Genomic DNA, 57671 nt, shown 5'->3' with positions numbered 1-57671 from the left:
CGTTCGTTTGCTCTGCCCGTGGCTGTTGCAGCCGATGCGGCGGGGCTGCAGCTCGCGCTGCACGCGATCGGCGACGAGGCGAGCACGATCGCGCTCGACATGGTTGAAGAGTGCATGCGCGTGAACGGCGTGGGGGGCGCGTTTGCGGCGCGCCGGCCGCGCGTCGAGCACCTCGAGTACGTCGCCGACGACACGATCGCGCGCATGGCCGCGCTGGGCGTTACGGCGTCGATGCAGCCGGTGCACTGCGACCCCGCCGTGCTCGATAACTGGAAGGCGGTGCTTGGTGCACCGCGGGCGTCTGAGGGCTTCCCTTGGCACAAGATGCGCGCGGCGGGCATTCCGATCGCGCTCGGCACCGACGCGCCGACCGCCCCGCACTTCGCCCCCGACAACCTGTTCATCGCGCTGACCGGGCGCTCTGCACTGGACACGTCGCGGGCGGCGTACGCGCCCTCACGAGTCTTCACGCCGGCCGAAGCGCTTGCGGCGTTCACGTCTGGGGCGGCCTACGCCTCGCGCGTCGAAACCTCGGTGGGCCGCCTGGCCCCGGGCTACCGCGCAAACCTCGTGGTGTGGGGCGCGCACGCGCTTTCTGCACCCCCCGCCGCGTTGCTGGGTTCACGATCGGTGCTGACGCTGGTGGACGGGAGCGTGGCGTTCGAGGGGTAGTGGTTGGTGGTAGTGCGTTGCTTGCCGGGTGCGCACAACGCTCAGGCTGCTGGGTGGCCCTGCCACCCAGCAGATACGCCGCTCACCACAGCACCCGGTCAGTGGGTTTAGCGAAGTCACTCGTAGTAGTGAACCGAAGCCCTGAGGTGCTCTGCGAAGTTGTAGATGTCTTCGGGGCGGTCGATTGGGTGGCGCGTCTCCACTTTGTCTTCATCGAATAGCCCGATGTATTTCTGCCCGGCGTTAAACCAGAGACGTGCAAGAGGTTTTCTGTTGTTATCGTCAAGCAGAATGCCGAAATAGCTCTTGGTATCTCGCTGAGCGATCCGTGCTGGAGACACCTCACTACACACGATCGCCCGAACAATTTGGAACCCTTCGAGCTCTTCGAGCGTCGTCTCGATCCCGTCCTTAACATCTGCGGTCACGGCAGACGCTTCTGCTACGTGCTCGCTGGCTTCGGGCGAAGTCACGGAGCCGTTATCTGGGACCGATGTTTGCCCGCCCAAAGCTGCTTTCAAACGGTCGTTGACCCGATCATTCAAGAACTGACGTGTGGCCTTGGTTACAAGACCGGAGAACTGGTCTCGTACCTTTTGCGTGAATGATCCCTCATACACTCGGGTCGTCAAGAACTTAACCCACTCGGCATCCGGTTCTGCGAACTGGGCAGCCAACACCCGCTTCAGGCCACCAACATACTTCAGCTCTTCCGCTGCACTGATCACTGAGTCAAGGTCGAACTCGTCCTTGCTGAGCTTGCGCAATTCAGGAACTGACACTGGATCTAGGTCAGATACCTGCACCATGAGAAATGGCTTCTCATCCATCTTGTTTGGCGCATCGAGGTCTGTATAGAAGTGATAGTCATCACCGTTCGTCAAAATGGCAATACGTGCGTTCGTGGCCGAAAAATAGCGAAACAGCTGCGACGCATGTTTGATGTTGAGCGGTGCACCCACATGCTTGCACTCGATTAGGATCTGCACATCGCTGTCCTTGACGATCGCGTAGTCGACTTTCTCGCCCTTTTTGGTGCCCACGTCTGCAGTGAACTCCGGTACGACCTCGTTTGGGTTGAACACGTCGTACCCCAAGATCAAGGAAATGAAAGGCATCACGAACGCGTTCTTCGTAGCTTCTTCCGTCTCAATCGACGCGCGCTGCTGCTCAATCTTTGCGCCGAGGCTCGACAAACGTTCTGCAATCTCAACCGACACACAAACTCCTATGTTTGAACTGGCTAAAGCCATTCGAGTCTATATGTGTTGTGGCGGCGAGGAGCGTCTGCGCGCGTGCGCGGGGTCAGTTGGCCTAGATTATTGCCGGCTCGCTGCCCGTGATCAAGTAGTCGTAGAGGCTCTCGTTAATCGGCGCTTCAAGGTGCAAGTTCATTGTCACTACATCAAGTTGCGTGCCGTCCTTGCCTGGCATCGTCTCTTGCACAGGGTCCCGTGACTCAGCCTGCCCGAGGTAGTAGAAATCGAGCCCCTCGGCGTCGTCCTTTTTCACGAAGAGGTGCAGCGGCACCTCACGGTTCACGATGGCTTTTACCTCAGCGCTCTGTAGTGTGCGTCGCGATCGCGTAAACCACCGCAGTGTTGAGTGGTCGAGTAGCTCATCCTCATACTGCGTACTCTCTGAGACATCGTCGTCCTTGTGGTAGGTCACGAATACGGGACAGGAGCTCGACTCTCGGTCTACTTTGTAGCCATAGATCGTGCTGTACTCGTTCGCCCGCCAGTTCAGCATGCGGCACACGTCTTTACGTGAGTACATGCGCCCAACTTGCAGCACAGCGGTCCAGTTGTGTCGGTGCCGCGCGAGATACAAGCCAGTTTCAATCGCATCGTCGACCTGCGCCCGCAAGAACGCAGACCCCGCAAGAAGCTCCGCAATCCGAGGTGCCAAGGCATAACTCTCGAGCGCGACCGTGACGATCGCCGAACCGCCGTAGCTCGCCCGCTCAGCCTCGGTGAAGAACTCGAGCGAAACTATGCGGTCGACAGACGCGATGGTGTCTTCTGCGACTGTGCACCCTGCGGCGGCGAGCCTGGCGGCGTACTCGGTGCGTGGCAAACGTCCATCGGCGATCAGCCATTTGAGCAACAGCAGTTCGTGTGGGCGTTTGCCGTTCAGCAACTCACCAGTCACAAAGTTGAGCAGCGCGGCCTGATCCGGAGCAGGAGGTTCAGACACCGCCCGCATCTTGACCAGAAAGTTCCAGTAGTTCTTGTTCTTTTTCGCAAGCGTTACCGGGTCGACCGTGTCGAAGCGGGCAAAGTCATATAGCGCAGGCGGGTGCCCGAGGCGCTGTTGCAAGTCGAGGAACGCTCCCTTGAGGTTCTTCATGCTGTCGAGCTTGATCGCTTCGAGCGAGCGCAAGACCCTGTCGCGCGAGATGCGGTCGAAGTTGATGCTCGAGATACCCGAGATCACCCCGGCCGTATCGGCATCAACAAGTTTGCGTCGCACGACGTCTTTGTTGAGCGAGCTATCACCCGTGAGCGCAATGGGAATCAAATAGTTGTTGGTGTAGTTGCCGATGAAGTCGATCACCCGCACGTGATCTTTACCGGATGCCTTGCGCAGCCCGCGCCCGAGCTGCTGCGTAAATATGATGCTCGACTGTGTCTGCCGCAGCATCACAATCTGGTTGAGGGTCGGAATATCGATGCCCTCGTTGAATACGTCGACCGTGAGAATGTAGTCGAGTTCGCCTCGCTCAAGCCGGCGGGTCGCGGCCTCTCTAAACTCGACGGAATCCTGCCCCGTGAGTGCGATCGTGCGCAGTCGGGCACCATGCACCGACCGCTCGTTCAGCAACCGCGACAGTTCATGCGCTTCTTCGCGCCGACTACAAAACACCAGCCCGCGCACCCCTGCGGCGTGGCCGTAGCGTTCGAGCGCCCGCAAAATATGTGCCACCCGCTCGTGTGTGACGAGCGCGCTCAGCGTCGTCACGTCGCCAACCGTTTGCCCGGCGTTGTCGATGTAGTCAGTCACACCGTAGTAATGAAAGGGCGCGAGCATGTCTGCTTCGAGCGCCTTCTGCAGCCGAATCTCGTACGGCACGTTGTAGTCAAAAAGTTCAAAGATGTTGAACCCGTCAGTGCGCTCGGGAGTCGCCGTGACTCCGAGCAAGAACTTGGGCCGCAGCCGGTCAAACACACGCCGGTAGCTGTCGGAGCCCGCGCGGTGAACCTCATCAACGAGCACGTAATCGAACGCTTCGGCGTCAATCTGCTCGAGTACGTCGGGCCGCGACAGCGTCTGCACCGTCGCAAACACGTACTTTCGGTCGAGTTCACGCGCACCGCCCACGAGCTTGCCAAACTCGCTCGCGGGCGCACCGAGCACCCGCTGATACGCCGCAATCGCGGCGTCAAGAATCTGCTCCCGGTGCACGACAAACAGCATCTTATGTGGGTTCGCAGCACGCACGTCGAGCGCCGACAGAATCGTCTTACCCGTGCCCGTGGCCGATACGACAACCGCGCGCTGCTCGCCCGCCTCGCGCACGGCCGCAATCGCTTCAAGCGCTTCGAGCTGCATCGAGTTCGGCGCAATCACGCTGGGCAGGGTCTGTGATTCGCGATCCGGATCAACGCCAGCACCGTACGTGACCACGCGCGCGGGCTGCGCGACATAGTTCTTGCGATAGGTCTCGACCCAGTGTGTGGTGAGCGGCACGGAGGCAGCGATCTGCCGCTGCGTGGCGACCCGGAGCTGCGTGACGAGGTCACCCGCGGGCATCGCAGAGAACTGGAGGTTCCACTCCTGGTTTTTGACGAGCGCATTGGCTGTCAGGTTTGAGCTGCCAATGATCGCGGTCGTGTGCGCGCCTTGCTCGAACACATAGCCCTTGGCGTGGAAGCCCGCGTCGCCCTCGTATACATGCGTGGTGACGCCCTCGAGCGCGAGCAGTTCTGCGAAGACGTCTGGCGAGTTGAAGCCCAGGTAAGTCGACGTGATGATCGTGCCCGTGCCATCGAACTCAACGAGAGCCTGCTTGAGCATCGCCAGCGCGTTAGCCGTGATGAACGCTACCGAGAATGTGAAGCTTCGCGAGCGGCGTAGCTCGCGCTTGATTGCGCGCAGCATGGTCTGCTCAGCCTCGTTCGCGACGAGCTGCGGGTTAAACAGTTGCGGTGCGGCGATTGATGCGTCGAGAAACCCGAAGCCCGTGTCGGCTTCGAGATGGCCGCGCATCAACTGCGTCATGACGCGAGCAGCTCCACGAGCCGCTCTACTGCGGGAATATCTGCGGGAGCCCATTCGAGCGTGGGCAGCTCAGCGACGGGCACCCACCGGATTTCGGCGTGCTCGGTAGCGATCGGCGCGCTGCCCTCGACGGTGCAGATAAACGTTGCGAGGCTCACGACCCCGAAGTCGTACTCGTAGTCAGTTGTATTGACGTACTCGCCAATCTCGGCCTGGCAGTGCAGCTCTTCTTCGAGTTCACGGCGCAGAGCGTCACGCGGCGCTTCTCCCGGTTCGATCTTGCCGCCGGGAAACTCCCATAGGCCGGCGAGCGACATGCCCTCGCCGCGCTTTGCCGCGAGGATCTCGGTGCCATTGTAGATCGCGGCTGCCACAACTTCGATGCGCTTCTTGGGCTTCGTCTGCGCTGCGTGAGTAGTCATCTGCTCCAGCCTAGCCGGCCTCGAGCTTTGTTTCAGTTGAGCACTGCCCTTCTACTGTTCATATACTGGCTGGCATTCGCCTCGCCACCCAACACCCACTCTCACTTGCGACAGACATAACTGCACCCTGTACAGTTACAACCATGCCAATGCTGCCGCGCGTTCTCTTGTCTGCTTCTGCATGCGCGGCGGTGCTCGCCTCAGCGCTCGTGGCTACACCAGCAATCGCTGCCCCGCACGCGGTCACGACGCTCGGTGAGCTACAAACGGCCGTCTCGCTCTGCGAGACAAACCCTGTCGAGGTCACGCTCGCGGCAGACATCTACGAACCGACCACCACGCTGGTGACGCACTGCAACGCGCACATCGACCTCGCCGAGCGGCGTCTCGACGTCGCAAACATTGTCATTGGAACGAGCACCGAGCTCACGCTGTCTGGCACCGACTCGGGAACGAGCACAGGCACCGTTGAAACACACGTCACTCAGGGCTATGCCCCCGGAATCAGCACGGCCGGGGCGACGCTCACCGTATTGAGCGGCACGGTGATTGCCCGTGGTGCCCCCAACGCCGCGGGCATCGGTGGCGGGCTCATGGTCGGACCCAGTGCGGTCGACGCCGGCACCCTCAACGTGTACGGCGGCAGGGTCGAAGCATATGCGGCAGCAAACAGCGGTTACACCGCCGCGATCGGCGGCGGCTACGTCGAAGGCAGCGGCGGTGTGCTCAACATCTTCGGCGGCGACGTCTACGCCCAGAACGACTCTGCCTACGGCGTCGCGGTGGGTGGCGGCGGTGCAGGCGCAAGCGGCAACGGCGGCAGCGGCGCGGCCATCACCGTTCACTCGGGCGGCACTCTCACTGCAGTGGCAAACGGATTCCTCTCAACCGCGATCGGCGGCGGCATGGGCGGCTTCGACGCGACAAACGCGGGCGGCAGCGGCGGTTCGCTCACCATCAACGAAGGCGGGCTCGTCGTGGCGAGCTCCCCCGGTACTCCGTTCGGCGGCGGCCAACCAGGGGGCTTGCCCGCTTCCAACTTCACCGGCGCATTCGGCTCACTGACCGTCGACGGCACGCTGTCGCTACCTCAAGGCACACTTCAGGTCATCGATGACCCCAGCACGACCACCGCAGAGGTCACAGTGGGCGCCGCTGGCATCATTCGCGGCACCGACACCGCACCAACCGAGGGCGCGGCGATCAAAGCCCCCGGCGCGGGCGTGCTGCCCTCGGCCCCCGGCACGATCGCCAACAATGGCACCATCATGCTGCAGCCAGACGCTTCGCTCGTAACCGGCAACAACCGTCTACTCACGTTCAACGCGCCCGAAGCCAGCATCCCGGCGCAGCATGTCTTCGCGCCCAGCCTCACCGCCGCGGGCCTCACCCTGCCCGCGGCTCCCGCGGGCACGCTGTGGAACACCCAAGATGACGGGCTCGGCTCGTGGTTCGACGCCACGAGCTCGACTGCCGGATCGGGCACCACCGCCCTTTACGCGGTCGCGCCCGCCACCCTCACTGTGTCTGCAGCCCCAAACGACTTGGTCGCCACCGCGGGCGTTCCGTTCACCTACCCGGTGACGGTGCTCAGCCCGGGCGGCGGCGCACTCGACCCGCAGCCCGCTCTCACCGCCACCGCCGTCGACTGCGGCGACCCCAGCATCGTCGACACGAGCACTGTGCCGGGGCAGAGCGTGTTTGAGACGGCGGGCACCTGCTCGCTCACCGTGGGCGCTGTCGTGCAGGGCGCGCAGCTCACCAGCACGTTTGAGGTTCGTGTGGTGGCCGCGGCCGCCCAGACCCTCACACTCACGCCGTCGGCTGCCACCGTGCAGCAGGGCGGCACCGTCAAGTTCACCGTTGACGGGGTCGACGCGTACGGCAACACCGCCGACACAAGCGCTGCGGTTCTCACCTCGTCAGTCGCGAGCGATGTTGTCTCGGGGTTCACCGTCACCTTCCCTTCTGCCAGCCCACACACGATCACCGCGACCCTCGGGGCGGCGTCAGCCCAGGCCGTCATCGAGGTCACCCCTGCCCAGGTGCCAGGCCCTACCCCTGATCCGGATCAGAAACCTGCGCAGAAACCCGCCCAAACACCGCAGCCCACCGCGCGCACAGCGGAGCAGGAGTTGGCGAGCACCGGCGCCCGCAACATGGGTGTCGCAGCCGCGGGCAGCCTGCTATTGGCAGCTGCCGGGGCGGTGGGGGCGGTCACGCTCACGCGTAGGCGCGCACGTCACTAGCTCGCGTGGGCGGCACCGCATCAGCAAAAGCTCTGGCGCCGCCCACCCGAACAGGCCAGAATGGGCCCATGACCCCCGCGAACGACGAGACCCCACAGGCGAAGCAGCCAGCTCCCCGGCACGCCTACACCGAGTTCAGCTTCACCGACGCTCACGGCGTCGAGATCTTCGCGTACGAGTGGCAGCCAGCAGATGGCGACGAGCCTATCGCGGCGGTGCAGATCTCGCACGGCATCGGCGAGCACGCGAAGCGGTACGACGCGTTCGCGCAGTACCTCACAAAGGCGGGGTTTGTCGTGTACGCCGACGACCACCGCGGGCACGGCCAGACCGGGTTCACGCAGCACGACGGTGACATGTCGAAGCTCGGCAAGCTCGGCCCCGGCGGACTCGCCGCAACCGAAAACGAGGTGCTGCAGCTCACTGCGATCATTCGCGAGCGCCACCCCGACCTGCCCGTGGTGATGTTTGCGCACTCGTGGGGGTCGCTCATGGCGCAGCGCATTCTCAACGCGCATCCCTTAGCCTGGGACGCCCTGGTGCTCTCGGGCTCAGCCCTGCGCACGTTTCGGCACATGGAGAGCGGCGACCTCAATGCGCGCTGGGCGGGTGAGGGCGCGACGGGCTTCGAGTGGCTCAGCCGCGACGAAGCCGAGGTCGGCAAGTTCGTGGCCGACCCGTTCTGCTTTGGCGCCGACATTCTCAAGCTCTTCGGCGTCGCCGATGGCCTGCGCTTGTTTGGCCGCCCGGTCGCCGGCCTCAGCGCGGGCGTGCCGATTCTCATCGTCTCGGGCGCCGAAGACCCGCTCTCGCGCGGCGACGGCCTCACCCAGCTGGCCGAGGCGTACCGACGCCGCGGCGTGCAAGACGTGACCCTCAAGCTGTACCCCGGCGCGCGCCACGAAACCCTCAACGAAACGAACCGCGACGAGGTGTTCGTCGACCTCTCAACCTGGATCCTCGAGCGCACCTCGACGGCGTAGCGCGCCCGCCTCTTTAGCCCGTAAGCTGCTTGCGTCGCAGATTCTCGATCCGGATCATGCCCGTGCCGCCAGCCACGTTCGTTTGGCACTCTCATAGTGCCGCGTCCAGAATGGCCTTATGACTACGACGACACCTGAGGGCTGGTACGACGACGGTTCTGGCACGCAGCGCTGGTGGGACGGGCAGAAATGGACCGACAAGGTGCAGACGCCACCACCTTTTCAGCCAAGCATCAGTGGCGTGGTTTCACACATTGAGGCCGCGGCAGCCTCGGGTGGACAGCCGCGGCCCGCGCAAACCGGCATGAGCTACGTCGTATTGCAGGTGGTTCTCAAAGAGAAGATGTGGGGCTCGGGGTCTGGCAACCTCACCGAACTCGAAGGCGCGATCAACGCACAGGCCGCCCTGGGATACAGGCTACACACGATCACGACCGCTTCTTCGGGCACCAAGGGCCTCGGCGGAGGCGACCGAATCCAAGCAACTCTGGTGTTCGAGAAACTGGTGTAGTAACGCACGCCGCTTTGGTCGGCGGGCTGCTTGCGGCGCAGTTGCTCGATCCGGATCATGCTTACTCGACCCGAGCACCTCGCGTGCTCGCTTGGACCAGGCGAACGTCGCGAATGACAGCCGACGAAGGGTGTCGTGGGCGAGCGCGAACTTGCTTTGGCCCGCTGTTCTATAAATCTCTCATTGCAACCATGTTCGAAAAATGTAACTTGGTGACGAAGTAAGAATTATCGAACATCGCTCCCTCGGATCCGGTGCGGTGATGCAATCACCACTCGCCCCCGTCGCCCGAGCCCGCCACCTACAAGTCGTTACCATTTCGTGACATTTACATTGCGCCGCGAGAATCTGACCAGGGGTTTTACTTACACCAATGTCGGTGGTTGCGGTGACCATAGAGACATGGAACTTTTCACCTCACTCGCACAGCAGCAGGCGGAGCTACGCCGGCTGCTCGGTGAGGTGCCCGCGACTGCAGCGCTGCCCGACACCATCGCTGGCCTCTCTGACGCAGATGTGATGGCGGTGCTCGACGCGGCGGCAAAACTCGCTCAGACGGCCGACCGGGTGCGCGTCGCCGCGTCGGGTGTCGTCGCGCAGCGCTCCACGCGCGAGGCTGGCCACTCGGGGCTCGCGCAGTCACGCGGTCACCGCAGCCCCGTGTCTCTGGTGCAACAGATCACCGGGGCCTCGCGTGCTCAGGCCGCACGCGAGGTGCGCGTGGGTGAATCATTGTTTGAAGATGGGCCAACGGATGCTGGCCTCGATACTTCCGAGCCGGGCGTTGCCCCGGGTTCTGACGGTGAGGGTGGTTCGGGCACTGGCGCTGGTGCGGGCACTGACACTGGTTCGGGCACTGACGCTTCAGAATGCACCAGCCAACCAACTCTCCCCTGGCACGCACCCCTACGCGCCGCTCTTCTGGAGGGTGCGCTCACGACTGAGCAGCATGATGCGATCCGTAGGGGGCTCGGCGAGCCACCGGTCAGCGCAGGCGAGCAGGAAGGCTCGCCCAGCACCGGCGCTGAAGGTGCCGACGTTGACGACGCCAACGTAGACGGTGGTGAGGACGGAGCCGCGGCTGCGGCTGCGGCTGCGGCTGCGGCTGCGGCTGCGGCTGCGGCTGCCGCACAAGCCGCGAACCTTGCCGCGGTCGAAGCATGGCGGCTTGCGGCCGAGCAGCTCAGCCTTGAAGCCACCCGCCGCACCGTTGAAGAGCTTGCCGGGGCCGCCCGCACCGTGCGCGACATGCTCGACCCCGACGGGGCCCAGCAGCGATTCATGACCCGCTACGAAGGCCGCTCATTTCGCATGTGGGTCGACGCGCACGGGGTGCACCACGGATCGTTCACCTTCGATGACGAATCAGCCGCGTGGGTACGCTCCATAATTAACGCCGCAATGCGACCCCGGCGAGGCGGGCCCCGCTTTGTCAGCGATGAAGACAAAGAAACCGCACGAGAACTGCGTGACGACCCCCGCAGCAACAACCAGCTCACCCACGATCTCCTACTGGACGTCATGCACGCGGGCACCCTCGCCACCGTCGAGCAGGTCTTCGGGGTGAGACAAGCGGGCGTGCGGGTCGTGCACGTCGTCGACGCGCCAGACCCCGAGACCGGGGCGGCCGGGTCTGGCCGGGCGTTCTTTGAAGACGAGAACGCCGCCGTGCCCGTCGATGTCGCGAACCGCATGGTGTGCAACACTGGTGTCGTGCCGGTGACTGTCGACCGCGCGGGCAACCCCCTAAACCTGGGCCGCACCAAACGGTCATACTCTTCAGAGCAGCGCACCGCCCTGTCGCTACGTGACGGCGGCTGCATCTGGACCGACTGCGACCGGCCCGCCTCATACTGCGAGGCACACCACATCGACGAATGGGACCGTGATGGCGGCCGCACCGATATTGACCGTGGCGCCTTGCTCTGCCGCTTTCACCACATGCAACTCCACGCCGGCGGGTGGCGCATCACTCGCGACGGCAAGGGCCCGTTCAAGCTCCACTCACGAGACGGCGACGTTACCGACCTAGCACCCAGAACTGCCCGGCAACTTGCTTGGGCACAGCTCACAGCCGTGCCCACAACGACAAACACGGCCACAGACACCGGCGCAGACACAGACGCAGGCGCAGGCGCAGGCACGCCCTCGACCGCCCCATCAACCACACCCTCAGTGGCGTTTCTGCCGGGCAAGAGCAGACCACCGGCACCCGTGCCACCAGACCAGTGGCAACCCCTGCCGCGCGCGGCGCGCACCCCTGCATCACCGAACCTGACCCGTTTCAGACGGCGAAACTGAGTTCGAGGGGACAGCTGTGCCCATGCCGGGCCTCTTGCCTGCGCCTGCCTAACCTCACCCGACTAACATCAGGCGGATCCTCGCCCGCAGAAAACCCCCGCCGGCACATGAACCACACTTACCAACATGCCCGCTCATGCGTAGCGCCAAATGGGCCCGGGGCGTAACCTATGGCTATGAGTACACACGGGGAGTTCAAGGTACCCGGCGGCAAGCTCGTTGTCGTCGACTTCGAGGTGGCGCACGGCCGCATCAAAGACTTTCGCCTCTCTGGCGACTTCTTCCTCGAACCCGACGATGCACTCGAGTGCATCAACGGGGCCGTCGAAGGCATGGATCCGGGCGGCACCATCGAGGACTTCGCCGTCGCGATTCAAAAAGCGCTTCCCAAAGAAGTGCACCTGCTCGGCTTCACCCCCGGGTCGGTGGGCGTCGCGATTCGTCGCGCCATGACGGGCGCCGCCCACTGGCGCGACTACGACTGGCAGATTCTGCACGAGCCAGCCGTCACCCCCGTCATGAACGCCGCCCTCGACGAGGTGCTCACGATCGCCGTCGGCGAAGGGCTACGCGGCCCCACCCTGCGCATCTGGGAGTGGAACGAACCCGCCGTCTTCATCGGCAGCTTCCAGTCCATCAAGAACGAGGTCGACGAAGACGAGGCCGCCGCCCGCGGCGCCAAGATCGTGCGGCGCATCTCAGGCGGCGGCGCGATGTATATGGAGCCCGAAGCCTGCATCACCTACGCCCTGTACGTGCCGGGCGAGTTGGTGCGCGGCATGAGCTTCGCCGACTCATACGCCTACCTCGACGAGTGGGTGCTCGAAGCGTTGCAGGCCCTCGGCATCAACGCCAGCTACAAGCCGCTCAACGACATTTCGAGCCCTCAGGGCAAGATCGGCGGAGCTGCCCAGAAGCGGCTCGGCTCGGGCGCCGTGCTACACCACGTCACCATGGCCTACGACATGGACGCCGAAGCAATGACGCAGGTGCTGCGCATCGGCCGCGAGAAGCTGTCAGACAAGGGCACCGCGAGCGCGCAAAAGCGCGTCGACCCGCTGCGCAGCCAGACCGGGCTCAGCCGCGAAGCGATCATCGACAAGCTCGTCGAGGTCTTCACACAGCGCCACGGCGCGACTGTCGGCGAGGTCACCGAGGGTGAGTGGGACGCCGCCGAACGACTCGTCGAGCAGAAGTTCTCGACGCTCGAGTGGATCAAGCGGGTCCCGTAGCCCAAGCGTGTAGGCCCACCCGCCTGCGCTCATTGGAGGATGTCCGAGGCCACCAGTAGGCTCAAACCATGCACGCCGATGAGTCTCAATTTCACGCCGAACTGCGCGCGGCGATGCGCCAGCCGTCACCCGTCGAGTTGCTCAGGGTGGCGAGTGCGCTCATCGCGCTACCCGGCATCGATCCGGCCGAACAAGAGGCTGCTTGGCGCGCGATGCTCGAGGCCCAAGCTGAGAGCGACGCGAGCGGCGTCGGCAGCGCCGGCGAGCAGCTCCGGATCGACGCCTCACGCCCCATCACGCCCACCGATGTTGCCGTCCACCTGCTCGTACCCGCGTTGATCGCGCAGGACGTGCCCGAGCTGAATGCGGTGCTGCGCGTCTGGGGCGAGATGCTCGGTGACGAAGGCGCACGCCTGCGCATCGCGCACGCGGTGAGCCGACGCGACCAGCCCGCATGGCTCGACGCCCTTTCGCTTGCTCGCGTCGACCGGGCCGTGTCGGTGACCGATGTGTTTGGCGAACGCGAAACCCTGCTCGTCGGCGTTGTTATCGCAGAAGAACGCCTTACAGTCGCGTGTGATCTGCACACCCGGGGTACTACCGTCATCGAAGACGCCGACATGGCTCCTCTGCCCCTCGAGTCTTTGGTCACCGACGCACACCCCGGTGCGCCCGGCGCCAAGGGGCGTCGTGAACTCAGCCTCGCTACCGCCGGGGCCCGGCTCGCGAAAGCGCTTGCGGCCACGATCAACGTTTCTGCGGCGAGCGAAACCGACTCGTGGCCGGCCGTGCGCCCCGCCCTCGAGTGGATTGCGCGCCTCATGCCCGGCGAGGGGACGGCGGTCGACAGCGCCAACAACAACAACAACACCAACACCGCGCACGATGACCGCAGCGACGAACTGCGCCAGCTCGCCGACGAGTTTCGTGCCTCCCCTGAGGCGAGCGCCCTGCCGAAAGGGGCAGCCGACCAGGTTGAGACGCTCTTGCGGCTTCGCGCCGACTACGGCTCGGGCGACGCACTCCGGTGGGGCCCGCGCTTCGTGCACGACCTCATGACCGACCTGTACGTGCGCAGCTATCACGCCCCCGACAAGGTGCTCTTGCAGCTTCCCGCACTCCTGTCTGCGCTCGTGCAGTGGGCCAACACCCGGTCAGGTATTTCTGCGAGCGCGACCGCCCTCACCCTGCACGAGATCGCCGAGCTCACCCCTAAGTTTCAGGGCATCGTGGCGGAGAACGCGAGCAACGCTGCCGACCTTGAACGTCTCGCCCAAGGCAGGCCGCCCAAACCTAAGCGCATTCAGCGCTCCAAAGCCCCAGCTCACGCGTACGGCCAGCACCCGATGGACGACTTTCTACTCGAGCATTTTCCGCAGGGCGCCCCGACAGGCAGCGAAGCAGAAGAGAACGCCGGCATGCGCCAGTTCACCCTCTACATGCTCGAACTCGAAGTCGGCAGCCGCGGCGAACTCGCCACGCTCACCGACAAACCGCTGCCGCCCATCAGTTTTAGCGACGCCCTCGCGGGCTACGACGTCCCCACCGTCGTAGCCGAGCGGCTGCGCACCGTCGCCCCACTCATCGCCGAACGGTTGCCCGCCGTCATCTCCAACCCCGTGCTTGTGACCGAGATCGTGACGATTGCCTACCGCGTGCTCGCACGGTCGGCCGCGGGTGATCCGGGGCTGTATCGCCGGCGCGCTCACGCCAAAGCGATCGCGGCCGCGGCGTGCTGGGTCGCGGCCGCCGGCAACGGCATGTTCACTGAGCACGAGGTGCCGGGCTTCGACGAAGCGTCGCTCGCGGCGGCGTTCGACCTCGAGCAGCTGGACACAGTAGACGCGATCGAGCCGACGCTGCGCGAGCGCGGCGAGGCGATGGTGCGGGCGATGCGCATCACGATCTACAAGCAGTCGGGCGAGTTCTTCTTTGGTGACCCGGGCTTCTACACGCAGCCGATGCGCGCTGACATCATTTGGATGCGCGATCATCGGGCCTAGCCGCTACGCCGTCAAAATCACCTTGCCCGTCGTGCCGCGGCCCTCGAGCGCGGTGTGTGCGGCGGCCGCGTCGGCGAGCGCAAACCGCTCACCGATGCGCACGTCGAGCACGCCGCCCTGCACGCCAGTGAACAGGTCACCGTAGCGCTTCGCGCGCTCGGCGGGGGTGCGCAAGAAGTGCGCCAGCGTGGGGCGGGTCACCCGCAAAGACCCGCCAGCATTGAGTCGCTGCAGGTCGAACGGCGGCACCGGCCCGCTCGCCGCCCCAAACAGCACCAGGTCGCCGCGCACCCTAAGCGACCTGAGCGAGCCGTCGAACGTCGCCTGCCCCACCCCGTCGAACACGGCCTTCACGCCCTCGCCGCCGGTCATGTCGCGCACCCGGTCGGCGAAGTCTTCGTAGCCGATCGCCAGCAGTGCACCGGCGCGCACGCTCAGCTCTTGTTTCTCGGGCGTCGACGCGGTCGTAATGACACGCACCGCCCGCGCCGCGAGCAGCTGCGTGAGCAACAGCCCCACGCCGCCCGCGCCCGCGTGCACGAGTGCCGTGTCACCGGGGCCGAGCCGCACGATCGAGTTCGCGAGGTAGTGCGCGGTGAGCCCCTGCAGCGGCAGTGCGGCAGCAACCTCGGCGCTCACCCCCTCGGGCACGCGCACGGCCTTCTCGGCCGCGACCACAAACTGCTCGGCATAGGTTCCGCGCCCCTCGGCCGTGGTCACCAGGTCACCCACGCGAATCGGCTCGCCTGGCGCTGCGGCATTTTGATCCGGATCATTGGCCGCGCCCATTTCGCCGCCCGCAGCCGACCGCTCACGAGCCAGGTCACCAGCGTCAGCGCCAGCCTCAGCGCCGGAGCCCGCGTGACCGGGCAGAGCCGGGCCGACCGCGATCACGCGGCCGCAGCCCTCGGCCCCCGGGGTGAACGGAAACGGCACGTGATAGAGCCCCGAGCGCTGGTAGGTGTCGATGAAGTTGACGCCCGCCGCGACGGTTTCGACGAGCAGCTCGCCGGGGCCCGGCACGGGCGTCTCGACGGTGGTGAACTGGAGAACCTCGGGCCCGCCCGTGTGCGGGGCAACAATTGCGCGCGTCATGCTTCGAGCCTACGCCTCGTGCACCTGTACGGGATAGCCCTCAAATAGCGTCGATGAGATCTCTGACCGTCTGAGAAATGCTGGTTTGATGTGACCGCGCGAGCGCCTCGAGTTTTGCGCGCCTGGCGGCATCCAGCCTCACTGTCACCGGGCGTACATCAGCTCCTACACTTACTGGGCGGCCAGCGCGCGAAGGGCCGAGGTGCCCGCCGGTGTAACCCGCGTCGGACTCGTCGTCTGCCGCCCAGCGCTCAACGTCTTCATCAGTGAACGGGACCCCGTTCACATCAGCATGCTTGCCCATTTCGCTACCTCCGTGTTCCAAGCCCTACTTCAATCAACACTTTCTTCGTGGCTGGCATAGCGTGATACACGAGCCACCCATCTGGCTCGTTTTCTACGGCCACATACTCCAAGAGTCGGCCCGAGGCATCTACGCCCACGCCCACCCAACGAATCGGCTGAGTGTCACGCGCACGGCTTCTGAGCGTGTTCTCAAACGCTTGCACCACGTCCTCGACAGTAATCTCTGGACGTTTCACAACCACTCTGGGATGGACGCTTACCCGCACAGCGTCAGCTACTTTGCTTATTTATGTATGACATATCTTATTGTAAGACATAAATAGTCAAGTGTCCATGGCGCGGCGGTGCCGCGTTGCGCCAGGTACCACGGGGTCACCGCCACAGAACCCGCCTACGCGGGGCCGCCTACCCACTACTCCCTGCGGGCTCGCCGCACCGCCAGCGCGGTGAGCACGAGACCCGCACCCGCCCAGAGCAGCAGCACGATCGCGGCGATGCCGCCGCCTGCGGTGTCGGTGGCGACCGCCTGAAACCCGCCGAGGGCCGCGCCTATCGGGCTCGCATCGCCCACCGCCGCGAGCGGCGCCGGCACCGTCGACACGATGCCCACCGCGAACGCGACGACCAGCAGCGTGAACGCGACAAAGCGCCCGAACCCGCCCAGCAGCGCGGCGAGCCCCTGCACGAGCAGCGCAAACGCGACGCCCGCCAGCAGCGCAAGCCCAAAGAAGGCGAGCCCCTGCGTGAGCCCGTACCCCAGCGCGATCGGCAGCACGATGCCCGCGAGCGCACCCTGCACGGCCCCCAGCGAAGCTGCAGGCAGCGCGCTGCGCAGCGCGATCCAACCGACGCCGCGTGCCGCCTCGCGCGTGCGCCGCCACAGCGGAGCCAGCAGCATAAACATCGCGAACGCACCCGCCCACAGGGCGATCCCCGCAAACAGTGGCACACCCGACGAGTTGAACAGCTCGTCGCTCGCCCCCTCAGCCTTCACCGGCGTGATCGCGGTCTTCGCGAGCTTGTCACGCTGGCTCTCGGTGTAGTTGGGGATCCCGCTGGCAGCCTCGCCGAGCCCGTCGGCAAGCGTCGAGGCACCCTTCGCCGACTGGTCGACGCCGTCGGCCAGCTGTGTGGCCCCCTCGGCGAGCGCTGGTACGCCCGCCGCCAGCTCAGAGGTGCCCGTGGCAAGACCAGCGACACCGCCCGCGAGCGCGCCCGCACCCGTCGACAATTCACCGGCGCCCAGCGCAACCCCCGAGACCCCCTCAGACACCTGCGCCGCACCGCCCGCGAGGGCTGTGCCACCGGCTGCGAGCTCAGACGCACCTCCCGCGATGCCATCGGCGCCGTCCGCGAGTGCGGCCGCTCCCGCCGACAGTTTGTGCGCACCAGCGGCCGACGCCGCGACACCCTGCGCGAGTTCCTCAGCGCCGACAGCCGCCGAAGCCGCCCCCGCGCTCAGCATTTCGCCCGCGGCGCGAAGCTCGGCGATCTGCCCGCTCGCGCCGCCCAGGCCGGCGATCGCCTGGTCAATCGCGTCGAGCGCCTGCTGTTTCGTCGCCTCATCGGGCATCGGGATCGTGCCGTCCACGATGCCTGCGCGCACGAGCTGCAACTGTTCGACGACGGCCGAACCGCCCGTCGTCACCTGATCGAGGATCCCGTTGATACCCGTCGTGTACTCGGCGACGCCGGCAGCGAGCCCCGCGAGCCCCGTGTTCTCGGGAGTGCCGTCACCGGTGGCGAGCATGCGTGCCCCGCCCGCGAGCTGATCCATGCCCGTGGCGAAACCCGCCACCCCGGGGTTCTCGGGGGTGCCATCACCCTCGGCAAACACGCGCACGCCCGCCGCGTACTCGGCGGCGCCGCCAGACAGTGCCCCCGCCCCGTCGGCAAGCCCCTGCGTGCCGGTCGCAATACCGGCCGCGCCCACCCCGAGCGCGCCCACCCCGGTCGCGAGCTGCGATGCGCCGCCCGCGAGGGATCCGGCGCCGGTCGAAAGCTCGCCCGCGCCCGTCGCGAGCTGCTGCGTACCGTCGGCGAGCTGGGTCGTGCCGTCGGCGAGCTGCGTGGCACCGTCGGCGAGCTGCTCGCCGCCCTTCGCGAGCGCGCTCGCGCCGTCGGCCGCGTCGCCGATGCCCCGGTGCAGCTCATTCATGCCGACGAACACGCTGCCCACGAACTGCTCGCCCAGCTGCCGGTTGAGCACGGTCGTCGCCGTCTGCGTGACAATGCCCGACAGCGCCGTGTCGATGAGCCTGCCGCGGTCGCTCTCGGCGACGTCGATGCGCGCCTGCACGGCATCGTCGGGGTCGCCCGACAGCGAGGTCGCGGCGGCCGAGAAGTTCTCGGGGATCGTGATGACGGTCGCGTAGGCTCCCGAGTCGAGGCCCGCCTGCGCGTCGGCCGCGTCGGTGAGCACCCACGTGAAGTTGGTGGCGCTCTCGTCGGGGCCTTCAGTGTCAGTGCCGCCCGCGATCAGCTCGGCGGCGAGCACGCGGCCCAGCGGCACGAGCTGCCCGTCGACCTCGACCGGCTCGTCGAGGTTGACGACCGCCGCGGTAATCGTGTCGAGCCGCTCGGTAGGGTTCCACAATCCCCACAAGAGCACTCCCGCCACCGTGATGGGCACGAGCAAGAGCCCCAAGATCGTGGTCCAGCGCACGGGCTTCGTGCTCTTCAGACGTGTGAGCGCGCTCATCGGGTGCCCTCCTCGGTGGTGTTGAAAATATGCGCGGGTTGTTCCGTTATAGAGGCCGTCATAGACGGAATTTCTCGCGCATATTTTGGCGGCGGTACGGGCACGGGGCCGCCCACGGCAAGCGGGGCCGGATCCGGAGCTCGCGGCGGCACCCCCGCCTCGGGCCCGTCGTGCGCCCCGACCAGCCCGTGCAGCCCGACCAGCACCGAACCGTGCGGCAGAAGATGCTCAGCGAGGTCGCGGGTGCCGAGCACGACGAGGCTCGTGGGCGCGGTATCGCCGTGCCGGGCGAGCGCCGCGAGCGCGGCCAACGCCGAGCGAATGCTCTCGGTTTCGGCGTAGTCGAGCGGCCGCGTCGCCGCATCGCGCAGGTCGAGCACGAGCACGCGCGGGGCGTCGTGCAGCGCGTCGCGTAACCCGGCGGCCTCTGACGCGTCAGCCCAGGCCGCCCGGGCGCGCAGGCTCGAGCCGCGCTCCGGCAGCAGCAGCCCCGCGACCTTCAGCGTGCCGGCCGTGAACTTACCGCGACCCGCAAGCGCCCGCGCGAGCGGCAGCGACACCGCGTCGCGCGGGTCGAGCAGCAGCGTTTCACTCGCTGCGACGCGCAGCCTGGGCACCTGCACCCCGTGCGCGAAGAGCAGCCCGTCGGCCGCGATCGCCGCGGTCGGGTCGTCTGCTGGCCAGTTTTCGTGCGCGATCTCGCGGGTGAGTCCCTCGCCCTCGACGTCGAAGGCGGGCAGCAGCTTTGCGAGCCAGCGGGGCATCCACCAGGCGCGATCGCCCAGCAGCGCGAGCACCGCCGGCACCAGCGTCATGCGCACGATGAACGCGTCAACAAACACGCCCACCGCGAGCCCCAGTGCGATCACCTTGATCGATGGGTCACCCTCGGGCACGAACGCCGCGAACACCGCAAACATGATGAGCGCGGCGGCCGTGACCACCTTCGCGCTGCCCACAAACCCACGCTTAATCGCGTCTTGCGCGTTTGCGCCGTGCACGTATTCCTCGCGAATGCGGGCCACGAGAAACACTTCGTAGTCCATCGCGAGCCCAAACAGGACGCCCATCAAAATGATCGGCATGAAACTGAGCACCGGCCCCGCGGAGTGCACGTTGAGCACGTCGCCGAGCCAGCCCCACTGAAACACGGCGACAACCGCGCCAAACGCGGTGCCCACCGAGAGCAAGAACCCGAGCGTCGCTTTGATGGGCACCCACACCGATCGAAACACCATCGCGAGCAGAATCAGCGACAGCCCGACCACGAGCACCCCAAACGGCACGAGCGCTTCGAGTAGCAGCGTCGACACGTCGATGCCCACCGCGGTGAAGCCTGTCACGGCGAAGCTCACGCCAAACTTTTCTTGCCACTCGTCGTGCTTGTCGCGCAGCGCGTGCACCAGCTCGGTCGTGCTCTCTGAGTGCGGGCCCGCGACGGGCACGATCTGCACGATGCCGGTGTCTGCGCCCTGGTTAGGGGTCGACATGGGCACGTCGGCGACACCCGGCACCTTGCGCACCTCGTCGGCGATGCCTTCCATCAGCCCGAGCGGGTCGGTGCTGCCAATGATCGAACCGGTGAGCAGCAGCGGGCCGTTATAGCCCTCGCCAAAGTGCTCGCCCGTGAGCTCGTAGGTGACGCGTGCCGGGTTGTCGGCCTCGAGCGAGGTCGCGTTTGGCAGCGCGAGGCGCAGGTCGAGCGCCGGAATCGTCGCGACCCCCAGCCCCACGAGCACCGCCACGATCGTGATGAGCGGCTTGCGGGTCACGCCCCGCACCCAGCCCGCGAAGAACCGGTCGGCCCGCGAAGGGGCGGCGGGCGCGGGCTGTCCTGGATCCTGCGAGTCGCTGCGCTCCCGCAGGATGACGGGGGAAGAGGCCTCCCTCTCGTCATTCTGCGCGGCACCAACCCCCTCGTCATTCTGCGCGAGCTTGCGAGTCGCAGAATCCACACCCGCGAGCGCGCGGCGGTGCTTGCGCGGCAGGATCCGGATCCCAGCCATCGCGAGGATCGCGGGCGTAAGCGTGATCGCGATCAGCACCGCGATCGCGACGGCCGCGGCGGCGGCGACGCCGAGCGCGGTGAGGAACGGAATGCCAGCGACCGACAGGCCAACGAGCGCGATGATCACCGTGAGGCCGGCGAACACGACAGCCGAGCCGCTCGTGGCGGTCGCGCGCGCGATCGACTCGGCGACGGGCATCCCACCGCGCAGTTGCTCTTGGTGGCGACTCACGATGAACAGGGTGTAGTCGATGCCGACGGCGAGCCCCAGCATGAGCGCCAGCATGGGGGTGGTCGAGGTGAGCTCGGCGAACGCGGTGACGAAGAAGATGCCGGCGATCGAGACGCCCACGCCCAGCATGGCGATGATCAGTGGCATGCCTGCGGCGAGCAGCGATCCGAGGGTGAGCAGCAGCACGACGAACGCGATAATCACGCCGATCGCTTCGGTCGCGGTGACACCGGGGATCGCGGCCGAAAACGCGTCGCCGCCGTATGAAGTCTCGCCGCCCGCGGGCAGCCCGGCGCGAATGTCGTCGACGACCCGCTGCACGCCCTGCTCGGTGGCCTCAGCGATACTGCCCGTCTCGGCGTCGAGCTGCACGGTGATGAGCGCTGCGCTTTCGTCTGCGGCGAGCCCGCCGGTGCCGGGCGTTGCTTCTTCGCCCGTCGCGTCGACCTGTGTACCCGCGAACGGAGACTGCACCGCGACCGCGTCTGGTACGTCTTCGAGCGCGCGCGTCGCGTCAATGATGATGTCGCGGTAGGGCTGCTCGGTGACCTTGTCGCCCGGGGCGGCCGTAACGATCACGGTCGCGCTCGTGCCGCTCACCTCAGGGAAAGTGTGACTGAGCTGCGTGATCGCTTCTTGTGATTCTGTGCCCGGAATCGAGATCGCCGCGTTTGCGCCCTGCCCGAGAAACACTGCGCCTGCGCCGAGCAGTGCGAGCACCGCGATCCAGAGGGCGAGCACGAGAAACTTCGCCCGGGTGGCCCAGCGGCCAAGGGCATACAGGACGGTCGACATTCGTGCCCTTCAGGTTGCGGGATGTGCTTCGTTCACGGCGGACACACTCCGTTCGATACAGTGGTGTATCCGCTTCGATACAATAGTGTATCGGGACGTGACTCGACGCTTGCTGAGCATCTTGCGCAGGGCGGTGGACGCCGCGTGGATTCTGCGATTCGCAAGCTCACGCAGAATGACGAGGGGGACGCGTGGATTCTCCGATTCGCAAGCTCACGCAGAATGACGAGGGGCCGTATCACCCTGCGCACCCTCCCCGCGCCGCCCTGCGCACCCCCACATGGTCACCCTGCGCGACGAAGGAGTCGCAGGGTCCACCACCCAGACAACCCAGGCAGCCAAGGCAGCTCAGGTAGCGGGCACCGCACACACAAACACCAGAAGCATAGGAAGATAGAAGCATGGAACCGCAGTTCGACAAGGGCCTGCCCGGGGCACGGCACGATGCCTATGCGCTGCCTGACCCCGCCGCGCAGCCGAGCGCACAGCCGAGCGCGCGTCGGCGAGAGACACAGCTGCGCCTGCTCGACGCGGCGACCGCGGTGTTCTCAGAGCTCGGCCTGCAGGGTGCATCGGTCGAGGCGATCTGTGCGCGAGCCGGGTTTAGCCGCGGCGCGTTTTACTCGAACTTCTCAAGCAAGGAACAGCTGTTCTTAGCGCTGCTCGAGCGCGAGTTTGGGCGCCGCGCCGACGACGTCGCGTCGAAGGCGCTCGAGCTCGAACCGCTCATCGCTGCCCACGATGGCAGCCTCACCCCCGCCGAGGCCGCCTCGTACATCGCGCGCTTCTTTGGCCCGTCCGACGACGCGACCGCCTGGTTTGTGCTCGAGGCCGAGTTTTTGCTGCTCGCGATGCGCGACCCCGAGCTCGCACCCGGCCACGAAATGTTTATGGATGGCTTCTACGCCAGCATCGCGGGCGTTGTGGAGCGGGTGCTCGCCGCGGCAGGGCGCAAGTTTTCACTGCCCACACACCGCGCGATCCCTGTGCTGAGCGGGGTCTACGAGCGTGCGCTCCGCGCCGCCGCGCTCGCGGGCCCAGGATCGCTCGCTGACCTTGACGAGCTCGGCGAGCGCCTCGCTGAACTACTGTTTGCCCTCACCGAGCCGCGTTAGAACAGTGAGGTTGGCATGGTAGTACGTGTGGTCACCAAGTTTCGAGTAGTAGCCCATGCCCCACTGGGGCCACACGTGGGGGTTATACCCACGAATAAACCCCACCTGCGGCCCCAGTCCAGAAGCTTCGCCTCGCGAACCACCGCCACAAAGCCGTTACCCACCACCCCACGCTGAGAGCAAAGGAGCTTGTCATGCCGTTTGTCTCGATTGGGCACTCAAACCACGAGCTCGACGAGTTCTTGGCCCTACTCGTGAACGCGGGAGTCGACATCGTCGTCGACGTGCGTAAACTGGCGGGCTCACGCCGCTACCCGCAGTTCAACGCAGACAATTTGGCGGCTTCACTCGCCGCCCGCGGCATCGCGTACGAGCACATCGATGAGCTCACCGGGCGGCGGCCCAAGTCTCACACGGTGCCGCCCGAAACCAACGCGCTCTGGCGCAACCAAAGCTTTCACAACTATGCCGACTACGCCCTGTCGCCCGAATTCGAGGCGGGCCTCACGCGCCTGTGCGCGCTTGGACTGGCCAGCAACGGCTCCGACGACGGCAGCGACAACGACGGCGACGGCGACGGCGACGGCGACGGCGACGGCGACAACGACAACACCACCAACACCAACACGGGCGCGAGCGCGAGCGCGAGCGCGAGCGCGAGCGATGCCACCGAGCCGGTCGTCGCGATCATGTGCGCCGAGGCGGTGTGGTGGCGGTGCCACCGGCGCATCATCGCCGACTACTTGCTCGCGCACGGCGAGACCGTCGAGCACATCATCTCGGCGGCCGCACCGCAGCCCGCCACGCTCACCCCCGGCGCGCGGGTCGAGAGAATGCCCCGCGAGCGTGTCGGTAGCGCGGCCGGCAAGCACGTCGTCTACCCGGCACCCGAGTAGCGCGCCGGGCAAACCGCGCACACCGCGCACACCCCTACCAGCACGCTCGCCCACCTCGTCGGCATCCTCACCAACACCACTAATCCTGTGGCTGGCGACTCCGTTACTGCCGCCCTCGCAGCAGCTACTCGCAGGCGCGCGACGCAGAGGTTTCCTCACCGCGTGAGAAACGACCAGTTCCGAGCGGCTGAACGCGCGAGTGACGTACCCTGCGTTCGCATAGCGCCCGGCTTACACCGCGAACTCCATCGCCCACGCCGCCCGCGGGTGGCGGGGCGCGGCGGCGGGCGATGATCCGGATCGCCAGATCAAAACCCCGGTACGCCCGCAGGCCAAGCGCGCCCAAGCGGGGGCGGCCCGGGCGCATTACACTTGAGCCCGTGCTACTTTCTGATCGCGACATTCAGGCCGAGCTCACTTCTGGGCGCATTGGGCTTTCACCGAGCGACCCCGAGATGGTGCAGCCGTCGAGCGTTGACGTGCGCCTCGACCGGTACTTTCGGCTGTTCGACAATCACAAGTACGCGGTGATTGACCCCGCTGCCGATCAGCCCGAGCTGACGCGGCTCATCGAGGTCGATCCCGAGGAGGGGTTCATTTTGCACCCCGGCGAGTTTGTGCTTGGCTCGACGTACGAGCAGGTTACCCTGCCCGACGATGTTGCCGCTCGCCTCGAGGGCAAGAGTTCGCTGGGGCGCCTGGGCCTGCTGACGCACTCGACAGCCGGATTCATCGACCCCGGGTTCTCGGGGCACGTGACACTTGAGCTGTCGAACGTGGCGACGCTGCCGATTCGGCTGTGGCCCGGCATGAAGATTGGGCAGCTGTGCTTCTTCCAGCTGTCGTCACCGTCGGATCGCCCCTACGGGTCTGGCGCTACGTTCTCGCGGTACCTCGGGCAGCGGGGGCCAACCGCGTCTCGTTCGCACTTGAACTTTCACCGCACCGACGTAACCGCGACCGACGCGGGGGCGCCTGGGGCGTAGCTGCGCCGGTCGCGGGCGCGGTGGGCGTAGGCGCGGCGGGCGCGGGCTGCGCCGCAGCCGCAGCCGCAGCCGCAGCCGCAATACTTGGGCCTTGTTGTGGTTACATCCTTCAGAAACCACAACAAGGCCCAAGTATTTACACCGCGCGGCGCCCGCTACACCACCTAGCGCGCGATCTTCTCGTCGCGCGCGGCCTGCTTCGCGAGCATCTCGTTGTACTCGTTCAATTCGGCCTCACCAGAGCGGTCGGCGTAGCGATCACGCCGCTTCTGCTCTTTATCGTCACTACGCGCCCACTGCACCGCCACCACGAGAGCGAGCGCGAGCGTCGGCAGCTCGCCGATGCCCCACGCGATACCGCCGCCCGTGCTCTGGTCTTCGAGCGGCGGCAGCCCCCAGGTTCGACCCATCGCGCCAAACCAGTCGGCCAGCATGAGGCCCTTCTCAGACATGATCGTGACGCCAAAGAAGGCGTGTGACGCCATCGTCGCAAACAGCGTCACGATGCGCAGGGGGAACGGGAACCGGTACGGCACCGGGTCGATGCCCACCATCGACAGCGCAAACAGGTAGCCCGAGATCAAGAAGTGAATGATCATCCACTGATGCCCCAGGTGTTCGACCATCGCCCACCTGAAGATCGGGGTGAAGTAGAACACCCACAGCGAGCCCACAAAGATCACGGCCGCCACCGCGGGGTGCGTGATGAACTTCGAGTACGGCGTGTGCACCATCCACATGATCCACTCTCGGGCGCCCCAAGAGCCGTCGGTACGCTTGTGCGCGGCACGCAGCGCGAGCGTGATGGGCGCGCCCAGCACGAGCACCAGCGGAATCAGCATCGCCAGCGACATGTGCCCGAGCATGTGAATACTAAACACGTAACGCTCGTAGAGGTTGAGCGGGCCGTTGGTCGTGTAGAACAGCATCGCGATGCCCGAGATCCACGCGATCGTGCGCCCGATCGGCCATTTGTCGCCGCGGCGGGCGAGGCGAATCACGCCGGCGACATAGATCGCTACGGCGAACACGCACACGAGCGACCAGGCGAGGTCGAACTTCCACTCGGTCAAGAACGCCGAGGGCACCGCCTCGGGCGGCAGCGGGTCGCCGGTGAGCCACTCGGCTGGGCCGATGCCTTCGCCGCCCTCGCGCGCGGGCTCGAGCGCGACTGGCGTGGCGGTGCGCCCCAGGGCCCCGGCAATGCCGCTCGCCACGCCCATCACGGCGAGCTCGGCGAGCACGAACCAGGCGAAGACGCGGCCCCCGGCACGCTCAGCGGCAATGCGCGGAATCAGGCGTGTACGCTGCCACGCCCCAAACACGCCCAGCACGACGAGCGCGCCCGTCTTCCACATCACGAGCTGCCCGTAGCCCGTGCCTAGGAGCGCGTCGATCGTGCCGATGCGCAGCCAGGCGCTCACGACACCCGACGCGGCGACGCCGATGAACGCGAACAGCGCGAGCGTCGAATACCTCTCGGTGATGACACCGAGCCGCGGCCGGTCGACCGTGCGCGCGACGAACGCGAGCGTGATCAGACCGCCCAGCCAGACCGCGGCGCCCACGAGGTGCACGAGCAGCGAGTTCACGGCCTGCGAGTGCCCCGACGCTCCGGCCGCGTGCCCCTGCTGCGCAATCGGCAGTGTCGTAAGCAGGGCCGCAACGAGCACGACGAGCGTCAATCTGCGGCCCCGGATCGCGAAGGCCATGACCGTGGTCGCGGCCGCGAGCAGTAACTCGAAGATCCACAGCCTGCCGAGCTCGATCTCGGTGATGAACTGCGCGAGCCCCGCACCGAACGTGGCGTCGCCCGAGAACGGCAGACCCGACACGTCGACGTAGGTGAATACGAGGGCCGCCCCCACGGCAACGGTCAGCACGGCAGCAGCGCCCGCCGCGAGGTCCATCGCGACCCGGTTTTCGTCGCGGTCTGAGGCGAGCGCCCACACGGCCATCACGACCGAGCCGATCAGCACCGCCATTGATACGTTGACGAGTGTGCGCGCAATCGGCAGCCCGTACCGCACCACGGCACCCGGGTCTGCGAGTGCACGCGGCGCCGCCACCTCACCGATAACGAGCCCGAGTAGCAAAAACGCGAGGGTCGAGGCGATCAATATGGCGGGGGCAAAGACGCGCAGGTAACGAGGCACGGGGTCAAGCCTACGCGCTGCGGCTGAGCCGAAACGGGGACGGGCCGCGCACAGCGTGTGCTGCGCACGGCCCGATCCGGATCATGGTCAGAACCGCTAGTTCACCCGCACGAACTTGAGCCGCCAGCGCTCGGGGCCGCGGTCGAGGTACTCGACCGAGAAAGCACCGGGGCTGCGCTCCTCGAGCTGCGTCAGCAGCGGCACCGGGTCGTGCGTCGCCGAGAATACGACGCCGCGGTTCGCGCCGAGGCCGTCGAGCACGCCAAACAGCGCCGAGTGGCGCACGGCATGCGGAATCTCTTGCACGTCGAGCTCGGGCAGCTCTTCGTCGTGCCCTCCGCACGCGCAGCCCGAGGTGGTCTGGGCGGCGGCTTCGTCCATGCTGCGATGGATGTCGATGTGTGCCATGATGCTCCTTCTGTTTGGGGGGCGGCTGCCGGTGACGCGACCGCGCCGCGAGTGCTGCGCAGCGTGACGCAGTCGCGTACCAGCTCGATGCGACCCGCGTGTGGTCGACGGATCACGAATTAGTTTATTACAATTAATCCCGTGGAAAATAGTTTGCCTCCCATCGAGGCCACAAGGCCGCACACGCCGCGCGTCGCCGCGAGCGGGCGCACCCACTCGGCGACCCGCGAAACACTGCTGCGACTCATCGAGGCCCAGCCCGAGGCCGTCACGATCGCGCAGCTCGCCACGGCAAGCGGCTGCCACGAGAACACGGTGCGCGGGCACGTGCACGCACTGTGGCGTGACGGCTTTCTCGACCGCGAGCTCGCCGAGGCCGCCGGCAAGGGACGCCCGTCGTGGCTCTGGCGCGCGGCCGCGGGGTCGTCGGCCCAGGCCGACTCGCCCTACGCCGGCCTCGCGATGGCGCTGGCCGATGGGCTCGCAGCGACGGGCGATGAAGCTCCGGATCGCGCCCGCGCCGTCGGCCTCGCCTGGGGCCGCACGCTCGCCGCCGAGCTGCCCCGAGCGGCCTCGGCCGATGACGCTCGGCGCACCGTGATCGCCGTGATGCAAGAGCAGGGCTTCGCGCCGCGCGCCGACACCTCTGAGGCTCGGGTGCTGCTGAAGCGCTGCCCGCTCGTCGCGGCGGCGGTGCACCGGCCCGAGATCGTCTGCGCCGTGCACCTGGGCATGGTCGAGGGGGCGCTCGAAGCGATCGGTGCGCGCGACGCGGGCTCAACGCTCACTCCCATGACAGGACCCGGCGAGTGCACCCTCGAGCTGCGGGTGCGCTCATGAGCGGCAAGCGCGGCGCTACCGATGCCACTGCAACGGGGCCCACCAACGCCACCAACACCGCCCGCAGCACCGGCACCACCCGCACTCGGGTATCACCCCGCCTGTTCTGGCTGCTGCCCGCGGGCGCCAGCCTCATCATGGGGCTCGACGCGGCGCTGCTGCTGCTCGGGCTGCCCGCCCCCATCACGGCCGCCCGGTTTCCAGAAGTACACGGCATGCTGCTCACCCTCGGGTTCCTGGGCACCCTCATCGCGCTCGAGCGCGCCACGGCGCTGAAGCGCTGGTGGGGGTATCTCGCACCCGCTCTGCTCGGCGCTGGCGGCGTGTTGCTGTTTGTGGACGCGCTGCCCCTCGCCGCGGGCCAGTGGGTGCTCGCCGTGGGCAGCCTCGCGTTCACGATCAACTATCTGCCGCTGTGGCGCAGGCGTTACGACATCCCGCTCATCGTGCAGCTGCTCGGCGCGGCCCTCGCGACGGGCGGCGCGGCGCTGTGGGCGGCGGGCGCGCCCATGAGTTCCGTCGTGCCGTGGCTCATCGGATTCATTGTGCTCACCATCTGCGCTGAGCGCGTCGAACTCGCCGCGATCACCATGGGCGAGCGCGCCGGCACCGTGCTGCTCGCGCATGCGTGGGCAATCGCGCTCACTCTCGCGCTCGGGCTCGCGCTCCCCCACCTCGGCGCGATTGGCCTGGGCGCCGCCACCCTGTCGCTCACCGTGTGGCTCGCGTGGCACGACATCGCCCGCCGCACCATTCGCACCGCAGGAGTGAGCCGGTTTATGGCGGCCTGCATGCTCGCCGGATACTTCTGGCTCGCCGTCGCGGGCGGCACCCTGCTGTTTGGCGCGCCCGTCACGCAGCCGCGCTACGACGCCGTGATCCACGCGGTGCTGCTCGGCTTCGCGCTGTCGATGATCATGGCGCACGCGACTACGATTTTGCCCGCGGTGCTGCACGTGAAGCTGCCGTACCGGCCGTTCATGTGGCTGCCCGCGGCGCTGCTGCACGCGAGCCTCATCGTGCGCATCTGGCTCGGCGACGGGCTCGGCTTCGTGCCCGCCTGGCAGTTCGGCGGCGCGCTCGCGGTCGCCGCGCTCTTGCTGTTCGTCGCGACCGCGCTCGTCTCTGCGCTCGGCTCTGCGCCTTCTGATCCGGATCATCGCCTGCACACCGTGCCTGCACCCCAGAGCGCGCCTGAGCCCCAGGCCGCGCCCGCCGCCGTACCCGAAGAGGATCAGACACATGCCTAACCTGTCTCGACCCGAGGGGGCGCTGCTTAAGGGGGCGCAGCCCGCAGCACAGCCCGCAGCGCAGCCCCGCGGGCGCGGATTCTGGGTGATGCGCGACCTGCCGACACTCGTGTGGCTCGTGCTGCTCGTCGTCTCGACGATCACGCACCGGTGGCTGCCGGCGGCGAGCTGGCTGATGCTGCACCTGCTGTTCTTGGGTGCGATTACCCACGCGATCCTGGTGTGGAGCCAGCACTTTAGCTACGCGCTCACCCGCAGCAGGCAGTCAACGCGCGACCGCGCCGGGCAGAACGCGCGCCTCATCACCGCGAACGGGGGCATCGCGCTGGTGCTCGTGGGGGTTCCGCTGGGCGCGTGGCCGCTCACCGTCGCGGGCGCTGCGCTGCTGTCGGCGGCCGTCGTGTGGCACGGTGTCAACCTGTGGCGCAGGCTACGCGGGGCGCTGCCCGGCCGGTTCACGAAGTCGCTGCGGTACTACGTGGCGTCGGCCGCCTTCTTGCCATTTGGTGCGGGGCTGGGTGCCTGGCTGGCGGGCCCCGACTCCCCCGGTGGCGGGGTGGTGCTCGCGCACGCGATCACGAACGTGCTCGGCTGGATGGGGCTCACCGTCGCGGGCACCGTGGTCACGCTGTGGCCGACCATGCTGCGCACCCGGGCTGCAGATTCGGCCGCCCGCGACGCCGCCCGCGCCCTGCCCGTGCTGGCGTTGTCGGTCGTGATAGCTGCGCTCGGCGCCGCGTTTGGCGTGGTGCCACTCGTGACGCTCGGCTTCGCGGGGTACGCGGTGGGGCTGCTCATCATCGGTGTCGCCCTGTTTGCGGCTGCCCGCGGCGCCGCCCCAAAGTCATTCGCGACGCTGTCGGTGGGTGCCGCGCTCGTGTGGTGGTTTGCACTGCTCGTGGTGCTGTGCGTGTGGAGCATCGCCGCGTGGGGGGCGTCGGGGGTGGCAGAGGCGTTGTTGGCGCCGGGGGCCGCGCCGGGTTCGGGGGCTGGCGCAGCGCTTGCTGAGCTACGCGCCGCGATCGACTGGGCCGCGCCGTTTCTCGCGGCGGGCTTCGCGGCGCAAGTGCTGTTGGGTGCGCTGAGCTACCTCGTTCCTGTGGTGCTGGGTGGTGGGCCGTCTGCCGTGCGCGCGGGCACCGCCGTGTTCGATGCGGGCGGCACGCTGCGCGTGGCGACCGCCAACACCGCCCTGTTCGTGTGCGCGCTACCCGTGACAAGTCTCATGCGGGTCGCCGCGTCGATGTTGTATCTCGTTGCCATGGCCTCCTTCTTGCCACTGTTTATGCGTGCCCTCAAACAGCAGAAGGCGGCGAAGCGCGAGGCGGCAGCCGTCGTCGCGGCACGCACAGAGGGCGGTGCGGGCAGCGGCGCGGAAGGCGGCAAGACCGCGCGGTCTGGGCTTGCGCCGATTCCTGCCTACACGCCGGCGAATGAGCGCGCCGCGAGCGGCGCGGGCAGCGGACTCGCGCCTATCCCTGCACGCGGCGCGCTCGTGCCTGAGCGCTCCCACCCCGCTGGCCGGCGCAGCGGGCAAGCGCTCCTCGGGCTCACAGCGGTCGTGCTCGTGACCGCCCTCGCGGGCGCCGCCGGCCCGCACGCCCTCGCGTCGCTCACGCGGGGCCTGCCCGCGATCGGCGCGGGCGGATTCGCGGGCAGCACGGGGCTGGGCGGCACAGGGCTGGGCGGTACAGGGCTGGGCCTCGGCAGTGCGGGCGACGCCGCCGCAAACACCGCCGACGCTCCCGTGCAGACCGTGCAGGTTGAGGCCGCAAACATGCGCTTCACGCCCAGCAGCATCGAGGTGCCCCGCGGCACCAGACTCGTCATCGAGCTCACCAACACCGACAAAGAGCAACCGCACGACCTCGTGTTCGAGAACGGCACGGGCGGCGAGCGGCTCGCTCCCGGCGCAAGCACCACGATCGATGTCGGCGTCATCACCAACGATGTAGCCGGATGGTGCTCGATCATCGGCCACCGCCAGATGGGCATGACGCTCGACATCATTGCGACGGGCGACGCCCCTGCCGGCGACGCCACGGCGGCCAGCGGCGCAGCAAACGCGGGCGCAGCAAACGCGGGCACGGCGGCGAACGGCACGGGCACAGCCGGATCCGGCGCGCACCACATGAGCGGCATGGGCGACATGAGCGTCATGCACGGTTCGGCAACCGACGGCGGGGCCAGCGCGGCGGGTGCCGCGAGCTCTGGCGCCGCGAGCCTCGTCGACCTCATGGAGGGTGACCTGGGGCGCAAGTTCAAGGCGCGCGACGCGGCGCTCAAGCCGCTGCCCGCGCGGGACAGCACTAACGCACAGCCCGTCACGCACCGGGTGACGCTGCCCGTGAGCGAGCTCGCACTGCCCGTAGCGCCCGGAAAGAAGGGGCCGGCGTTACAGCAACTGTGGACTTTCGGCGGCTCCGCCCCCGGGCCCGTGCTGCACGGACGCGTCGGCGACACCTTCGAGGTGACCCTCATCAACGACGGTACGATCGGGCACTCGATCGACTTTCACGCGGGAGCCCTCGCGCCCGACAAGCCGATGCGCACGATCGCTCCGGGCGAGAAGCTGACCTACACGTTCACCGCGACCCGCTCGGGCATCTGGATGTATCACTGCTCAACCATGCCCATGTCTGCGCACATCGCAAACGGCATGTTTGGCGCGGTGATCATCGAGCCCGACGATCTGCCCGCGGTCGACCGCAGCTACGTGCTCGTGCAGTCGGAGTACTATCTGGGCGGCTCGGGGGTCGCAGGCTCGGCTGTCGAAGGCTCGGGCGAGGCTCGATCCGGATCAAAGGGCCGTGCGGGCTCGAACGGTGCCGCAGCGATCGACGCGCCGGGCAGCGCAGCGGGCAGCGCAGCGGGCAGCGCAGCGGGCAGCGCAGCGGGCAGCGCAGCGGGTAGCGCGAGCGGACCGGGCGAGGTTGACGTCGACAAGATCGCGGCTGAGCGGCCCGACCTCGTCGTGTTTAACGGGGTAGCAAGCCAGTACGCCCGGTCGCCGCTCACCGCGAAGGTGGGCGAACGGGTGCGCGTGTGGCTGCTCGATGCGGGGCCCAACCGGGCATCGAGCTTCCACGTGATCGGCGGGCAGTTCGACACCGTGTGGAGCGAGGGGCGGTTCTTGATTAACCGAGCGACCGACACGGGCTCGCAGGCGCTCGCGCTGCAGCCCGCGCAGGGCGGATACGTCGAGCTCGTCTTCCCTGAAGCGGGCAACTACCCCTTCGTGTCACACCTGATGGTCGACGCCGAGCGGGGCGCAAACGGCGTGTTTCGCGTGACGGAGTAGTGCGCGTGGCCGGCGCGCGGAGTGTGGGGCGCCGGCTCGCAGGCCCCGTTACCTGCCCTGCCCGCGACGAGACGGCATCGAAATGACGAGCAGGCACGGAAAATACGTCATTTCGATGCCGACTCGTCATTTCGATGCCGACTGGTCCTCTCAAGCAGCACAGCGCCCCCACAGCACAGCGCCCCCTGTCTCAAACGAGAGCAGGGGGCGCGGTAACCGATCGTGAAATTACTTCACGGCAGCCTTGAGCTTCGAACCAACCGAAACCTTGACGCGCTTGCCAGCGGCGATCTCGATGGTGTCGCCGGTGCGGGGGTTGCGGCCCGTGCGAGCGGCGGTGGTTGCCGACTCGAACGACAGCCAGCCGGGGATCGAAACCTTCTCGCCAGCGGCGACGGTCTCGGAGACGGCGGTGAAGAAACCGTCGATCACGCTGGAAACCGCGGCCTGGCTCTGGCCGGTCTCTGCGGCGATCTTGGCTACGAGCTCGGTCTTGTTGAGTGCCATGTTGTGTCCTTCCATGGGCGGTAGCGCGTCGTGCGCCGGCCCCTGATCTGGTTCAGGTTTTCCGTCAAGTCGACGGATCCGATCGGTTGATCGCTACGAATCTACCCTAATTTGGCGGAATGATGCGGATTTTCACGAAGATTCGCGGCAAGCCTTACGAAAATACGCCACCCGAGAACACCGCGGCGTTGCATTACTGTGCGAGATACCCGCCATCGACGGGAATTGAGACGCCCGTAAGGTACTCGGCCTCGGCCGACGCGAGAAACGCGACCGTCGCCGCGACGTCTTGGGGCTGGGCGATGCGGCGCAGTGGAATCGCGGCGGCCACGCGTGCGGCGGTAGCTGCTGGGTCGTCTTCGCCCGCGATCCACTCTTCATAGAGTGGGGTGGCGGTCATGCCCGGGGCGACAGCGTTGACGCGTATCCCATACTGGGCGAGGTCGATCGCGGCGGCCTTCGTGAACGCGAGCATCGCGCCCTTACTCGCGCTGTAAATCCCCATCGTGGGCACACCGATGCTCGCCAGCCGCGAGGTAACGTTGATGATCGCGCCGCCGTCGCCCTGTTCACGCATCACCCGTGCTGCGGCAATGAGCATGTTCATGGCACCAAACGTGTTCGTTTCGAACGTGTCGCGAATCTCTTGATCGGTCACTTCGAGCAGGTCGTTCGTGTGGTCGATCGCCGCGTTGTTGACGAGCACGTCGATGCGGCCGAAGTGCTGCTTCGCCGCCTCGATGACGCTTGTGATGCCTTCGCTGGTGTTGAGGTCTGCCGCCACGAACCGAGCGGCATCACCCAGGTCGCTGACGACTCGCTCGCCGCGTTCTACTGACCGCCCAGTAACGACTACCCGCATTCCCTGTTCGACGAGGCGCTGCGCGATCGTCACGCCGATGCCAGAGGTGCCGCCCGTCACAATCGCGACCGCGCCGGTGTTCGATGTGTGTGTCATGTTTTAGTTTCCCTTCGCCCAACCACGCTAGTTTCGCTTGCCACCAATGAGTGTCTCACCCGCTGCGCGGCGCGCGTCATCATCACTGCCTGGCACGCCGTTGCCCCGCAGTGAGCGCCCCGCGGTCTCCTTGAATGTGAGAATCGAAATTAGGCCGATCACCCCCGCCCCGACCAGGTACCACCCTGGCACGAGCACGTTACCGGTGACATCGATCAGGTACTCGTTGACGGCACCCGCCGTGCCACCAAATAGCGCGGTCGAGATGTTGTACCCGATCGCGAAGCCCGAGTAGCGCACCGCGGTCGGAAACAGCGCGGGCATGGTGGCCGAAATGTTCGAAATGATCATCACCAAGAACAGGCCGAGCATGCCGATTCCCGCCAGCTGCGTCCAAATGCTGTCAATCTGAATCAGCATCACGGCGGGCACCGACAGGAAGATGAACCCGAGGCTCGCCGTAACCAAGAGCGGCTTGCGGCCGATCCGGTCAGACAGCGCACCGAACGGCACAATCACCGCGACCATCACGAGCTGAATAATGACGAGCGAGAACGTCGACTCGGCCGCACCGTGTCCGAGCGTCACCGACAGGTAACTCGGCATGTAGGTGAGCACGAGGTAGAACGCGACGTTGATGAGCACCACAAACCCCATCAGTTTGAAGATCTGTGCCGGGTAGTCCTTCAGCAGCCGCCGCAGCGCGCCCGTCGCCGACGGCGCCCCGCCCTGCAACTTGATCTGATCGGTGAACGTCTCGGGTTCTTCGACGTGACGGCGCATCCACAGCGCGATCAGGCCGAGCGGCAGGGTGAGCGCGAACGGTAGCCGCCACCAGCCACCCATCATGGCGTCTTCCCCTACTGCGAGCGTGAGGCCAGTGCACAGCACGGCGGCACCCGAGAAGCCCACGAGCGTGCCGAACTCGAGGAACGACCCATAGAACCCTCGTCTATTATCGGGTGCATGCTCGGCCATAAATACAGCGGCGCCCGCATACTCGCCTCCGGCTGAGAAGCCCTGCACCATGCGCAAGAACACGAGTAACAGCGGCGCCCACATGCCCGCGACCTCGTAGGTGGGCAAGAGCGCAATCGCGGCCGTCGAGAGACTAATCAGCGCGATCGTGAACATGAGTACGGCGCGGCGCCCCACCCGGTCACCCAGCGGCCCGAGGATGATGCCACCGAGCGGCCGCACCAGAAACGACACCGCAAATGTGGCGAGCGCGAGAATGCGCGGCCATGCGCTATCGGGGTCGCCCCCGAAGTCGAAGAACAGCGGTGCAATGTACACGACTAGGTAGCCATACACTCCGTAGTCAAACCACTCGATCGCGTTGCCCACGGCAGACCCCGCCACCGATTTGCGCGTCTGGCTGCGCTGCAACGGAGTGAGGTCGATGTCCCGCGTGATCGGCGGGAGATTGGTTGTGTGTGACATGATGTTTCCTCTCTGTGGGCGGCCGCCATTGGCTGCCCACCGAATTAGGTGATGGTGTCCCCCACCATGCGCAGCACGATGCGCGCATAGGCTTGTGCGGCCCGGGTGAGGTCGTCGACTTCGACGCGCTCATCGGGCTGGTGGGCCTGGGTATTAATGTCACCCGGCCCCAAGATGATCGTGGGGCAGCCGTGATGGGCGGCGATGTAGCCGCCCTCGCAGGCCGCTGTCCACCCGGTCACGCGCGCCGCGACCGCGACCGCTGCAAGCGCGCTCGTGGCCGCGTGCACGAGCGGCGACTCCGGATCAGTACGAAACCCGGGCATCACCATGTCGACCGCGCCCGTCAGTTCAACACGGTCGTGCCCGTCGAAGGCGGTTCGGGTGATGTCTGCGCGCACGTCGTCAAGCAGCGCCGCCAAGATTGCGTGCGGGTCTTCGCCGGGCATGGTGCGGCGGTCGACAGTGACGGTGCAGACGCGGGGCACCATGGAGGTGCCGCTGCCGCCCGCGATGGTGCCGACGTTCCAGGTGGGCGCGCCGAGCAGGCCGTCGTGCGGTCCCGCTTGTGCCCTCCCGTGCAGCTCGCGCACGGTTTCGACTACGCGGCTGGCGGCATAGATCGCGCTCACCCCGTCGGCGGGGCGCCCGGCGTGCGCCGACGCGCCGACCGCTTCGATGCGCAGGTTGCTCGCGCCACGGCACCCGATCACCACGTCGAGGTTGGTGGGCTCTGCGACAATGCACGCGAGGTAGGGGCGCGCGGGCTCGCTTGCGAGCGCGAGCTGCACTCCCCGCGAGCGGTCCTCTTCATCAACGGTGCACAGCAGCTCGAGCCGCAGGTCGGGCCGCTCTCGCGCGAGCGCACTGCAGGCCGCAATCACGGCCGCGAGCCCTCCCTTCATGTCGGTGGCTCCGCGCCCGATGATCGCGCCGGATCCGCCCCCGCTCACATCCATGCGCGGCTCGAAGGGATCCCCGGTCCATCCCTCGCCCGCCGGCACTACGTCGCTGTGGCCCAGAAACAGGACGGCCGGGCCGCCCGCTGGACCCCACACCGCCTTGAGGTTTGGGCGATCCGGAGCGAGCTCTTGCTGCGTGACCGTCGCTCCCTCGCGGGTGAGGATCGCAGCGAGGCGGCGCACGGTCTCGCCCTCGGTGCCGCCGGGATTCTCTCCGCGGCCCCTGATCAGGTCGCAGGTATCGGCCGTGATCTGCTCGGTGTTGATGAGCGCGTCTAGGCGGGCCTCGATGCCCTCATCTGAAGAGGCGGCAATGTGCACGCGGGTGTTGGTCATACGTCGCTCCCGCCGTGGTCAGCGGCGTGGCCGAGGGTCGCAGCGAGCCTGCGTACGCCCTCGTCGATGCGCTCGGGTGTGGAGGTGGCGAAGCACACGCGTAGAGCGTTGCGCATGCTCGCGTCGACTGTGAACGCGGGGCCGGGAATGTAGGCGACGCCGGCTGCGAGCGCGGCGGTGAACAGTTTCTCGGTGTCGATGCCACCGAATTCGCCCTGCAGGGTAAGCCACAGAAAGAAGCCCCCCTCGGGGTCGGTGCTTTGCACGCGATCACCCAGGTGTGTGGTGAGTGCGCGCTGCATCGCCGCCTTACGGTCGCGGTAGATCGGCAGCAGGTGGTCGACGTGTTCACGAAACTTACCACGCGCCAAGTAGTCGGCGACCGCGATCTGGGTGGGCATGTTCGAGCAGGTGTCCATCGCTTGCTTCGCGTTCACCGCTACCCGACGAATCTCTGGGTCAACGTCGATCCAGCCGGTGCGCAGGCCGGGCGCGATGGTCTTTGAGAACGTGCGCACCTGGAAGATGAGCGGGTGACCGGGCGCGATCTCGGCCAGGCCGGGCACGTGTTCACCGGCGAACCGTAATACACCGTAGGGGTCGTCTTCGAGGATGATGCTGCCCCACTGTTCGGCGAGCTCAATAAGCAGTTCTCGCCGGGCGCGGCTGAGCGTCACCCCGCGGGGGTTTTGAAAGTTGGGGATCGTGTAAATCAAACGCGGCGTGCGGCCCGCACGGCGCACGAGTTCGGGCAGCGCCTCAACCACGAGCCCTTCGCTGTCAGTGGGAGCGGCAATCACCTCTGCGCCGTAGCTGAGCGCCGTCGCGTACCCGTTCGTGTAAGTGGGGGCCTCGATGATGACGAGGTCGCCGGGGTCGACACACAGTTTGAAGGCAAGGTCGAGGCCCTGCATACCGCCCGTCGTCACGAGCAGGCGGTCATCACTCGTGGGCGCACCCGCGTCTGCGGCGAGCCTGAGGATTTCTTCGCGCAGCGCCGGGGCGCCCTCAGACTCGCCATAGTCGAAGCGGCCCGTGCTCGCCCGCCCGAACGATTCGTTGAGGTCGGCTACAGGAATCAGGTCTTCGCCCGGCGCCCCCATCGCGAACCGCACGATGTCGTGTTCTTGCTCGGCCAGGATCCCGGTGGACGCGTCGATGATGGAGCCAATGAGCCGCTCGCTGCGCTGTGCGAGGCGCGGGCGCTGGTTGCGGATCTGCTGGTGCTCGTCTGCACGCTGAGCTGTCGTCACGGTGTCTAACCTTTCTTCACGATGAGTTGGCGGGGCACGTCGGTGAAACACTCGACGCCGGCGGTTGAGACCCGTACGGACTCAGACACTTCAAAGCCGTAGCCGGTCATCCACATGCCCGCGATCACATGAAACGTCATGTTTTCTTGCAGTTCTGTATGGTCATCGGAGCGCAGACTGACGGTGTGCTCGCCCCAATCGGGCGGAAAGCCGATGCCGATGGAGTAACCGAGCCTCGACCGTTTCTCGTATCCGTTGCGTCTAAGCACTTCGTCCCACCGCGCTACCGCTTCAGCCGGTGTCGTTCCCGGCTTTAGGGCGTCGAGCACCGTATTGAAGCCTTCGATGGTGACCTGTGCGAGCCGGTCGAGTTCAGCGGTCGGTTTGCCCAGCGAAACGGTTCGTGCCAGCGGCGCGTGGTAGCGCTTGTGTACGCCTGCGAGCTCAATCGAGACAGCTTCGCCCGCGATGATCGGGTCAGCCGTCCAGGTGAGATGAGGGGTATCAGCACCCTCTCCGCGCGGAAACATGGGCACGATTGCCGGGTAGTCACCGTCGACCCCTTGAGAGCCACGGGTCTGCGCTGCCATTACATCTGCCGCTACTTCGTTGAGCGGGCGGCCAGCCGTGAGCGACGCTACCGCCTGGTTCATGGCGCCCGTACACACCCGGCCGGCAGCGCGCATGAGCTCGATTTCATAGTCAGACTTCACGACACGAACCCAGTTCACTAGCTCGTTTGAATCAACGAGCTGCCAGTCGGGCAGGCTCTGCTGCAATGCGAGAAATGCGCGCACGCTGAAGAAGTGGGCATCGCCCTCGTACCCGATGCGCAGGGGTTTGCCGTAGCCGCGGGCGCGCAGCTGCTCGCCCACCCATGTCATGGGGTGACGGTCTGACTGGTGCACATAGGTCTCTGGGTATGCGAGCACGTCGTCAGCAAAGCGCACGGCCGTGCGGTGCGCACCCTGCGCGTCCATTTCGCGCATGGCGAGTATCGGTTCGCCCGCAACAGGCACGAATAGCAATTGCGGCATATAGAACGACCAGGCGTTGTAGCCCGTGAGGTAAAACATGTTGGCTGGATCAGTCACGATAAGCCCATCAAGACCAGCCGCAGCGATGCGTTCTCGTACGACCGTGACACGGTAATCGATCTCGGCACTTAGCCGCTCCCGCCCGTTCATAGTTTCTCCTTCGATCCACCTCGTTGTGTCGGTACCCTCACTGTAAGACTCGTGACTCTTTACTTCCACCCTCGAAGCGCGAACAATACCGTTAACGAGAACTGAAGGATTGGAGTGCCGTGCTCGACGTACGCAAACTCACGCTGCTGCGCGAAGTATCGCTGCGCGGTGGCGTCACCGCGGCTGCCACGGCCCTCAACATCAGCCCGTCGGCGGTGTCACAGCAGCTTGCACGGCTCGAAGCCGAAACAGGCGTACCCCTTACCGTCGCGCTCGGCCGCGGGATCCAGCTCACCCCGGCGGCGCACGAACTCGTGGCTCACACCGAGGAGGTGCTCGCCGCGCTCGAGACGGCCGAGGCTGCGCTCACGCAGGCGCGCGAAGGCTTTAGCGGCACCGTGCGCATTGCCGCGTTCCACACCTTCTCAATCGCAGCCCTCGGCGAGAGCGTGCGAGCGCTCACGCGCATGGCACCAGGGCTCGAGGTTGAGTTTGTCGAGCTTGACCCCGAGCAGGCCGTCACTGAGCTCTTAGCCCGACGAGCCGATATTGCCCTCGTTGACGAGTATGCAGGGTTTCCGCTGCCGCCTACCCGCGGCATCGTACGTTCGCTGGTAATGCACGAGAAACTCGTCGCTTATCTCCCGCATGCAGGCGCCAACCCAGCTCAGGTGCCGTGGGCGGCAGAGCCCACCAGCAGCGACTCATTCAGTTGGATGCGGGCTGTGTGCCGCAGCGCGGGATTTGAGCCAACAGTACGATTCGTCTCCTCTGACTTTCACGTGCACCGGCTACTCGTTGAGCAGGGGCTCGCAGCAGCATTTCTGCCGCACTCGGTAACGGCCAACCTCGACCCGTCACTCGTGATCGACCTGGGCGCGGGCGAGGTACTTGAGCGTGCCCTGTATACGCTAGTGCGGCGCGGGACCGAGCGCTCCCCCGTTATAGCGGCCTGTCAAGCCGCCATCGCCGAAGCAACAGTGGGGCCCATCACCGACTCCCGTCAGGTTGTAGGACAATAATTTCGTTCCTGGTAACCTGCCACTATGACGCATCCGCTCGATGAACCACTCCACCGAAAGAGCGCGGCCGAACTCGTTTCAGACCGCCTCATGCAGCTCATCGTGGCGGGCGTGCTCGAGGCGGGTGAGCCCCTTCGTGAGACACAGCTCGCCGAGCGGCTCGGCATCTCGCGCAACTCGCTACGTGAGGGGATCCGGCTCCTTGAGCGCAGTCGCCTCGTGAAGTACGAGATGCACCGCGGGGCGATTGTGAGCGATCCCTCACTGGCAGATCTCGACGACCTTTACCGCACCAGACGGCACCTTGAGACAGCAGCGGTTCGCGCGGCACCAACCGAGGGTGGTCTCAACCAACTGCGTCGGGCGTGGGAGCACCTTGAGGCGTCGACGAGCGTGCCCGCAGCCGAGCCAATTGTGGCGGCGGATCTCGCGCTGCACCAGGCGATCGTGGGGCTGTTGGACTCTGAGCGCATCTCGGCGTTCTACGCGTCGATCTGCAAGGAGCTGGTGTTTTACTTCTCGGTGCTCTCGCACGCAGACGAAGAATACCGGTACCCGCAAACACCGATCGTCGACCGGCACCGCGAGATCGTCGAGGCGATCCTGGAGCGGCGCGTGGCCGATGCCGAGCGGCTCACACTGCAACACATTGACGAGAACCAGGCTCGCCTCACCGACATTCTGCGCGCGCGAGCCGCGGCCGCGTAGCGTTCGGCTGCGCCAGCGCGCGGCGAAAGTAAAATATGCGCGACTACTTCCGTTTCTGGGCCAGTCTTAAACGGAAGTAGTCGCGCATATTTTTTGTACACGGGGGCTGGTCGCCGACGATTGACCCGAATCAGGCCCGCCTTGCACGCGCGCAACTAGCTCGTGGCACGGCGCGCGATGTTGTAGAAGCGCACCTCTTGGTACTCCTCGAGGCCTTCACCGCTACCCTCACGGCCAAGGCCCGACTGTTTCACTCCCCCAAACGGCGCGGCCACGTTTGACGGCACACCGTTATTGATACCGACGAGGCCCGTCTCGAGTGCGTCTGCGACGTTCAGCGCGCGATCCAGGTTCTCGGTGAACACGTACCCGGCAAGCCCAAACGGGGTGTCGTTGGCTCGCTCGATCACTTCTGCTTCGCTGCTGAACCGGCTGATCGCTGCGATCGGGCCGAAGATCTCTGTCGTCGCGATCTCGGCGTCTGCGGGGACACGGTCGAGCACTGTGCCCTCGAAGAAATAGCCCGCGCCAGCGGGTGCGCGACCGCCCACGCGAAGCTCGGCCCCGTGTGCCGTCGCGTCTTCGACGAGACCCGAGAGCCGATCGACCGCCCGCCTGTCAACCATCGGGCCCAAGTCTGCGCCGTCGGCGATCGCATTACCGAGCCGCACCTTGCGCATCTTTTCGCTGAATGCCTCGACGAAGGCGTCGGCGATGCCGTCTTGCACGAAGATGCGGTTCGCAGCCACGCACGACTGACCGCCGTTACGCAGCTTCGCGAGCATCGCCCCGTCGACGGCGCGCTCGAGATCCGCGTCATCAAACACGATGAGCGGGGCATTGCCGCCCAGCTCCATCGAACTCTTGACGATATTTTTGGCCGCCAGCTGCATCAGCGTGCTGCCCACTCCCGTCGATCCGGTGAATGACACTTTGCGCACCCGGGGGTCGCTCAGCACCGCCTCACTGAACCCGGCCGAGTCACGGGTCGTGACGACCCGCATGAGCTCGCGCGGCACACCTGCCTCGGCCATCAACTCCACGGTGAGCAGGGTGGTGAGCGGGGTGAGGCCCGCGGGCTTGATCACAGAGCCGCAGCCCGCCGCGAGCGCAGGCGCGATCTTCCGCGTGATCATTGCCATCGGAAAGTTCCACGGTGCGATCAGCACCGCGGTGCCCACGGGCGCCCGCCGGGTGAGGATCAGTGATCCGCCCGCGGGGTTCTCGCGGTAGCCGCCCGACGGCCGCAGCAGCTCGTCGGCGTACCACCGCACATAGTCGGCGGCGTACTGCACCTCGCCCAGTGCTTCGGGCAGCGTCTTGCCCATCTCGCGGCTGATGACGTAGGCGAGCCGGTCGCGGTTAGAAAGCAGCACTTCGTATACGTTGCGCAGCGTGTCTGAGCGGTGACGCGGTGTCGTTTTCGCCCAGGCCTTGCCCGCCTCGTCTGCGATGGTCAGCTCTTCGATGGCCTGCGCGGGCGTGAGGCTCGGCAGCGTCGCGATGCGCTGCTCGGTCGACGGATCGAGCACGGCGAACTCAGCATCACGCGGATCGTGATTTGCGTGCGCGGGTAGGCTCGCGAGCGCCGCATTTGAGGCGTCGAGCCGTGACGGGGTGGGCTGCGCGATGGTCGCTGTCGCGGTACTTGCGGCGGTCATGCCGTTGCCTCTTCGAACGCCTTGTGCAAGATGTGCAGCGCCTCGTCGACAAGGTCAAACGAGATGTTGATTGCGGGGAGCAGACGCAGCACATGGCCGTCGCTTCCCCCGCCAAGAACGAGGAGACCGCGGGAGGCAGCCGCTGCGCTCACCCTCTTATAGAGTTCGGCGTTCGGCGAACCGCTGGCGTTCACGAGCTCAATACCGTGCAGTGCGCCCATGCCGCGCACGTCGCCGATCTGGGGGAACTGCTTCTGGAGATCTCGCACCCCGGCTTGAATGCGCTCGCCCACCTCGGCGGTGTGCTCCATCGTTCCGGGCGTTTCAAGCTGATCGATCACCTGCACGGCCGCAGCGCACGCGACCGGGTTGCCGCTGAACGTGCCACTTAGGCCGCCAGGCAGCATGCCGTCCATGATCTCGGCCCTACCCGTGACGGCCGAGAGCGGAAAGCCCGAGCCGATCGCCTTTGCTGTCACGACGAGGTCGGGCACAAACCCGAAGTGTTCGCTGGCGAACAGTTTGCCAGTGCGCCCGAGGCCCGTCTGAATCTCATCGGCGACGACTACGATGCCGTTGTCACGGCACCACGCCTGCAGTGTTTCAAGGTAGCCCTCTGCCGGGACGATGATGCCGCCCTCACCCTGAATCGGTTCGATGAGCAGGCAAGCCAGGTTCTCTGCTCCCGAGATTTTCTCGAGGTGTGCGATCGCCGCCCTTGCCGCGGCAACACCGTCCGCGCCGTCCCTAAATGGGTACGAGTTTGCAGCGCGGTAGATCTCGCCGGGGCGTGGCCCTGCGCCCGAGGCGTAGGGCACCGCCTTGTAGTTGAGACCAAGGGTGAGGCTTGTGCGCCCATGGTACGCGTGATCAACCACGGCGATTCCGTTGCGACGGGTGTAGGCGCGAGCAATCTTCATCGCATTTTCGATGGCTTCGGCTCCGGTCGAGCTGAGCACAGTTTTCTTCGCGAAATCACCGGGGGTGATGGCGTTGAGCCGCTTTGAAACTTCGACGTAACCCTCGTATGGCGTCACGGAGAACAACGTGTGTGTGAACTTGTGAGCTTGCTCGACCGCGGCGTTGATCGCAAGCTCGTTGCCGTGGCCGAGCGAGGTGACCCCGATACCCGAACCGAAGTCAATGAACTCGTTGCCATCTACGTCCGTGAGCACTGAGCCGTTTGCCGACGCGATATATACAGGCAGCGCTGGCGCCACGGCATCAGACACATGGGCGGCTTTTTGTGCGGTGAGCTCGCGCGAGCGCGGGCCGGGCACCTCGGTTTTTGCGCGCACGGGGAAAGCGGTAGCTGTGGCGGTCATGGTTCACTCCTTGTCTCCATTAACAGGCTTTAGTTGGACTGTACCATTGTCCTACAATTATTTCACGCAAGATTTTGTCTTCCCTCTTGCCCCGACCCTTGCCCGCGCGCTTCGGTGCGGGCGGGCGGGCGGGCTTACCCGAACACAGAACCCGCGGGTAAACAAAAACGGCCGCGGATCCCGAAGGATCCGCGGCCGCATTAAAGCTCGTGCTTACCAGCTCGACTTGGTGATGCCGGGCAGCTCGCCACGGTGTGCCATGTCGCGGAAGCGAACACGCGAAACGCCGTACTTCGACAGCACGCCACGGGGGCGGCCATCGATGACGTCGCGGCTGCGCACGCGCACCGGCGATGCGTTGCGGGGCAGCTTCTGGAGGCCAACGCGTGCGGCCTCGCGGCTCTCGTCGGTCCCGTTGGGATCGATGAGGGCCTTCTTCAGTTCGAGGCGCTTCGCGGCGTAACGCTCAACGATGACCTGACGCTGCTTGTTCTTCGCAATCATGCTCTTCTTAGCCATGTTTAGCGCTCCTCTCGGAAATCTACGTGCTTGCGCACAACCGGATCGTACTTCTTGAGCACGAGGCGGTCGGGGGTGTTACGACGGTTCTTGCGGGTCACGTAAGTGAACCCGGTGCCAGCCGTCGACTTGAGCTTGATGATCGGACGTACGTCCTTATCCTTAGCCATATTAGAACTTCACCCCACGCTTCTGAAGGTCAGCAATAACCGACTCGATGCCACGGGCATCGATCACCTTGATGCCCTTAACCGACAGGGTGAGCGTCACCTTGCGGCCAAGTGAAGGCACGAAGTAGGTCTTCTTCTGGATGTTCGGATCGAACCGACGCTTGGTGCGACGGTGCGAGTGTGAAATGTTGTGACCAAAGCCGGGAACGGCGCCGGTCACCTGGCACACTGCTGCCATGGTGTTTCCTCTCATACCGTGAGACCGGACGGCCTCACCCAAGATTTCTTGTCTGCCAGAGCGCCCGGGCCGAGAAAGCCTCGGTCAAGAATCGCTCCTGCGGTCTGCGCACTGGGACGGCGCACAGCCAAGGGTCAAGCTTAGATCATGCTCGCGACACGCGCAAGCTCGATCTGCAGATTATTCTCACGTGAGCGCCACGTGCACTGGAGTGACACGACCGCGTTCGATCGCGAACCCGCGCCCCCGCGCAAAGTTTGCTCTCTTCACACGGCCGAGGTTCTCACGAAACGGGCTCTGACTCTCGGTCTCGTCGGGCTGCAGCGCGAGCCCCCAGGTCGGCTGCTTTAGCGCCGCGAACAGATCCCAGATCGCGCTGCCTGTGCCCTGCTCAAACTCAAACAGCACGAGCGCATCGGCTCGGCGGGCCGCTTTGGCGAGCGCCACCAGCTCGTTAAGGGCCGTCGTTCCCTCGGCATCGGCAGGCCGCTCGACCACGATCACGGTGCGCGGCTCGGCGGGTCGCCCCGCGGCGCGCTCGCCGGCTGCGCGCTCGGCGGGCCCAGCGCGTTGCTCCCTGCTTTGGCGCGCATCACAAGCTGCTTGCTCCGGATCAGCGCCCGCCCGGTCTCCCGCGCCCCTCACGGGCGCGTGACCGCCAGGAGCGGCGCTGACTAAACCGGAACCGGCGGGCGCTGAGCCAATGGGCACCGAGCCAACGGACACCGAGCCAACGGGCACGGAGCCGACCGGCGACGCCCAGGCCCCCGCGAGTCCCCTTGCCTGCGGCGGCTTGCCACCCAGTTCGATCGTGAGGGCTCGTGCAAGCTCGCGCACCTCGTCTTCGCCGCACGCCACGTCATTCCACGGGTAACCGTTTGGGCTCGTTTGCGCGGCCTTATGCGCACCACTGCCGCCACTGCCACCACTGCCACCACGATCACGGCGTTCAGCAAACGTCAGCAGCACGCACCGCACCGTCTCGCCGCGGGCCCCTGCCCAGCGCGAGTACGCCACTACACAGGTCGTTGCCGCCGTCGTGACACCCGCGCCCGAGGGCCCCGCGATCACGCCGAGCCCGGCGACAGGCAGCCCGACCGGTGCAAACCCTGCCGCGACACCGGGCACACCGGGTTCACCGGGCGCACCCGGTGTACCCGCTGTACCCGCTGTACCCGCTGCACCCGCTACACCCGCTGCACCCGGTGCACCCGCTGCACCCGCAACGTTTACAGTGGCCGCGGCGCCCCCAACGCCCACAACTCCACAGCTCAGCGCCACCGATCCGGCGGGTTCCACACCAGGCTCTTCGGTGCTGATGCCGTACACCGGTCGGCCAGCCGCTTCGACGGGGAGATCGCGAAGCGGCACGCGATCCGGAGCGTTGCGCAGCTCAGGCACGCGAGGCACACCGGCCGCTTGCAGCTGGGCAGCGAGGCGCTCGACCGCGCGCGTCTGGGAGCGCAGGTCTGGCGCACCGCCCGCGATGGCGAACTGAAGCTCGATGGGTGCGGCCGCGCCGCCCGACGCGCGCTTGGCGGCGTTCGCGAGCACCGCGCGCCCCGGCGCGGCACCTTCGAGCACGTCGGCGGGCACGCTGAAACTCGCATAATCGTGTGGGTTTGCGAGCCGCAGCACGAACTGCTGCTGCACGCTTGCGGCGAGCGCCGCGGGCATCGCTCCGGGCCGATCGGCGGTGACGACGACGTGCACTCCGGCGGCGCGGCCAGTCGTCATGATTTCGGTGAGCTGCTGCAGCTGCGCGATGGGCCCGCCGAGCGCTTCTGCGGCCTGGCGCAGCGCCGCGAACCCGTCGATGAGCAGCACGATACGCGGTTCGTTCGTGCCCGCTGACGTCGCACGGTAAGCGGCTAGCCCGCTGCAACGAGCCGCCGCATACCGGTTCGCGCGCTCGGTGAGGCGGGCGAGCACCCGCTGCAGCACGCGCCCCACCAGCTCGGTGTCGGCGAGCTGCGCGACGGTGCTGACGCTGGGAAGGCTCCGCAGAGCGTCGAGCGCCCCGCCCCCGGCATCGATCGCGTACAGCTCGACGGGGTGGCGGGCGGAGTGCTGGTGGGCAGAGTGCTGATGGGCAGAGTGCTGCGACAGCGCGGCCGCGAGCGTAATGAGCGCGCTTGTTTTGCCCGCACCACTCGCGCCATAAACGGCTACATTGCCCACTTGTTCGAGGTCGATCATCACGGGGCGCTGGGCTTGCTGCTCGGGCAGATCGGCGACCCCCACGGCGACGGCGTCGGTGCGTCCCTGCGCATCAGTACTGGGTTGTGCACTGGCGCCGGGCTGTGCGGTGGCGCTGTGCGGGGCGCCGCCGAACATCGCACCGACCGACCCCGAGGTATCTGCGGCGGCGTGCGTGCCACGACGTGGGGTGCCTGGTCGCAGTTGTGCAAGGTCGAGCAGGTCTGGGAGTACGTCGAGCCAGGGCTTGCGGGGCGAGTGCACGTCGGCGAGACGCGCTGCCTCGACGATGCCATCGCGTAGCCGTTCGATGTCGCGGGGCGGTTTGGGCGGTGCTGCCACTGAACCATCGTGCTGCGGCTGTGGTGTGGCCGACGAAAGCCCCGCTGCGTCTAATGCTGCAGGTAGCACCCACGGCGGGCCTTCACTAAACCCAAGCGTTCGCAGCTCGAGCGTGGGCGGTGTGGCGTCGTGCAGCTGGCGGCCGCCCAGGTACCCGGCCTGAAAGTGCGCGATACGCCCCGGCCCCACTTTGATCGCGCCGCGACCCGGCGTCTCTGCCCCAAAGAACGCTGCGTCTTTCACCCCAATCACGTCGCTGCTGTCGGCTTCGTCTGCCATGCGCAGCGCCACCCGCAGATTGGTGTTGGCGCGCAGGTTGTCTTTGATCACACCGGCGGGCCGCTGGGTCGCCAAGATCAGGTGTAGCCCCAGTGAGCGGCCGCGCTGCGCCACATCGACGACCCCGTCAACGAACTCGGGCACCTCACTCGCGAGGGCCGCGAACTCGTCGACGACGATCACCAGGGTGGGTGGTGCGGCCGGGTCGCTGCGCCGCTCCATCGTGGCGAGGTCTTTCGCGCCGTGCTCGGCGAGCAGCTCCTCGCGGTAGCGCAGTTCGGCGCGCAGTGAGGTGAGCGCGCGACGTACAAGGTGCGGGCTGAGGTCGGTGACGAGGCCCACCGTGTGCGGCAGGTCGACGCACTCGGCAAACGCGGCACCGCCCTTATAGTCGACCAAAAGAAAGGTGAGGCGATCCGGGCTCACGAGGGTCGCGAGGCTCATGATCCAGGTCTGTAGAAACTCAGACTTGCCCGCGCCGGTCGTGCCGCCGACGAGCGCGTGCGGGCCGTGCAGCCGGAGGTCGATCGTGGCGGGCCCGTCGGGGCCCTGGCCCACGGGCGCGGCGAGGGCAACCGGTTCGCGCTCGGTGCCGCGCTTCCAGGTCGCCGTGAGCGTGCCCTCCCAGGCGCGCACAATGGGGGCCGCGCCTGCGGTGAGATCGACGGGGTGCAGTTCACGCAGCGGCACCGCCCGCGGCAGGTCACTCTCGTCGAGGGCACGAGCCGCGGCGTCTTCGACGGGCGCGAGGGCGCGAGCGAGCCGCACGGCGACCGCCTCGTCGACATACTCGACGCTCGAGAGCGGCACGCGCACACGATCGCGCACGTATCCGACTTCGCTTCCGTTTGCTGCGGCGGTAGCTGTGGTCGCGGTCGCGGGCAACGCGACTTCGGGCGCCGTGGTCTCGAGGTCTACCGCTTCAGGTAGCGCAGATTCACGCAGCACGTCGGGCGCGGGCGCAGCTGCGCCGGCCGTCACGAACGTGCGGCATGCAGCGGGCAGGGCTGATTGCGCGCTCGCCACCCAGATCACGTGCACCCCCACTGCTGGCCCGTCTTCGGCGAGCCCTATCAGCCTCGCGGGCGGCGCAAACTCTGTAGTGAGCACGAGCACGACCACCACCGGCAGGGTGCGCACGTTGCTCCCGGGGCCCGCGCGCGGCCGCACGCCCGCACCCGCCGATCCGGCAGCAGCCCCAGAGCCAGCTGAACCAGGGCCAGCGGCCCCAGGGGCAGCGGCCCCAGGGGCAGCGGCCCGCCTCGATTCGATGAGCCCCTCGAGCGCGAGCAGCAGCCTGGTGCTTGACGCGGCGTCGTCGGCAAGCTGCCAGGCGGGCACCGGGCTCGTGACCGTATCGACGTGCGGCAGCCATTTGAGCCACTCCCAGGCCTGCGCGCCGCCTGCGGCCGCGGGGCCGGCGAAGCACGCGAGTACAAGCTCGGCGGGCGAGTGCAGCCCCGCGAGCTGCAGCACGAGCGAGCGTGCGAGGCCCGCTGCAAAGAGCGAGCGCCCGGCGACTCCGATCGCTCCGCAGGCGTCGAGCCGTTCGAGCGCCGGCACACCGTGCACCGACGCGAACTCGGCTTGCAGCGCCTGCACCGCCTCCCACGCCTCGTGCTCGCTGTCGCCGCGGTCGGGCAGGCTGAGCGCGGTGCGGCTGGGCAGCAGCCCCTCGCCAAACCGCACCTCACCAAACCCGTCGTGCTCGGGGCGTCTGGCCCACAACAGGCCCGACCGATCTCCGATCGCCGCTGCCACCTCGTCGAGCGTCGGAGTCTCTGCGCCGCGCACCGCTATCTCGCGGTCGCGCAGCCGCGTAAGCTCGGCGCGTTCGGCGGAGAGTGCCGCCCGAAACTCTGTGCCCTCGCGTCTTCGCTTGCGCCTCGCGCCGAAGCGCCCATCAACCCACGACCCGATCATCATGACGGGCGAAAACGCCATCATCATGAGACTCATCGGCGACCGGGTGACCGCGAACAACACGCCGCCCATGATCGCGGGCGCGAGCATCGCCAGCATCGGAATGCGCGCGGGCGGTGCCGGGGCAGGGGGTGCAGGGAGCTGGCGAGTGCTCTCTGAAAACTCCGGATCAACCCGCGGTGATCGCATATGCAGTACGTGGTGCGGGGACTCGTGCGGGGTGGCCGAGCGTAGTGCGGCGGCTGTCGTTTCACCGCCCGGTGGGCCCGGCGTGAACCTCAAAAGCACACCGCCGAGCTCGAAGTCGGTGACTCCGTGCAGTGCTGAACCATCTGACCCGGCCGCAGCCACGGTCACAGTGGTGCCGTTGGCTGACCCGAGGTCTCGTAGCTCGCCCTCGCCTGACGGTGCCACGGTGAGGAGCGCGTGCCGCCGCGACACGCTCTTGTCTGCGATGAAGACGCGCGCGGCCTGGTCGCGGCCGAGCAGGTTGGGCCCCGGCACGAGGCTGTAGAGCGCCCCCGCTTGGGCTCCGCTGAGCACCTCGACGTACCCCGCTGGCTCGACCACGCGCGCGGTCGCGCGGTCGCCAAACTCGGCGACCGGTTCGATCGTCCACCCCGATTGCAGCCCCGACCCTATGATGGGCGACCCCGGATCAAGGAGTACCGGCGCTTCATCTTCAGTGCCGTACCCCCGCACGGTGACCGGGCGCAACCGGTCCCCCGCTACGCGCACAAGCAGCGGGTCGGCAGCAAAACCAGCGCCGATGAGCGCGCGTGCGAGGTCTGCCACGGTCGACGTGACGTCACACGAGAGCGTGACGTCGTGCGTGCCGCCGCCCGGCACCCGCAGCGCGACCCGTAGTTTCATGACGACTCGAATCCCGGCTGCGGGAGCCGCGTCGCGAGCGTCTCTCGCGCCGTGCGCGTCTTAAGTTCTGACACCATACGCCGACGGTAACCCGCCATCGGCCGCCACGGTGCTGTCGCACACAATCTGTGCATAAGTGTGGCCGAGGAGGCAAAAACGCCCCCTGTGGACGACGAGTCCCCGAACGGGCGCCAAGACATCGTGTGGCCAAAAGTGGGTGTTATCAGGACCGATAACACCCACTTTTGGCCGCACGCCGACATCCTATGACAGACCGCAACACCCAGCCTCGGTGGTGATCACACAGAAAGTTGACGTCAATGCAATCCCTGGATTCTGCGACTCCTCCGTCGCGCAGAATGACAAGGGCCCTACCGACGCGACAGAATGACAAGAACACTAGCGGCGCGACAGCACGGCCCGAACCCTACCGGCGCGACAGCACGGCCCGAACACTAGCGGCGCGACAGCACGGCCCGAACACTACCGGCGCGGCAGCGCGGCAGCGACTACAGCAGTGAGTGCTTCTCGCCCGCCGCGCCGGGCAGCCCCTCGACGTCTTCGTCAGACTCGCTCTGCGCCTGCGCACCCAAGTGCCCGCGGGTCAGCTTGTGCATGATCATCGCGATCGCGCCGTCACCCGTCACGTTCGTCGCGGTGCCAAAGCTGTCGAGCGCAATGTACGCCGCAAACATGAGGCCGATCTCGACCTCGCCGAACCCGAGCATCTGCACGAGCAGCCCGGCCGCCGCCGCGATCGCACCGCCGGGCACACCGGGCGCCGCGATCATCATCACACCGAGCATCAGAGTAAACGGCAGGTACGACCCAAATGACACGTCGCCGCCGGTCAAAAGCAGCACCGCAATCGAGAAGCAGGTGATCTTCACCATTGAACCCGACAGGTGAATCGTCGCGCACAGCGGCACCACAAAGCCGGCGACCGAGTCGGCCACACCGTTCTTCTTCGTCGACTCGAGCGTCACCGGAATCGTGGCCGCCGACGACGAGGTACCGAGCGCCGTGAAGTAGGCGTCGCGCATGTTCCACAGCGCCTTCACCGGGTTCTTGCCGTTGATCGCTCCGGCCACAGTGAACTGCGCGAGCAGTACCACCAGCGTGAGCGCGAACGACACCACCACCACGAGCAAGAACTTCGAGACGACCGTCATCGCCGCCCCGCTCGCCGACAGATCCATGAAAATGCCAAAGATGAACAGCGGCAACGCGGGCACAATGATGCGCTTGATCAGCGACTCAATGATGGTGCGAAACTCGACCGCACCACGAAAGATGACGCGGCTGTGAAACGCGGTGAGCCCAATGCCCACCACAAACGCCAACACGAGGGCGCTCATCACGTCGATCACGGGAGGCAACACGATCTCGGTCGCCGAGCCCGCGGCACTCGAAGTGACGGTCAGGTAGGGGGTAAACCCTGATCCGGAGCCGTCTTCGAGGGACTCGAGCCCGCCGCCGCCCAGCGCCGGAGTGAACAGCCAGCGGCTCACGACGTACGCGAGCAGGCCCGCGACGATCGTGGAGCCGTACGCGAGACCCGCGGTGAGGCCGAGCCACTTGCCGGCGCCCTTGCCGAGCTCGGCGATCGCGGGGGTGACGAGGCCCAGAATGATGAGCGGCACCGCGAAGCCCAAGAAGCCCGAGAAGATCGAGTTGTACGTCAGAAACACGCTGCCGAGCCACGCGGGCATGACGGGGCCGGTGAGAATTCCGAGGACGATCGCGATGACGATCCAGGCGAGCAGCGGCAGGGCGCGCAAGAGTTTCATGAGGTTCCTTGTGTCGAGCGACTCGCGTGACCGCGGGGTCTGGTCGTTGCAGCCGCACGAAAACGCACTCCCTTGTGGAGAGTCTCACGCCATAGTAGGCGATGCTGCGCGGGCCCGGGGCATGCGCGGCGTAGGCTGGAGCGGTGAGCGAGCATCTGGGCGAAAATCTGGGCGAGAATCTGGGCAGAGACCTGAGCAAGGCGCGCATTCGTTACGTCGCGATAGGCGACAGCTTTACCGAGGGCGTCGGCGACGAGCAGCCCGGAGGCCTCGTGCGCGGCTGGGCCGACCTCGTCGCGCAGGGCATTGCCGACTCGGTGGGCGAGCCGATCGCGTACGCCAACCTGGCCATTCGCGGGCGCCTCCTCGCCCCGATCATCGCCCAGCAGCTCGAGCCCGCGCTCGCGCTCGGCCCCACGCTCGTGAGCTTCAACGGCGGTGGCAACGACATGCTACGCCCAGGCACTGACATGCCCTGGATCATCGCTGAATCAGAGCGCGCGCTGCGCCGGATCGCCGCCTCGGGGGCATCCCCGCTCTTGATTGCGGGCGCCAACCCGACCGCGGGGCTGCCGCGCGGCGAGGGCGTGCGCGCGAAGGGCGACCAGCTGACGGTCGCCGCGGGCGAGCTCGCGGCGTCGCTCGGCATCGACTTCTGTGACAACTGGAGTGACCCGGTGCTCGCGCGCCGCGAATACTGGTCACCGGATCGGTTACACCTTGCGCCCGTGGGCCACCACCGCGTGGCCGCCAACGTGCTGCGGTCACTCGGGTATACGGTGCCCGCAGACTGGGTGCTCGATGCGGCGCCGGTCGCTGCACCGTCGCGGCGCGAGCAGGCGCGCTACGTGCGACAGCACGTGCTGCCGTGGATCGGGCGCAGACTCACGGGCCGCTCGAGCGGCGACGGCCGCACCGCCAAGCACCCCGCATGGGTAGAGGTCGCACCGCGGTAGTGCGTGTGCGTGGTGGCACGCGAGTAGTACCCAAATCTCATCCTGCGGGATGACGGCGGCGGTACCTGGGGACGACGCGCGGCGGCGAGCGCGCGGCCAAGCTTGAAAGCAGACCCCCGTGCGCCCTGACGGGGCCGGTTATTCGCTGCCCGAAAGGCCCCATGTCCTTCCTCACCCACGCCAGCCTCAAGAATCGACTCATTGTCGGCCTCGCCACCCTGGCGGTCGCCGTCATCGGCCTGTTCTCGATGGGCGCTTTGAAGCAAGAGCTCATGCCCACCATGCGTGCACCGATCGCGATGGTGACCGTGCAGTCGCAGGGGCTCGCACCCGAGGAAATGGCGCGCCTGGTGAGCGAGCCCGTCGAGCAGGCGCTGAGCGCCGTCACCGGGGTCACCACAGTCACCTCGAACACCGCTGGCGGCTACGCCTCGGTCATCGTGGAGTGGCCGTTTACCGCGGGTGAAGACGAAACCATGCGCGCGATTCGTGCCGCCGCCGATGGCGTGAAGCCGCTCTTGCCGAGCGGCTCGGAGCTCGCGTTTGTGGCGGGTGGCTCTGAAGGCGTCCCCTCCATGGTGTTGAGCGCTGGCACCACGGGCGACGAAGCCGCCTTCGGTGACAAGCTGCAGCAGACGGTCGTGCCCGCGCTGCAGTCCATCGCGGGTGTGCAAACCGTCGAGCTCGCCGGGCGCGAGGACGAGCGCATCATGGTTGATCTGCGCGACGCCGACGTGAAACGACTCGGGGTCGATGCTGCGCAGATCGCGCTCGTGCTTGAGGCTCACGGTGCCGCGCTTCCCGCCGGTCAGGCCCGCCAGGGCGGCGCTCCGGTTCCCGTGACGGTGGGCTCGGCCCTCGGTGCGGCCACCCCAGAAGAGGCGATTGAAGCGGTCGGCGGCTTGCCTGTCACGGGCAAGGACGGCGTTGTGCGCGTCTCAGACTTCGCCGACGTCACCCTCGAGCAGGTGCCCACCGACTCGATCTCACGCGTCAACGGTAAACCCGCCCTCACGCTGCAGATCATGCCCGCACAGGGTGCCAACGTGGTCGATATTTCACACGCCGTGAACGCTGAACTCGACCGGGTCGCCCCCACGCTCAAGGCCGAGTTCGTGGCCCTGTTTGATCAGGCGCCGTTCATTGAGCAGTCGATCCATGACCTGTCGGTTGAGGGTGGTCTCGGGCTGCTGTTTGCGGTGCTCGTCATTCTGGCATTTCTGGGGTCGTGGCGGTCAACGCTCATCGCGGCGGTCTCGATTCCGCTGTCTCTGCTCATCACCCTGATCGGGCTGTGGGTGAGCGAGAACACGCTCAACATTCTGACGCTCGGTGCGCTCACCATCGCGATCGGCCGCGTGGTCGACGACTCGATCGTGGTGATCGAGAACATTAGTCGGCGCCGCGGCGCAGGCCCACTCACCATCTCGGGTGTGGTCGCGTCGGTGCGGCAGGTGGCGGGCGCGATCACCGCGTCGACGCTCACCACCGTCGCCGTGTTTGCGCCGATCGCGTTTGTTTCGGGCGTTGCGGGTCAGCTGTTTCGTCCGTTCGCCGTCACCGTATCGATTGCGCTGCTCGCGTCGCTCGCAGTGGCGCTCACGATCGTGCCGGTGCTCGCGTTCTGGTTTATGCGCGGCGGCAAACCGCACACCGCCCCCACGCACCCCGCTTCCACGCACCCCGCCCCCACGCACGGCGGCCCCGAAGCCACCCTTGATCCGGAATCAGATCTTGCCGAGATTCACACCCAGCCTGACCGGCTGCAGCGGGCGATCATGCCGGCGCTCGGGGCGACCCGCAGGCACCCCGTCGTCACGATTATCACGTCGACGCTGATTCTCGTGGGCACCCTCGCGATGAGCGCGTTCATTCCGACCGACTTTCTCGGTTCGTCGGGCCAAGAGACCCTACAGGTCACGCAGGTACCCGGCGAGGACGCCTCGGGCAGTGACGCGCTTGTCGCGGCCGCCGAGCCGGTCGAGCAGGCCCTCGCGAAGGTGCCGGGAGTGCTTGATGTGATGACCTCGATTCCGTTGGGCGCCAGCACCGGCGGGCCCACCGAGATCAGCTACACAGTGCAGCTGGCAGACGATGCCGCAGTGGCGACGGTCGAGCCGGCCGTGCAGCGAGCGCTCGACAAGCTCAGTGATGCGGGCGAACTACGGTTGGCCTCGCAAGACGCGTTTGTCGACGGGGCGGGCGGCGGCATTTCGGTGCAGATCAGGGGCAGCGACCCGGCCGCACTGCGTGCCGCGAGCGACCTGCTCGAGAAGCAGCTCGCCGAGGCCGCGGGCGTGCAGTCGGTGAAGAGTGAACTGTCGGGTGAGCAGCCCGTCGTGCACGTGGAGCTCGACGAGGCGAAAGCGATGAAGCTCGGTTTCGACCGCGCGCAGGTCGCGGCCGCCGTCGCCGACGCGCTCGACGGTAAGACTGTCGGGCAGCTGATGTTCGAGGGCCAGGAGCGCATGATCGTGGTGCGCAACCCTGGCGCTGAGCGCAGCGCCGACAAGCTCGGCGAGATCCTGCTGCCCGTCACCCCGCAGCAGACCGCCGAGGCGCAAAAGCACGCGGGAGACTTGCTGCAAGAGCAGGCCGAGGCTGAGGCCGAGAACGCACGCCTCGAGGCGAACGCCACCCTCACTACCCAGTTGAACGAGGCTGCGACGGCACGCTCAGAACTCGTCACCCAGCTTGCGACGCTCACCGCGCAGCTCGACGCGCTCAGCAAGGCTCCCATTACGCCCGAGAAGCCGCGCACCCCTGAGGAGGACTCTGAGTCGCGTGCCGCCACCGAGCGCGCCGAGCAGCTCGCGGCTCTGCAGGGCGCGATAGCGGCTGCACAGGGCGGCATCGAGGGTCTCGACGAGCAGATGACGGCGTTGCGCGAGGCGCAGGGCGAGGCCGCGACTCAGCTCGCCAAACAGCAGCAGGCCGAGGCCGAGCAGCGGGCCGCGGTCGAGGTCACGGGCACCCCCATCGCGCTCTCTGACATCGCGACGGTGAGCGAGCAGCTCACCCCGCCGAGCATTTCGCGGGCCGACGGCGAGCGGCAGATCGCGCTCACGGTGACGCCCCGGGCTGGGCAGCTCAGCGCGGCGTCGGCCGCCGTCGACAAGGCGATCACCACGACCACGCTGCCCGCCGGTGTCACGTTTGAGCTCGGCGGTGTCTCGTCTGAGCAAGACGAGGCCTTCGCCCAGCTGGGCTTCGCGATGCTCGCAGCGATCATGCTCGTGCTGCTCGTGATGGTGGCAACCTTTCGCAGCTTTCGCGGCCCGCTCGTGCTGCTCATCTCGATCCCGTTCGCGGCGACCGGCGCAATCTTGGGGCTGCTCATCACGGGCACCCCGCTCGGCCTCCCTGCGCTCATCGGCCTGCTGATGCTGATCGGCATCGTCGTGACCAACGCGATTGTGTTGATGGACCTGATCAACCGGCTGCGCGCGAGCGGCGCGACCCTCGACGCCGCGGTCGAACACGGCACGCGCCTGCGGCTGCGGCCGATTCTGATGACCGCCGCGGCGACAATCTTCGCGCTGGTTCCCATGTCGCTGGGACTCACAGGCGGCGGTGTGTTTATCTCTAAGCCACTCGCGATCGTCGTGATCGGCGGCCTCATCTCATCGACGCTGCTCACTCTCGTGCTCGTGCCGGTGCTGTACACGCTCGTCGAGCGGCGCCGCGATCGCAAGCTCATCAAGCGGCGCGCACGCTCTGTGCGCCGGATCGCGCGCCGCGAGGAGCAGGCTGCCGCGAGGCGGGGCGAGGTACTCGGCGGGGAGCTGGGCGAGCTCGGCGCTCTCGGCGCTCTCGGTGGCCTCGGTGGGAAGCAGAGCGAGGCTCAGAGCGATGAGCAGGCGACCCTCACGTAAGTCTCGCGCGCACGAGCGACTTGCATGCGTGCCTTGCACGCACACAGGAGATCAGCGCTCCTGCAGGATCAAAACCGCGTTTTCGTCCTGCAGGAGCGCTGATCTCCTGCATGTGCGCAAACCAGGCCCGCACACACCACGCGCGAACTACCGAGCCCGAGCGTTAGACATAAAAGAACCCCGGAGGCTTCACCGCTCAAGTCGGGAGAGGCCAGATCCGGGGACTACGCACCCAGTGTAAGGCTTATGAGCGCAGAAGACGGCCTTCAGTTCGGGGCCCTAGAAGCCGCGATTTCTGTTGATCATTTGGGCGCTTACCTCGGCGAGGCAAGCGGTGATCGAGTGCTCGCGCGTGACCAATTACCGAGCCTGAGCTATTCTCATTATTGGTAGCGATTCCTGAGACACGGTTGGCGCACCACTTCGAAGAACCCACGCATAGTCGTGGGTTCTTGCGTT

The 57671-nt window shown here is 66.7% G+C and carries 39 protein-coding genes (1 of these 39 running past the window's edge); 17 read left to right on the top strand and 22 right to left on the bottom strand.

Features of this window, described 5'->3' with window-relative positions; genetic code table 11:
• Window positions 1-672 carry the end of an amidohydrolase gene (locus tag ACXR2T_RS13550; RefSeq protein ID WP_458838515.1) on the top strand. It extends 993 nt beyond the left edge of the window, so 672 of the gene's 1665 nt are visible here — the last part of the coding sequence; its start codon lies beyond the left edge, outside the window; the stop codon is at window positions 670-672.
• Window positions 673-788: 116 nt separating this feature from the next.
• On the opposite strand, the gene ACXR2T_RS13545 is transcribed toward ACXR2T_RS13550, so the two are convergent.
• The 3 genes from ACXR2T_RS13545 to ACXR2T_RS13535 all read right to left on the bottom strand — a co-directional run bounded on the left by ACXR2T_RS13545 (window position 789) and on the right by ACXR2T_RS13535 (window position 5318).
• Window positions 789-1925: a type I restriction endonuclease gene (locus tag ACXR2T_RS13545; protein ID WP_458838516.1), complete on the bottom strand. Its 1137-nt coding sequence runs from the start codon at window positions 1923-1925 to the stop codon at window positions 789-791.
• Window positions 1926-1986: 61 nt separating this feature from the next.
• Entirely contained in the window at window positions 1987-4896 is a 2910-nt protein-coding gene (locus ACXR2T_RS13540) for a DEAD/DEAH box helicase (RefSeq protein WP_458838517.1), read from the bottom strand.
• Complete coding sequence (locus ACXR2T_RS13535; RefSeq protein ID WP_458813393.1) at window positions 4893-5318, bottom strand: (deoxy)nucleoside triphosphate pyrophosphohydrolase; 426 nt, start codon at window positions 5316-5318, stop codon at window positions 4893-4895. The genes ACXR2T_RS13540 and ACXR2T_RS13535 overlap by 4 nt, the downstream gene beginning before the upstream one ends.
• A gap of 143 nt (window positions 5319-5461) precedes the next feature.
• Between ACXR2T_RS13535 and ACXR2T_RS13530 the strand changes: the two genes are divergently transcribed.
• From ACXR2T_RS13530 to ACXR2T_RS13505, 6 genes are all read left to right on the top strand, one after another.
• Window positions 5462-7567: a hypothetical protein gene (locus ACXR2T_RS13530; RefSeq protein ID WP_458838518.1), complete on the top strand. Its 2106-nt coding sequence runs from the start codon at window positions 5462-5464 to the stop codon at window positions 7565-7567.
• Window positions 7568-7635: 68 nt separating this feature from the next.
• Window positions 7636-8550, top strand: coding sequence for an alpha/beta fold hydrolase (locus tag ACXR2T_RS13525; RefSeq protein ID WP_458838519.1), 915 nt, complete (start codon window positions 7636-7638; stop codon window positions 8548-8550).
• Window positions 8551-8668: 118 nt separating this feature from the next.
• Window positions 8669-9061, top strand: coding sequence for a DUF2510 domain-containing protein (locus tag ACXR2T_RS13520; protein WP_458838520.1), 393 nt, complete (start codon window positions 8669-8671; stop codon window positions 9059-9061).
• Between the two features lie 402 nt (window positions 9062-9463).
• Window positions 9464-11362: an HNH endonuclease signature motif containing protein gene (locus ACXR2T_RS13515; protein WP_458838521.1), complete on the top strand. Its 1899-nt coding sequence runs from the start codon at window positions 9464-9466 to the stop codon at window positions 11360-11362.
• Between the two features lie 176 nt (window positions 11363-11538).
• Window positions 11539-12594: a lipoate-protein ligase LplAB gene (lplAB, locus tag ACXR2T_RS13510; RefSeq protein ID WP_458813403.1), complete on the top strand. Its 1056-nt coding sequence runs from the start codon at window positions 11539-11541 to the stop codon at window positions 12592-12594.
• A 68-nt stretch (window positions 12595-12662) separates the two neighbouring features.
• Window positions 12663-14597, top strand: a complete 1935-nt coding sequence (locus tag ACXR2T_RS13505) for a hypothetical protein (protein ID WP_458838522.1) — start codon at window positions 12663-12665, stop codon at window positions 14595-14597.
• Window positions 14598-14600: 3 nt separating this feature from the next.
• Here ACXR2T_RS13505 and ACXR2T_RS13500 read toward each other — a convergent pair whose 3' ends face one another.
• The 4 genes from ACXR2T_RS13500 to ACXR2T_RS13485 all read right to left on the bottom strand — a co-directional run bounded on the left by ACXR2T_RS13500 (window position 14601) and on the right by ACXR2T_RS13485 (window position 21734).
• Window positions 14601-15692 (bottom strand): quinone oxidoreductase family protein, encoded by a 1092-nt coding sequence (locus tag ACXR2T_RS13500; protein WP_458838523.1) that lies wholly within the window; start codon window positions 15690-15692, stop codon window positions 14601-14603.
• A gap of 40 nt (window positions 15693-15732) precedes the next feature.
• Entirely contained in the window at window positions 15733-15996 is a 264-nt protein-coding gene (locus ACXR2T_RS13495; protein ID WP_458838524.1) for a CopG family transcriptional regulator, read from the bottom strand.
• A gap of 414 nt (window positions 15997-16410) precedes the next feature.
• Window positions 16411-18699 carry a YhgE/Pip family protein gene (locus ACXR2T_RS13490; RefSeq protein WP_458838525.1) on the bottom strand — a complete coding sequence of 763 codons (2289 nt, stop codon included), beginning with the start codon at window positions 18697-18699 and terminating at the stop codon, window positions 16411-16413.
• Window positions 18696-21734, bottom strand: a complete 3039-nt coding sequence (locus ACXR2T_RS13485) for an MMPL family transporter (RefSeq protein WP_458838526.1) — start codon at window positions 21732-21734, stop codon at window positions 18696-18698. The genes ACXR2T_RS13490 and ACXR2T_RS13485 overlap by 4 nt, the downstream gene beginning before the upstream one ends.
• Before the next feature lie 401 nt (window positions 21735-22135).
• Between ACXR2T_RS13485 and ACXR2T_RS13480 the strand changes: the two genes are divergently transcribed.
• The 3 genes from ACXR2T_RS13480 (at window position 22136) to dcd (ending at window position 24731) form a co-directional block, all read left to right on the top strand.
• Window positions 22136-22849, top strand: a complete 714-nt coding sequence (locus ACXR2T_RS13480) for a TetR/AcrR family transcriptional regulator (protein ID WP_458838527.1) — start codon at window positions 22136-22138, stop codon at window positions 22847-22849.
• A gap of 194 nt (window positions 22850-23043) precedes the next feature.
• Window positions 23044-23745 (top strand): DUF488 domain-containing protein, encoded by a 702-nt coding sequence (locus ACXR2T_RS13475; protein WP_458838528.1) that lies wholly within the window; start codon window positions 23044-23046, stop codon window positions 23743-23745.
• 380 nt (window positions 23746-24125) lie between these two features.
• Window positions 24126-24731 (top strand): dCTP deaminase, encoded by a 606-nt coding sequence (gene dcd, locus ACXR2T_RS13470; protein ID WP_458838529.1) that lies wholly within the window; start codon window positions 24126-24128, stop codon window positions 24729-24731.
• A gap of 164 nt (window positions 24732-24895) precedes the next feature.
• On the opposite strand, the gene ACXR2T_RS13465 is transcribed toward dcd, so the two are convergent.
• Window positions 24896-26887 carry a bifunctional copper resistance protein CopD/cytochrome c oxidase assembly protein gene (locus tag ACXR2T_RS13465; protein WP_458838530.1) on the bottom strand — a complete coding sequence of 664 codons (1992 nt, stop codon included), beginning with the start codon at window positions 26885-26887 and terminating at the stop codon, window positions 24896-24898.
• 96 nt (window positions 26888-26983) lie between these two features.
• Window positions 26984-27295 carry a DUF2249 domain-containing protein gene (locus ACXR2T_RS13460; RefSeq protein WP_458838531.1) on the bottom strand — a complete coding sequence of 104 codons (312 nt, stop codon included), beginning with the start codon at window positions 27293-27295 and terminating at the stop codon, window positions 26984-26986.
• Window positions 27296-27436: 141 nt separating this feature from the next.
• On the opposite strand from ACXR2T_RS13460, the gene ACXR2T_RS13455 reads away from it, so the two are divergent.
• From ACXR2T_RS13455 to ACXR2T_RS13445, 3 genes are read left to right on the top strand one after another with little or no spacing between them, the layout of a single operon-like run.
• Window positions 27437-28135, top strand: a complete 699-nt coding sequence (locus ACXR2T_RS13455; RefSeq protein ID WP_458838532.1) for a helix-turn-helix transcriptional regulator — start codon at window positions 27437-27439, stop codon at window positions 28133-28135.
• On the top strand, window positions 28132-29385 hold the full coding sequence (locus ACXR2T_RS13450; RefSeq protein WP_458838533.1) for a DUF8744 domain-containing protein: 1254 nt from the start codon (window positions 28132-28134) through the stop codon (window positions 29383-29385). The genes ACXR2T_RS13455 and ACXR2T_RS13450 overlap by 4 nt, the downstream gene beginning before the upstream one ends.
• Entirely contained in the window at window positions 29378-32686 is a 3309-nt protein-coding gene (locus ACXR2T_RS13445; RefSeq protein ID WP_458838534.1) for a multicopper oxidase domain-containing protein, read from the top strand. The genes ACXR2T_RS13450 and ACXR2T_RS13445 overlap by 8 nt, the downstream gene beginning before the upstream one ends.
• 228 nt (window positions 32687-32914) lie before the next feature.
• On the opposite strand, the gene ACXR2T_RS13440 is transcribed toward ACXR2T_RS13445, so the two are convergent.
• From ACXR2T_RS13440 to ACXR2T_RS13415, 6 genes are all read right to left on the bottom strand, one after another.
• Window positions 32915-33193 (bottom strand): HU family DNA-binding protein, encoded by a 279-nt coding sequence (locus ACXR2T_RS13440; protein ID WP_458813441.1) that lies wholly within the window; start codon window positions 33191-33193, stop codon window positions 32915-32917.
• A gap of 193 nt (window positions 33194-33386) precedes the next feature.
• Complete coding sequence (locus tag ACXR2T_RS13435; RefSeq protein WP_458838535.1) at window positions 33387-34151, bottom strand: SDR family NAD(P)-dependent oxidoreductase; 765 nt, start codon at window positions 34149-34151, stop codon at window positions 33387-33389.
• A gap of 27 nt (window positions 34152-34178) precedes the next feature.
• Complete coding sequence (locus tag ACXR2T_RS13430) at window positions 34179-35594, bottom strand: MFS transporter (protein ID WP_458813445.1); 1416 nt, start codon at window positions 35592-35594, stop codon at window positions 34179-34181.
• Between the two features lie 44 nt (window positions 35595-35638).
• Window positions 35639-36892, bottom strand: a complete 1254-nt coding sequence (locus ACXR2T_RS13425) for a M20 family metallopeptidase (RefSeq protein WP_458838536.1) — start codon at window positions 36890-36892, stop codon at window positions 35639-35641.
• Complete coding sequence (locus tag ACXR2T_RS13420) at window positions 36889-38145, bottom strand: aminotransferase-like domain-containing protein (protein ID WP_458838537.1); 1257 nt, start codon at window positions 38143-38145, stop codon at window positions 36889-36891. The genes ACXR2T_RS13425 and ACXR2T_RS13420 overlap by 4 nt, the downstream gene beginning before the upstream one ends.
• Before the next feature lie 5 nt (window positions 38146-38150).
• Window positions 38151-39332: a M24 family metallopeptidase gene (locus tag ACXR2T_RS13415; RefSeq protein WP_458838538.1), complete on the bottom strand. Its 1182-nt coding sequence runs from the start codon at window positions 39330-39332 to the stop codon at window positions 38151-38153.
• A gap of 119 nt (window positions 39333-39451) precedes the next feature.
• Between ACXR2T_RS13415 and ACXR2T_RS13410 the strand changes: the two genes are divergently transcribed.
• On the top strand, window positions 39452-40354 hold the full coding sequence (locus ACXR2T_RS13410; RefSeq protein ID WP_458838539.1) for a LysR family transcriptional regulator: 903 nt from the start codon (window positions 39452-39454) through the stop codon (window positions 40352-40354).
• A gap of 24 nt (window positions 40355-40378) precedes the next feature.
• The gene (locus ACXR2T_RS13405; protein ID WP_458838540.1) at window positions 40379-41062 is read left to right on the top strand and encodes a GntR family transcriptional regulator; all 684 of its coding nucleotides are present in this window, start codon (window positions 40379-40381) and stop codon (window positions 41060-41062) included.
• A 155-nt stretch (window positions 41063-41217) separates the two neighbouring features.
• Here ACXR2T_RS13405 and ACXR2T_RS13400 read toward each other — a convergent pair whose 3' ends face one another.
• From ACXR2T_RS13400 to ACXR2T_RS13370, 7 genes are all read right to left on the bottom strand, one after another.
• Complete coding sequence (locus ACXR2T_RS13400; RefSeq protein WP_458838541.1) at window positions 41218-42723, bottom strand: NAD-dependent succinate-semialdehyde dehydrogenase; 1506 nt, start codon at window positions 42721-42723, stop codon at window positions 41218-41220.
• Complete coding sequence (locus tag ACXR2T_RS13395; protein ID WP_458838542.1) at window positions 42720-44048, bottom strand: aminotransferase class III-fold pyridoxal phosphate-dependent enzyme; 1329 nt, start codon at window positions 44046-44048, stop codon at window positions 42720-42722. Before ACXR2T_RS13395 ends, ACXR2T_RS13400 begins: the two co-directional genes overlap by 4 nt.
• Window positions 44049-44261: 213 nt before the next feature.
• Entirely contained in the window at window positions 44262-44567 is a 306-nt protein-coding gene (gene rpsN, locus ACXR2T_RS13390) for a 30S ribosomal protein S14 (protein ID WP_458813461.1), read from the bottom strand.
• A 2-nt stretch (window positions 44568-44569) separates the two neighbouring features.
• The gene (gene rpmG / locus ACXR2T_RS13385) at window positions 44570-44737 is read right to left on the bottom strand and encodes a 50S ribosomal protein L33 (protein WP_017792805.1); all 168 of its coding nucleotides are present in this window, start codon (window positions 44735-44737) and stop codon (window positions 44570-44572) included.
• Between the two features lies 1 nt (window position 44738).
• Entirely contained in the window at window positions 44739-44975 is a 237-nt protein-coding gene (gene rpmB / locus ACXR2T_RS13380) for a 50S ribosomal protein L28 (protein ID WP_458813464.1), read from the bottom strand.
• A 186-nt stretch (window positions 44976-45161) separates the two neighbouring features.
• Window positions 45162-50591, bottom strand: a complete 5430-nt coding sequence (locus ACXR2T_RS13375; RefSeq protein WP_458838543.1) for a type VII secretion EssC family protein — start codon at window positions 50589-50591, stop codon at window positions 45162-45164.
• Between the two features lie 509 nt (window positions 50592-51100).
• Entirely contained in the window at window positions 51101-52381 is a 1281-nt protein-coding gene (locus ACXR2T_RS13370; RefSeq protein ID WP_458838544.1) for a dicarboxylate/amino acid:cation symporter, read from the bottom strand.
• Between the two features lie 179 nt (window positions 52382-52560).
• Here ACXR2T_RS13370 and ACXR2T_RS13365 point away from each other — a divergent pair, with 179 nt between their 5' ends.
• Window positions 52561-53337, top strand: coding sequence for an SGNH/GDSL hydrolase family protein (locus ACXR2T_RS13365; RefSeq protein ID WP_458838551.1), 777 nt, complete (start codon window positions 52561-52563; stop codon window positions 53335-53337).
• Window positions 53338-53498: 161 nt separating this feature from the next.
• Window positions 53499-57212 (top strand): efflux RND transporter permease subunit, encoded by a 3714-nt coding sequence (locus tag ACXR2T_RS13360; RefSeq protein ID WP_458838545.1) that lies wholly within the window; start codon window positions 53499-53501, stop codon window positions 57210-57212.
• Window positions 57213-57671: the final 459 nt, after the last annotated feature.

The organism is Leucobacter faecis (assembly GCF_054456635.2).
Note: the sequence above shows the minus strand (reverse complement) of the source record. Positions and strands in the feature narration are given on the sequence as shown.

Bases quoted from the DNA above. Each gene is read 5' to 3' on its own strand.
- ACXR2T_RS13460 (WP_458838531.1), bottom strand. From the start codon at position 27,295: ATGGCACACATCGACATCCATCGCAGCATGGACGAAGCCGCCGCCCAG.
- ACXR2T_RS13425 (WP_458838536.1), bottom strand. From the start codon at position 36,892: ATGACCAACACCCGCGTGCACATTGCCGCCTCTTCAGATGAGGGCATC.
- ACXR2T_RS13450 (WP_458838533.1), top strand. From the start codon at position 28,132: ATGAGCGGCAAGCGCGGCGCTACCGATGCCACTGCAACGGGGCCCACC.
- ACXR2T_RS13400 (WP_458838541.1), bottom strand. From the start codon at position 42,723: ATGACCGCCGCAAGTACCGCGACAGCGACCATCGCGCAGCCCACCCCG.
- ACXR2T_RS13490 (WP_458838525.1), bottom strand. From the start codon at position 18,699: ATGAGCGCGCTCACACGTCTGAAGAGCACGAAGCCCGTGCGCTGGACC.
- ACXR2T_RS13475 (WP_458838528.1), top strand. From the start codon at position 23,044: ATGCCGTTTGTCTCGATTGGGCACTCAAACCACGAGCTCGACGAGTTC.
- rpsN (WP_458813461.1), bottom strand. From the start codon at position 44,567: ATGGCTAAGAAGAGCATGATTGCGAAGAACAAGCAGCGTCAGGTCATC.
- ACXR2T_RS13500 (WP_458838523.1), bottom strand. From the start codon at position 15,692: ATGACGCGCGCAATTGTTGCCCCGCACACGGGCGGGCCCGAGGTTCTC.
- ACXR2T_RS13430 (WP_458813445.1), bottom strand. From the start codon at position 35,594: ATGTCACACACAACCAATCTCCCGCCGATCACGCGGGACATCGACCTC.
- ACXR2T_RS13440 (WP_458813441.1), bottom strand. From the start codon at position 33,193: ATGGCACTCAACAAGACCGAGCTCGTAGCCAAGATCGCCGCAGAGACC.
- ACXR2T_RS13540 (WP_458838517.1), bottom strand. From the start codon at position 4,896: ATGACGCAGTTGATGCGCGGCCATCTCGAAGCCGACACGGGCTTCGGG.
- rpmG (WP_017792805.1), bottom strand. From the start codon at position 44,737: ATGGCTAAGGATAAGGACGTACGTCCGATCATCAAGCTCAAGTCGACG.
- ACXR2T_RS13370 (WP_458838544.1), bottom strand. From the start codon at position 52,381: ATGAAACTCTTGCGCGCCCTGCCGCTGCTCGCCTGGATCGTCATCGCG.
- ACXR2T_RS13525 (WP_458838519.1), top strand. From the start codon at position 7,636: ATGACCCCCGCGAACGACGAGACCCCACAGGCGAAGCAGCCAGCTCCC.
- ACXR2T_RS13360 (WP_458838545.1), top strand. From the start codon at position 53,499: ATGTCCTTCCTCACCCACGCCAGCCTCAAGAATCGACTCATTGTCGGC.
- ACXR2T_RS13515 (WP_458838521.1), top strand. From the start codon at position 9,464: ATGGAACTTTTCACCTCACTCGCACAGCAGCAGGCGGAGCTACGCCGG.
- ACXR2T_RS13480 (WP_458838527.1), top strand. From the start codon at position 22,136: ATGGAACCGCAGTTCGACAAGGGCCTGCCCGGGGCACGGCACGATGCC.
- ACXR2T_RS13495 (WP_458838524.1), bottom strand. From the start codon at position 15,996: ATGGGCAAGCATGCTGATGTGAACGGGGTCCCGTTCACTGATGAAGAC.
- ACXR2T_RS13375 (WP_458838543.1), bottom strand. From the start codon at position 50,591: ATGAAACTACGGGTCGCGCTGCGGGTGCCGGGCGGCGGCACGCACGAC.
- ACXR2T_RS13395 (WP_458838542.1), bottom strand. From the start codon at position 44,048: ATGACCGCCACAGCTACCGCTTTCCCCGTGCGCGCAAAAACCGAGGTG.
- ACXR2T_RS13405 (WP_458838540.1), top strand. From the start codon at position 40,379: ATGACGCATCCGCTCGATGAACCACTCCACCGAAAGAGCGCGGCCGAA.
- ACXR2T_RS13435 (WP_458838535.1), bottom strand. From the start codon at position 34,151: ATGACACACACATCGAACACCGGCGCGGTCGCGATTGTGACGGGCGGC.
- lplAB (WP_458813403.1), top strand. From the start codon at position 11,539: ATGAGTACACACGGGGAGTTCAAGGTACCCGGCGGCAAGCTCGTTGTC.
- ACXR2T_RS13520 (WP_458838520.1), top strand. From the start codon at position 8,669: ATGACTACGACGACACCTGAGGGCTGGTACGACGACGGTTCTGGCACG.
- rpmB (WP_458813464.1), bottom strand. From the start codon at position 44,975: ATGGCAGCAGTGTGCCAGGTGACCGGCGCCGTTCCCGGCTTTGGTCAC.
- ACXR2T_RS13485 (WP_458838526.1), bottom strand. From the start codon at position 21,734: ATGTCGACCGTCCTGTATGCCCTTGGCCGCTGGGCCACCCGGGCGAAG.
- ACXR2T_RS13530 (WP_458838518.1), top strand. From the start codon at position 5,462: ATGCCAATGCTGCCGCGCGTTCTCTTGTCTGCTTCTGCATGCGCGGCG.
- ACXR2T_RS13545 (WP_458838516.1), bottom strand. From the start codon at position 1,925: ATGGCTTTAGCCAGTTCAAACATAGGAGTTTGTGTGTCGGTTGAGATT.
- ACXR2T_RS13535 (WP_458813393.1), bottom strand. From the start codon at position 5,318: ATGACTACTCACGCAGCGCAGACGAAGCCCAAGAAGCGCATCGAAGTT.
- ACXR2T_RS13445 (WP_458838534.1), top strand. From the start codon at position 29,378: ATGCCTAACCTGTCTCGACCCGAGGGGGCGCTGCTTAAGGGGGCGCAG.
- ACXR2T_RS13415 (WP_458838538.1), bottom strand. From the start codon at position 39,332: ATGAACGGGCGGGAGCGGCTAAGTGCCGAGATCGATTACCGTGTCACG.
- ACXR2T_RS13505 (WP_458838522.1), top strand. From the start codon at position 12,663: ATGCACGCCGATGAGTCTCAATTTCACGCCGAACTGCGCGCGGCGATG.